Annotated in this window: 43 protein-coding genes and 6 pseudogenes (1 of these 49 running past the window's edge); 27 read left to right on the top strand and 22 right to left on the bottom strand. The window is 71.0% G+C overall.

The genetic code is table 11. The features are described 5' to 3' along the window. The 5 genes from ACWC91_RS37350 to ACWC91_RS37330 all read right to left on the bottom strand — a co-directional run. A protein-coding gene (locus ACWC91_RS37350; protein ID WP_450642667.1) for a heavy metal translocating P-type ATPase crosses the window boundary here: on the bottom strand, positions 1 to 2,141 show its 5' portion. The gene continues 46 nt to the left of window position 1, outside the view; 2,141 of the gene's 2,187 nt are visible here — the first part of the coding sequence; its start codon is at positions 2,139 to 2,141; the stop codon falls past the left edge of the window. Between the two features lie 2 nt (positions 2,142 to 2,143). Then, entirely contained in the window at positions 2,144 to 2,455 is a 312-nt protein-coding gene (locus tag ACWC91_RS37345; protein WP_450642665.1) for a DUF1490 family protein, read from the bottom strand. A gap of 151 nt (positions 2,456 to 2,606) precedes the next feature. Then, positions 2,607 to 3,488, bottom strand: coding sequence for a metal ABC transporter permease (locus tag ACWC91_RS37340; RefSeq protein ID WP_225077666.1), 882 nt, complete (start codon positions 3,486 to 3,488; stop codon positions 2,607 to 2,609). Continuing rightward, the gene (locus ACWC91_RS37335) at positions 3,485 to 4,369 is read right to left on the bottom strand and encodes a metal ABC transporter ATP-binding protein (protein WP_450642664.1); all 885 of its coding nucleotides are present in this window, start codon (positions 4,367 to 4,369) and stop codon (positions 3,485 to 3,487) included. Before ACWC91_RS37335 ends, ACWC91_RS37340 begins: the two co-directional genes overlap by 4 nt. 11 nt (positions 4,370 to 4,380) lie before the next feature. Continuing rightward, positions 4,381 to 5,316 carry a metal ABC transporter solute-binding protein, Zn/Mn family gene (locus ACWC91_RS37330; protein WP_225077665.1) on the bottom strand — a complete coding sequence of 312 codons (936 nt, stop codon included), beginning with the start codon at positions 5,314 to 5,316 and terminating at the stop codon, positions 4,381 to 4,383. Between the two features lie 558 nt (positions 5,317 to 5,874). Between ACWC91_RS37330 and ACWC91_RS37325 the strand changes: the two genes are divergently transcribed. From ACWC91_RS37325 to ACWC91_RS37280, 10 genes are all read left to right on the top strand, one after another. Further along, complete coding sequence (locus ACWC91_RS37325; RefSeq protein ID WP_450642662.1) at positions 5,875 to 6,627, top strand: class I SAM-dependent methyltransferase; 753 nt, start codon at positions 5,875 to 5,877, stop codon at positions 6,625 to 6,627. Between the two features lie 94 nt (positions 6,628 to 6,721). Further along, positions 6,722 to 10,801 (top strand): non-ribosomal peptide synthetase, encoded by a 4,080-nt coding sequence (locus ACWC91_RS37320; RefSeq protein ID WP_450642660.1) that lies wholly within the window; start codon positions 6,722 to 6,724, stop codon positions 10,799 to 10,801. After that, complete coding sequence (locus ACWC91_RS37315) at positions 10,798 to 17,637, top strand: SDR family NAD(P)-dependent oxidoreductase (protein WP_450642659.1); 6,840 nt, start codon at positions 10,798 to 10,800, stop codon at positions 17,635 to 17,637. The genes ACWC91_RS37320 and ACWC91_RS37315 overlap by 4 nt, the downstream gene beginning before the upstream one ends. A 49-nt stretch (positions 17,638 to 17,686) precedes the next feature. Further along, on the top strand, positions 17,687 to 19,252 hold the full coding sequence (locus ACWC91_RS37310; protein ID WP_225077661.1) for an ABC transporter substrate-binding protein: 1,566 nt from the start codon (positions 17,687 to 17,689) through the stop codon (positions 19,250 to 19,252). After that, positions 19,249 to 20,253 carry an ABC transporter permease gene (locus ACWC91_RS37305; RefSeq protein ID WP_225077660.1) on the top strand — a complete coding sequence of 335 codons (1,005 nt, stop codon included), beginning with the start codon at positions 19,249 to 19,251 and terminating at the stop codon, positions 20,251 to 20,253. Before ACWC91_RS37310 ends, ACWC91_RS37305 begins: the two co-directional genes overlap by 4 nt. Beyond that, positions 20,253 to 21,071, top strand: coding sequence for an ABC transporter permease (locus tag ACWC91_RS37300; protein WP_225077659.1), 819 nt, complete (start codon positions 20,253 to 20,255; stop codon positions 21,069 to 21,071). Before ACWC91_RS37305 ends, ACWC91_RS37300 begins: the two co-directional genes overlap by 1 nt. Further along, positions 21,068 to 22,639 carry an ABC transporter ATP-binding protein gene (locus ACWC91_RS37295; protein ID WP_450642657.1) on the top strand — a complete coding sequence of 524 codons (1,572 nt, stop codon included), beginning with the start codon at positions 21,068 to 21,070 and terminating at the stop codon, positions 22,637 to 22,639. The genes ACWC91_RS37300 and ACWC91_RS37295 overlap by 4 nt, the downstream gene beginning before the upstream one ends. After that, positions 22,617 to 23,999: a class I SAM-dependent methyltransferase gene (locus tag ACWC91_RS37290; RefSeq protein ID WP_450642656.1), complete on the top strand. Its 1,383-nt coding sequence runs from the start codon at positions 22,617 to 22,619 to the stop codon at positions 23,997 to 23,999. Before ACWC91_RS37295 ends, ACWC91_RS37290 begins: the two co-directional genes overlap by 23 nt. After that, a complete protein-coding gene (locus ACWC91_RS37285; protein ID WP_450642655.1) occupies positions 23,996 to 25,417 on the top strand; it encodes a class I SAM-dependent methyltransferase in 1,422 nt (473 codons plus the stop codon). Before ACWC91_RS37290 ends, ACWC91_RS37285 begins: the two co-directional genes overlap by 4 nt. Next, positions 25,414 to 27,429 carry a condensation domain-containing protein gene (locus tag ACWC91_RS37280; RefSeq protein WP_450642654.1) on the top strand — a complete coding sequence of 672 codons (2,016 nt, stop codon included), beginning with the start codon at positions 25,414 to 25,416 and terminating at the stop codon, positions 27,427 to 27,429. The genes ACWC91_RS37285 and ACWC91_RS37280 overlap by 4 nt, the downstream gene beginning before the upstream one ends. 45 nt (positions 27,430 to 27,474) lie before the next feature. Here ACWC91_RS37280 and ACWC91_RS37275 read toward each other — a convergent pair whose 3' ends face one another. Both ACWC91_RS37275 and ACWC91_RS37270 read right to left on the bottom strand, forming a co-directional pair. After that, on the bottom strand, positions 27,475 to 28,398 hold the full coding sequence (locus ACWC91_RS37275) for an NAD(P)/FAD-dependent oxidoreductase (protein ID WP_450642653.1): 924 nt from the start codon (positions 28,396 to 28,398) through the stop codon (positions 27,475 to 27,477). A gap of 95 nt (positions 28,399 to 28,493) precedes the next feature. Continuing rightward, positions 28,494 to 28,598: an Arc family DNA-binding protein gene (locus tag ACWC91_RS37270; RefSeq protein ID WP_374114000.1), complete on the bottom strand. Its 105-nt coding sequence runs from the start codon at positions 28,596 to 28,598 to the stop codon at positions 28,494 to 28,496. 41 nt (positions 28,599 to 28,639) lie between these two features. Between ACWC91_RS37270 and ACWC91_RS37265 the strand changes: the two are divergent. Further along, positions 28,640 to 29,323 (top strand): annotated as a pseudogene (locus tag ACWC91_RS37265) (RNA-guided endonuclease InsQ/TnpB family protein); the annotation flags it as partial. Between the two features lie 36 nt (positions 29,324 to 29,359). Here ACWC91_RS37265 and rpsN read toward each other — a convergent pair. Together rpsN and rpmB are read right to left on the bottom strand one after the other, a co-directional pair. Beyond that, the gene (rpsN, locus tag ACWC91_RS37260; protein WP_225077653.1) at positions 29,360 to 29,665 is read right to left on the bottom strand and encodes a 30S ribosomal protein S14; all 306 of its coding nucleotides are present in this window, start codon (positions 29,663 to 29,665) and stop codon (positions 29,360 to 29,362) included. Continuing rightward, positions 29,665 to 29,901 carry a 50S ribosomal protein L28 gene (rpmB, locus tag ACWC91_RS37255; protein WP_225077652.1) on the bottom strand — a complete coding sequence of 79 codons (237 nt, stop codon included), beginning with the start codon at positions 29,899 to 29,901 and terminating at the stop codon, positions 29,665 to 29,667. Before rpmB ends, rpsN begins: the two co-directional genes overlap by 1 nt. 130 nt (positions 29,902 to 30,031) lie before the next feature. Between rpmB and rpmG the strand changes: the two genes are divergently transcribed. Genes rpmG through rpsR form a run of 4 tightly spaced genes read left to right on the top strand, consistent with a single transcriptional unit; the run spans position 30,032 to position 31,925 of the window. Next, a complete protein-coding gene (gene rpmG / locus ACWC91_RS37250) occupies positions 30,032 to 30,196 on the top strand; it encodes a 50S ribosomal protein L33 (protein WP_225077651.1) in 165 nt (54 codons plus the stop codon). 5 nt (positions 30,197 to 30,201) lie between these two features. After that, entirely contained in the window at positions 30,202 to 30,459 is a 258-nt protein-coding gene (locus ACWC91_RS37245) for a type B 50S ribosomal protein L31 (protein WP_225077650.1), read from the top strand. Beyond that, the gene (locus tag ACWC91_RS37240; protein ID WP_450642651.1) at positions 30,456 to 31,631 is read left to right on the top strand and encodes a GTP-binding protein; all 1,176 of its coding nucleotides are present in this window, start codon (positions 30,456 to 30,458) and stop codon (positions 31,629 to 31,631) included. The genes ACWC91_RS37245 and ACWC91_RS37240 overlap by 4 nt, the downstream gene beginning before the upstream one ends. 51 nt (positions 31,632 to 31,682) lie before the next feature. Further along, entirely contained in the window at positions 31,683 to 31,925 is a 243-nt protein-coding gene (gene rpsR / locus ACWC91_RS37235) for a 30S ribosomal protein S18 (protein WP_225077648.1), read from the top strand. Positions 31,926 to 31,941: 16 nt separating this feature from the next. On the opposite strand, the gene ACWC91_RS37230 is transcribed toward rpsR, so the two are convergent. The 6 genes and pseudogenes from ACWC91_RS37230 to ACWC91_RS37205 form a co-directional block, all read right to left on the bottom strand. Then, complete coding sequence (locus ACWC91_RS37230) at positions 31,942 to 32,670, bottom strand: TIGR03943 family putative permease subunit (RefSeq protein WP_450642669.1); 729 nt, start codon at positions 32,668 to 32,670, stop codon at positions 31,942 to 31,944. Continuing rightward, on the bottom strand, positions 32,667 to 33,692 hold the full coding sequence (locus tag ACWC91_RS37225; RefSeq protein ID WP_281157544.1) for a permease: 1,026 nt from the start codon (positions 33,690 to 33,692) through the stop codon (positions 32,667 to 32,669). The genes ACWC91_RS37230 and ACWC91_RS37225 overlap by 4 nt, the downstream gene beginning before the upstream one ends. 176 nt (positions 33,693 to 33,868) lie before the next feature. Beyond that, complete coding sequence (locus ACWC91_RS37220) at positions 33,869 to 35,041, bottom strand: GTP-binding protein (RefSeq protein WP_450726235.1); 1,173 nt, start codon at positions 35,039 to 35,041, stop codon at positions 33,869 to 33,871. A 6-nt stretch (positions 35,042 to 35,047) separates the two neighbouring features. Next, entirely contained in the window at positions 35,048 to 35,218 is a 171-nt protein-coding gene (rpmF, locus tag ACWC91_RS37215; protein ID WP_225077645.1) for a 50S ribosomal protein L32, read from the bottom strand. Between the two features lie 145 nt (positions 35,219 to 35,363). Beyond that, positions 35,364 to 35,513 (bottom strand): annotated as a pseudogene (locus tag ACWC91_RS37210) (metal ABC transporter permease); the annotation flags it as partial. Between the two features lie 33 nt (positions 35,514 to 35,546). Beyond that, positions 35,547 to 36,215 carry a phosphotransferase gene (locus ACWC91_RS37205; protein WP_450643569.1) on the bottom strand — a complete coding sequence of 223 codons (669 nt, stop codon included), beginning with the start codon at positions 36,213 to 36,215 and terminating at the stop codon, positions 35,547 to 35,549. A gap of 295 nt (positions 36,216 to 36,510) precedes the next feature. On the opposite strand from ACWC91_RS37205, the gene ACWC91_RS37200 reads away from it, so the two are divergent. The 5 genes and pseudogenes from ACWC91_RS37200 to ACWC91_RS37180 form a co-directional block, all read left to right on the top strand. Further along, positions 36,511 to 38,631, top strand: coding sequence for an alkaline phosphatase family protein (locus tag ACWC91_RS37200; RefSeq protein ID WP_450643570.1), 2,121 nt, complete (start codon positions 36,511 to 36,513; stop codon positions 38,629 to 38,631). A gap of 5 nt (positions 38,632 to 38,636) precedes the next feature. Next, positions 38,637 to 40,001 carry an imelysin family protein gene (locus tag ACWC91_RS37195; protein ID WP_450643571.1) on the top strand — a complete coding sequence of 455 codons (1,365 nt, stop codon included), beginning with the start codon at positions 38,637 to 38,639 and terminating at the stop codon, positions 39,999 to 40,001. After that, positions 39,998 to 41,254, top strand: coding sequence for an iron uptake transporter deferrochelatase/peroxidase subunit (efeB, locus tag ACWC91_RS37190; RefSeq protein WP_450643572.1), 1,257 nt, complete (start codon positions 39,998 to 40,000; stop codon positions 41,252 to 41,254). Before ACWC91_RS37195 ends, efeB begins: the two co-directional genes overlap by 4 nt. Before the next feature lie 184 nt (positions 41,255 to 41,438). Continuing rightward, on the top strand, positions 41,439 to 43,640 hold the full coding sequence (locus ACWC91_RS37185) for a LamG domain-containing protein (protein WP_450643573.1): 2,202 nt from the start codon (positions 41,439 to 41,441) through the stop codon (positions 43,638 to 43,640). Positions 43,641 to 43,784: 144 nt separating this feature from the next. Further along, positions 43,785 to 44,129, top strand: a pseudogene (locus ACWC91_RS37180) (transposase); the annotation flags it as partial. A 375-nt stretch (positions 44,130 to 44,504) separates the two neighbouring features. On the opposite strand, the gene ACWC91_RS37175 reads toward ACWC91_RS37180, so the two are convergent. Next, on the bottom strand, positions 44,505 to 44,963 hold the full coding sequence (locus ACWC91_RS37175; RefSeq protein WP_450643574.1) for a transposase: 459 nt from the start codon (positions 44,961 to 44,963) through the stop codon (positions 44,505 to 44,507). 169 nt (positions 44,964 to 45,132) lie between these two features. On the opposite strand from ACWC91_RS37175, the gene ACWC91_RS37170 reads away from it, so the two are divergent. After that, the gene (locus ACWC91_RS37170) at positions 45,133 to 45,693 is read left to right on the top strand and encodes a replication-relaxation family protein (RefSeq protein WP_450643575.1); all 561 of its coding nucleotides are present in this window, start codon (positions 45,133 to 45,135) and stop codon (positions 45,691 to 45,693) included. 40 nt (positions 45,694 to 45,733) lie between these two features. Further along, the gene (locus ACWC91_RS37165; protein WP_450643576.1) at positions 45,734 to 45,961 is read left to right on the top strand and encodes a hypothetical protein; all 228 of its coding nucleotides are present in this window, start codon (positions 45,734 to 45,736) and stop codon (positions 45,959 to 45,961) included. A 28-nt stretch (positions 45,962 to 45,989) separates the two neighbouring features. Here the strand turns inward: ACWC91_RS37165 and ACWC91_RS37160 are convergent. Continuing rightward, positions 45,990 to 46,913: pseudogene (locus ACWC91_RS37160) on the bottom strand (LysR family transcriptional regulator). Positions 46,914 to 47,129: 216 nt separating this feature from the next. Between ACWC91_RS37160 and ACWC91_RS37155 the strand changes: the two are divergent. The 3 genes from ACWC91_RS37155 (at position 47,130) to ACWC91_RS37145 (ending at position 49,675) form a co-directional block, all read left to right on the top strand. Then, complete coding sequence (locus ACWC91_RS37155) at positions 47,130 to 47,420, top strand: muconolactone Delta-isomerase family protein (RefSeq protein ID WP_450643585.1); 291 nt, start codon at positions 47,130 to 47,132, stop codon at positions 47,418 to 47,420. Positions 47,421 to 47,556: 136 nt separating this feature from the next. Further along, the gene (locus ACWC91_RS37150; RefSeq protein WP_450643577.1) at positions 47,557 to 47,979 is read left to right on the top strand and encodes a YbfB/YjiJ family MFS transporter; all 423 of its coding nucleotides are present in this window, start codon (positions 47,557 to 47,559) and stop codon (positions 47,977 to 47,979) included. Between the two features lie 190 nt (positions 47,980 to 48,169). Beyond that, a complete protein-coding gene (locus ACWC91_RS37145) occupies positions 48,170 to 49,675 on the top strand; it encodes an FAD-dependent monooxygenase (protein WP_450643578.1) in 1,506 nt (501 codons plus the stop codon). 277 nt (positions 49,676 to 49,952) lie between these two features. Here ACWC91_RS37145 and ACWC91_RS37140 read toward each other — a convergent pair. Next, positions 49,953 to 50,399, bottom strand: a pseudogene (locus ACWC91_RS37140) (hypothetical protein); the annotation flags it as partial. A gap of 312 nt (positions 50,400 to 50,711) precedes the next feature. Further along, positions 50,712 to 51,431 carry a GntR family transcriptional regulator gene (locus ACWC91_RS37135; RefSeq protein ID WP_450643579.1) on the bottom strand — a complete coding sequence of 240 codons (720 nt, stop codon included), beginning with the start codon at positions 51,429 to 51,431 and terminating at the stop codon, positions 50,712 to 50,714. 193 nt (positions 51,432 to 51,624) lie between these two features. On the opposite strand from ACWC91_RS37135, the gene ACWC91_RS37130 reads away from it, so the two are divergent. Together ACWC91_RS37130 and ACWC91_RS37125 are read left to right on the top strand one after the other, a co-directional pair. Beyond that, positions 51,625 to 52,890: an amidohydrolase family protein gene (locus ACWC91_RS37130; protein ID WP_450643580.1), complete on the top strand. Its 1,266-nt coding sequence runs from the start codon at positions 51,625 to 51,627 to the stop codon at positions 52,888 to 52,890. Between the two features lie 238 nt (positions 52,891 to 53,128). After that, positions 53,129 to 54,646, top strand: coding sequence for an APC family permease (locus ACWC91_RS37125; RefSeq protein ID WP_450643581.1), 1,518 nt, complete (start codon positions 53,129 to 53,131; stop codon positions 54,644 to 54,646). Between the two features lie 588 nt (positions 54,647 to 55,234). Here the strand turns inward: ACWC91_RS37125 and ACWC91_RS37120 are convergent. From ACWC91_RS37120 to ACWC91_RS37110, 3 genes and pseudogenes are all read right to left on the bottom strand, one after another. After that, positions 55,235 to 56,170: pseudogene (locus tag ACWC91_RS37120) on the bottom strand (IS701 family transposase); the annotation flags it as partial. Positions 56,171 to 56,481: 311 nt separating this feature from the next. After that, positions 56,482 to 56,970, bottom strand: coding sequence for an isochorismatase family protein (locus ACWC91_RS37115; RefSeq protein WP_402693611.1), 489 nt, complete (start codon positions 56,968 to 56,970; stop codon positions 56,482 to 56,484). A gap of 84 nt (positions 56,971 to 57,054) precedes the next feature. Continuing rightward, positions 57,055 to 57,183, bottom strand: a complete 129-nt coding sequence (locus ACWC91_RS37110) for a hypothetical protein (RefSeq protein WP_450643582.1) — start codon at positions 57,181 to 57,183, stop codon at positions 57,055 to 57,057. Positions 57,184 to 57,671: the final 488 nt, after the last annotated feature.

Raw genomic sequence — 57,671 nt, 5'->3', positions numbered from 1 at the left:
TCGATCACCCGCGGAAGATGTGGCGTGTGGTTGACCAGCCGGGCCGAGTTGCCGACGACCGCGATGCTGCTCATGTTGTGCAGCAGGGCCGCGAGAACGGGGTTGATGGAACCGCCGGCGCTGGCGAGGAGGCCGAGGAGGTTGACTCCGATGGCGAGGCCGTAGTTCTGGCGGACGAGGCGCAGGGTGTGGCGGCTGAGTTCGACGACGGCGGCGACCTGGCGCAGGTCGTTGCCCGCGAGGGCGATGTCGGCGGTTTCCAGGGCGACGTGGGAGGAGTGTTCGCCCATGCTGATGCCGACGTCGGCCAGGGCGAGGGCCGGGGCGTCGTTGGTGCCGTCGCCGACCATGGCGACGGTGTGGCCCTCGCTCTGCAGATCGCGGATCAGCTGGAGTTTGCCCTCGGGGAGGGCATGTGCGTGGACCTCGGTGATGCCGAGGGTGTCGGCGACGACCTGGGCGGTCTCGGGTGCGTCGCCAGTGAGCAGCACCAGTCGTGAGACGCCGAGGCCGCGCAGTTGCCGGATGACGGTCGCGGCCCCGGAGCGTACGGCGTCGGAGACCCCGAGCAGCCCGATCAGGTCGTCGTCCTGGGCCAGGCAGATGACGGTTTCGCCGCCTCGTCGGAGCTGTTCGGTCCAGCCCTGCGCCCCCTCGGTGAGTTCGACGCCGTGCCGACGCAGCAGGGCGGGGCTGCCCACCAACAGTCGGGTGCCGTCGAGTTCGGCGCGCATGCCCATGCCCAGGACGACCTCGCAGGCTTGGTGGATGGGCACGTTCAGGTGCTGTTGCTCGGTGCGGGCGACGATCGCCTGGGCGAGCGGATGCCGGGCGTGCAGTTCTCCGGATGCGGCGAGGGTGAGCACCTCGTCGGCCATGAACCGGTCGCTGAGGGTGACCACGCTGGTGACCAAAGGGCGGCCGAAGGTGAGCGTGCCCGTCTTGTCGAAGACGACGGCCGTGACGCGGCCGACGCCCTCCAGGTGGGTGCCACCCTTGATGAGGGTGCCGCGGCGCGCTCCGTTGCCGATGGCGGCGCTGATGGCGGTGGGTGTGGCCAGGCCGGCGGCGCAGGGGCAGGCGATCAGGAGCATGGTCATGGCGCGGCGGGCGTCGCGGGTGATGGCGTAGGTGAGTGCGGCCAGGGCGAAGGAGACGGGGACGAAGCGCCGGGTGAAGCGGGCCGCGACAGTCTGGATCGGCGCCCGGTCGGACTGGGCCTCTTCGACGCGGCTGATGATCCGGCCCACGGTGGTGTCCCGGCCGACCGAGGTGGCTCGGACGGCGAGCGATCCGGAGGTGACGATGGTCCCGGCATAGACGTGGGTGCCTTCCCGGGCGTAGACGGGCAGGGCCTCACCGGTGATCGCGGCCTGGTCTACGAGGGCCTCGCCGGAGACGACATGTCCGTCGACCGGGATGCGGTGGTGTTCGTACACCGCGACGACGTCTCCCGGCGCGATGTCTTCGAGGGCCGCCTCGGCCTCGACGCCGTCTTCCCGTACGAGCCAGACGCGCTCCTCACCGATGGTGAGCAGCTCCTCGATGGCGCGCCGAGTGCGGCGCAGGGTCAGGGTCTGCAGGAACTCGCCGATGTTGAGCAGCCACAGGACGGTGAGGGCCACCACGTTCTCCCGCAGGAGCAGGGAGATGACGGTCGCCGCGGTGACCAGGGTGTCCGTGCCCGGATGGCTGCGGCCGCGCAGCGAGTGCAGGGCTCCCCGGAAGAAGGGCAGTCCGGTGAAGACGGTGACCATGCCGAGGAAGCCGGACGAACCGAGCGTGATCCTCGGTCGGCCCAGCAGGCGTCGCAGCGCCACGAAGGCGAGGACCGCGCCGCCGACGACCAGCCGGGCCACCTCACCGGTGGAAGAGTCGGGCGTGGACCGGGTGGGCTTCGCCGGCGCGCTCGCGGGTGGAGCCTCTTCGAGCGCCGCGACGAGCCGCTCGACGTCGAGGAGGTCCGGCGCCATCCAAACCACGACGCTCCCGGTACGCGGCAAGATCCGCAGTGCCCTGAACCCGCTGATGCCCGTCAGCCGCTCGTCGATCAGTCCCGCGCTGCCGGGGCGGGCACGCACCCACGGAACGACCAGTCGGACCCGGCCCGCGGCGACGGAGCGTACGACCACGCTGGACATGATCAGTGCTCGTGCCCGTGATCGTCGTCTGCGACGCTCACGGCGGAGGGCGGCGGTGCCTCCTCACCGAGCGTGGTGCGGGCCTCCGCGATCACGTCCCCTGCTTTGAGCCGGGCTTCTTCGGCGGCTGAAGCGACCCAGCGGCCGACGACGATGCCGCGGGCGATACCACCGACGAGGGCCTTCCGGACGGCGGGTTGGCCGTCGGATGCGCGTTTTGTGACTCCCCGGATGATCAGGCCGCCCACCACTCCGGAGACTGCGTAGTGGGCGAGACGCCAGGCTGCGGCACTGGCGAAGGTGAGGGGGTGCATGAAGGACTCCTTCCGCCGCTGCTGAGTGACGGACCCCTCCTCAAGTGTGTGCCCGTACCGTGCGCCCGGTCGAACGGAGGCCGACGCGCAGCCTTCCTTGGTAGATGACGTCGGCCACTGCAGGCCGCGAGTGCCGCCGCCACCTGCTCGGTCAGGCGGGCCGTGGGGCCGTCCTGCTGGCTCCCAGACGGCGGGTGCGGTACTTGCCGACCAAGCGGCAGACGGCGTAGATCGTGAACGAGATCGTCGTGACGTACGGGCTGATGGGGATGCTGCTGCCCAGGGCGAGGAGAATGCCGCCCTCGATGGAGATCACTGCGAAGACGATGCTGAGCAGTGGTAGCAGTACGGGGGAGGCGGTGGCGCGGGCGGCGGCCGCTGCAGGGGTGACGACGAGGGTGAGGACCAGCAGGGCGCCGACGACCTGCACGGACAGGGCGACGGCGAGGCCGAGCACGATCATGAAGGCGAAGGACAGTCCTCGCACCGGGACGCCGCGGGCCTCGGCGACGTCCGGGTCGGCGCTGGCGAAGGACAGCGGCCGCCACATCACCACCAGAGCCACCAGGACCACGGCGGAGGTGCTGAGCAGCCAGGTCATCTGCGGAGTATCGACGGCGACGATCTGGCCGGTGAGCAGGCCGAATTTGTTGGCCGCCCGGCCCTTGTAGAGGGCGAGGAAGAGGACCCCCAGCCCCAGGCCGAACGGCATGAGGATGCCGATCGCCGAGTTGCGGTCCCGGGCCCGCGCTCCCAGGACGCCGATCGCGCCGGCCGCGACGAGCGAGCCGACGATCGAGCCCGCCACGACGTTCGTCTCCAGCAGCAGCGCGGCCGAGGCACCAGCGAAGGACAGTTCGCTGATGCCGTGCACGGCGAAGGGCAGGTCGCGCATGATGACGAAGACTCCGGCCAGGCCGCCGATCAGGCCGAGTGCGGCGCCGGCGACGAGGGAGTTGCGGACCAGGGCGAGCAGTTCGCCGTAGTTGTCGAAGTTGAAGATCTGCTGCCAGATCCCGTCGGCGAGCGTCATGGCCGGGCTCCGCCGGACTCGTGGCGTTCGTGGCTGTGGTGAAGCTGGGCAGCCGGTGCGTCGGGTACGCCGGCGACCACGATCCGGCCGTGGACGCGCACGACGTCGATCTGCGTGTCGTACAGGCGGGAGAGCGAGCTGGAGGTCAGGACGTCCTCCGGCGTGCCGACGCGATGGCCGCCGGGCGCCAGGTACAGGACCCGGTCCACCAGGTCGAGGACTGGGTTGATCTCGTGGGTCACGAAGACCACCGCCGTGTCGTGGGAGCGGCGGCGGGCATCGATCAGTTCGGTGACCGCCCGCTGGTGGTTGAGGTCCAGGGAGAGCAGTGGTTCGTCGCACAACAGGATGCGCGGGTCGGTGGCCAGTGCCTGTGCGATGCGGACGCGCTGGCGTTCGCCACCGGAGAGCAGTCCGAGCGGGACGTCGCCGTACGCCAAGGCCCCGACCTGCTCCAGGATCTCGTCGACCCGCCGGTGGACGGCGTTCGTGCGCAGCCGCGGGCCGAAGCGGTGGCCGTCGATCCCGAAGCGCACCACGTCGCGGGCGCGCAGCATCGCCTGCGCGGACAGTGTCGCCTGCTGAGGGATGTACCCGATGCGCCGTGCGGCGTTGTGGGGAGGGCGGCCGAGGACGCTCAGCGTTCCCGCGGACAGCGGTTGTCGGCCCAGCAGGGCTTTCAACAGGCTCGTCTTGCCCGACCCGTTCGGCCCGAGCACGGCGAGGAACTCCCCGGGCCGTACGTCGAGGTCCAGATCACGCCACACTGTCCGCGTGCCGTAGGTCACGGCGGCGCTGCTGAGGCTGATCAGCGGGGCGGTGTCTGCGCGGACGACGCTGGTTTCCGTCCTGCTCTCGTGAGCCCGGGGTACGGGAGCCACCTCAGGTCACCTCACTTGTTCAGCGCGCCGGCCAGCGCGTTGACGTTGGAGGTCATCCACCCGACGTAGTCCTTGCCCGTGGGCAGGGTCTCGGTGACGGGAACGATGGGGATGCCGGCCGTCTTGGCCGCCTGTTCGACCTTCTCGGTTTGCGGACCGGAGGTCTGTGCGTTGTAGACCAGCGCCTTGACCTGCTTGCCGGTGAACAACGCGAGAGTGGCCTGCAAGACCTTGGGGGAGACGTCACTGCCTTCTTCGACGGACTTGCTGAACTCCTCGGGAGTCTTGTTCACCAGCCCGTCGGCTTCGGTCATGTACAGCGGCACGGGCTCGGTGATGGCGATGGCCTCGCCCTCGTGGGCCTTCTTGATCTGCGCTTCCTTCGCCTCGAGCGGCTTGAGCTTCGCCTTGAAGGTCTCGGCGTTCCTGGTGAACGTGACCGCGTCGGCGGGATCTGCCTTGCCCAGGGCCGTGGCTATGCGGTCGGCGATCTTGGCGGCGGTGGGGAAGTCGTACCAGACGTGCTCGTTGAGCTCGCCGCCCTTCGGGGCGGTCTTGCCGGAGACATTGATCGCGTTGATGACCTCGGCGGAGGAGTTGCTGCTCTTGAGCATCCGGTTGATGAAGTCGTCGTAGCCGCCGCCGTTCTCGATGACGAGCTTCGCCTTGGATAGGGCCAGTTGGTTCTGGGTGTTGGCCTCGTAGGAGTGTGGGTCCTGGTCGGGGTCGCTGATGATCGGCGTAACGGCGACCTTGCCGCCGCCTATCTGCTCGACGATGTCGCCGTACACGTTCGTCGAGGCGACCACCGTGACCTTGGAGGAGGCGGCCGGGGTCTGCGAGGCGCGCCCGTAGCTTTTGGCGTCGGAGGAGTTGCCGCAACCGGCCACGAGAGCCAGGCAGGCGCCCGTGAGGAGAGCGAGACAGCAGGACGGGGACGTGGGCATGGATCCTCCACGACGCGTGCTGCAGGGGCCTTCGCAAAAGCGCCTGGTCCGACTCGAATCGATCCGGGCATATACACCACGCTAGGTGGTAGGTGGTAGTGAATGTCAAAACCATGACCTGATCGCATCGATGTGACAATCATTGCGGAGAACTGGCATACCGGCTACTCGTGCGATGGCGTCGCCCCAGCAGGGGCTGCAGATGCTCGTGAGCTCCAGGGTGCGCTCGACCTCGGCGAATCCGGTGGTTGCGGCCAGGGTCTCGGTCCAGCGCTCCACGCTCTCCGCGGTCCACGGGGCGCGGCTGAGGCTGCAGCGTCGGCGCTGCGGGCGCGGGTGGTGCCCGGCCTGGCGCGGCATCAAGAGCTCTGCACCGCTTGCCGCTTCTAGTAATGACAATCATTTCCGATTACTGTGCGAGTCGAGCGTCGCGCGCCCTGCTTCGAAGGGGCGCTCCGGTTGTCCGGCGTCTGCGGTGTCCACGGCAGCTGACCTTGGTGTCCGGCGTGCGCGCCCGCTCGTCGACTGGCCGTATGACACTGGATTCCTGGAGCAGTGATGAGCGACCCTTATGAGCGGTCCGCGGAGTACCTCGACATCATGATCGCCGAGGCGTGGGAGGCGCTGGCTCCGGCGCTGGCGGATGCCCTGTCGAATGCTCGGGCGAGGACCGGTGCGGTGGTGGACCTCGGTGCCGGGTCCGGCCGGGGCGTGCGCGTCATTTGCGACGCGCTGCCGCAGGGGCCGGTCCTCGCTGTCGAACCCTCCGCCGCGATGCGCGCCGTCCTGCTTGCCCGCGTCCATGAGGACGGCGAACTGCGCAAGCGGGTCACGGTGGTTCCCGGCGACTGCGCGAGCACCGACTGGCCCGACGGTGTGCGCGCGGTCGTGGCCCTGAACGTGATCGGTCATCTGCCGCCCGACCAGAGGCGTGCGCTGTGGAACCGAGCCGCCCGGCAACTCGCCTCCGGCGGAGTGCTGGTGTTCAACGTCACTCCGCCGTTCGCCCCGACGGAAGTGGAGCGGGTGCGGATGGCCCATGTCGCCATCGGTGAACTGGAGTACGAGGGCTGGGCGAGCGCGCGCCCCTCCGGAGTGGACGAGATCACCTGGTGCATGGACTACCAAGTTCTGCGCCAAGGGCGGGTGCTGGCCGCGGACTCGGTCCAGTACCGCTGGTGGGTCGCCACGGAGGACGCCCTGGCGGCCGAGGTCGCCCAGGCGGGGCTCGCGCTGCGCCGGGTCGGCGATCCGAGGTTGGGGCTGTGTGTTCTGGAGCGTGTGAGTGCAGCGACATCGCGCGCTGGTTGATTTGATAATCATTTTCATTTAGGTTCACTGGTGTCCTGCTTCCCCTGCCCTGAGGGGGAAGCGCCTGCCTGCCTGCCGCTGCAACGGAGACCGGATGAACCAGCCTGTACCGAGCGACGACATCCTTGCCCGCGTCATCGACTGCATAGCCGAAGTCCTCGGCACACCACCGCAGAAGGTCGCGCTGACGACTCCGCTCGCGGCCCTGGGACTCGAATCGTTCACCGCGGTGCGGCTGAGGCGACGGATCCGCGAACGCACCGGTCAGGACCTGCCGTTGACCGCCTTCCTCGGTGAGGGCGCCACGGCCCGCGCGGTGGCGGACCGCCTTCTCGCCGTACAGGTGCCGGACGGCGCCCCGCACTCCGGGCCCCCCGACGGCGAGGCGCAGGCGGCAACGGAACCCGGTGATGTCCGGCGTGGTGAGGAGAGGTCAGGGGAGGGCTTTCCCCTGACGCCCATTCAAGCCTCGTACCTCGCGGGACGGGCCGAGGGCATGCCACTGGGCGGGGTGGCCACCTACTACTACTACGAGTACGACCGCACGCCCGGCGACGCGGACCCGCTCGTGGACGTGGGCCGACTGGAAACCGCGTGGAACCGGCTGATCGAACACCACCCGATGCTGCGCATGACGGTGGACGAGCGAGGTCGCCAGCACATCGCCGAAGCCCCCGGTCCCTACCGGGTCGGAGTCACCGACCTGCGTCACGAACCCGCCGAGCGGGTACAGGAAGCGTTGTCGGTTCAGCGTCGGGAGCGTTCCCACCAGAACCGCCCCACCGGTTCCTGGCCGCTGTTCGACATCCACGCCACGTTGCTGCCCGACGGGCGGACCCGGCTGCACGTCGGGGTGGACGTGCTCCTGACCGATCTGGCCGGCTGGATGCTGCTGATGTGCCAGTGGGGCCGTCTCGTCGAGGACCCCGCCCACTGGCTTCCCGAGCCGCCGGCGCAGTTCGCCGACCTCCAGCGCGCCCGCTCCGGAGACCCCGAGTGGGCGGCCCGGCGCGCACGCGACCGTGCCTACTGGGCCGAACGCGCCCCCGAACTGCCGCCGTCGCCGCGCCTGCCCCTGCTGCGCGACCCTGCCGACACCACCCCGCCCCGCTTCGTCCGCTCCGCTGCCGAGCTCGACGCCGGCACCTGGGCCGAACTGCGTGCCCGGTGTACTGAGCACGCGGTCACGCCCACCGCCGCCCTGCTCGCGGCCTTCGCCGTCGTACTGGGACGGTGGGGCGCCGGGGAGCGGATATGCCTGAACACCACGCTGTTCGACCGCCCGGAATCCGATGATGGGACCGAAGGGGTGGTGGGCGACTTCACCACCACCGCCCTGGTCGGCACGCCCCGGTTCAGCCCCGCCGACTGGAAGGGCTTCGCGGACTACGCCGCCGCTGTCAACCACCGCTTCTGGGAGGACCTGGACCACCGGTCCGTCTCCGGTGTAGAGGTGCTCCGGGACCTGCGGGCGTGCACCTCGCAGACGGTGGGAGCCCCCAGTCATCCGGTGGTCTTCACCAGCGGGGTGGGTCTCGCGGGCGACGGGGAGCCCCCGGCCGGCTGGCTCGGCCAGGAGGTGTACGGCATCTCACAGACCCCCCAGGTCCTGCTCGACCACATCGTGTGGGACGAGGGCGGGCGGCTCCGCCTGGCCTGGGACGCCGTCGAGGGAGCTTTCCCCGACGGCTGGATCCCGGCCCTGCTCGGCGCCTACGTACGTCTGCTGAACACCCTGACGCGGCCCGACGCCTGGCGCGACGCCGCACTGGGGTGGGATCCCTCCTTTCACCCCGAAGAGCCCCTCGACGCCGTGCCCTTCCCGTCCGCGGGCCCGCTGCTGCACGATCCGGCCGTCGACGCGGCACGCCGTCAGCCGCAGCGGCCGGCCGTGCGCACCTCCGCCGCCACCGTCACCCACGGCCGCCTCGCGGAAAACGCCGCCGCCACCGCGGCACTGCTGGCCTCCCGGGGAGTGGGACCCGGCGACATGGTCGCCGTCGCTTGCGAGAAGGGGCCCGCGCAGATCACCGCCGCACTCGGCGTCAACCTGAGCGGGGCGGGCTATCTGCCGGTCGAACCCTCCTGGCCGGCCGCGCGGATCGCAGCCGTCTGCGAGCGGGCCGGTGTCCGGCACGCACTGACCGGCCGTGGGGTGAAGACCGACTGGCCCGACGGCGTCACCGCGCACCGCCTGACCGCCACGGGCCGGCCCGCCCGCGGCGCCGCCGCCTTCGCCGAACCCGTGCCCGCGCCCACGGACCCGCGCCCCGACGACATCGCCTACACCATCTTCACCTCGGGCTCGACCGGCAGCCCCAAGGGCGTGGAGATCCAGCACCGGGCCGCGCGCACCACCATCGACGACATCGTCGACCGGTTCGCCATCGGCCCCGAGGACCGGGTGCTGGCACTGTCGGCACTCAGCTTCGACCTGTCCGTGTTCGACATCTACGGCGTCCTCGGCGCCGGCGGCTCCTTGGTGCTGCCCGATCCCGCCCGGCAACGCGACCCGCAGCACTGGCTCGAACTGGCGGGCCGGAACGGCGTCACCGTGTGGAACACCGCTCCCGCCCTGCTCGAAATGCTCGTCGAGTACGCGGAGATGGAACCGGAGGAGGCCGCCACCGCGCTGCGCACATTGCGTCTGGTGATGCTCTCCGGCGACTGGATCCCCCTGTCCCTGCCCGACCGGCTGCGCCGACTAGCGCCGCAGGCAAGGGTGATGAGCCTGGGCGGGGCCACCGAGGCCTCCATCTGGTCCATCACCCACCCGATCGAGCGCACCGATCCGCGCTGGCGCAGCATCCCCTACGGCAGGGCCCTGCGCGGTCAGAGCTTCTTCGTCCTTGACGAGGACGGCGCGCCCTGCCCGGTCGGTGAGGCGGGAGAGTTGTTCATCGGCGGCGACGGACTGGCCCGCGGCTACACCGGCGATCCGGTCCAGACCGCCGAGAGGTTCGCCGTCCACCCCGTACTGGGCCGCCGTCTGTACCGGACCGGGGACCTCGGCCGGTGGACCGCCGACGGCACCATCGAGTTCCTCGGACGCGTCGACCGGCAGGTGAAGATCCGCGGGCACCGCATCGAACTGGGCGAGGTGGAGGCGGTACTCGCCCGCCATCCGGCGGTCCGCCAGTGCGTGGTGTCGTCGATGCGGGGCCCCGACGGGCGACCCCGGCTGGTCGCGCACCTGTCCCCCCGGGGAGCGAGCGAGCCGCCGACCGCCCAGGAGCTGGCGGACGCCCTGCGTGAACGGCTTCCCGACTACATGGTGCCCAGCCGGTTCGTGATCCTGGACCAACTGCCGGTGACGGCCAACGGCAAGATCGACCACGCGGCGCTGACCGCCGCACCGGCCGACGCCGGGCCCACGCACGCCGATGCGTCCGGCGCGGTCGCCGCCGAGCAGAACGAGCCCTCCGCGCCCTCCGGCACGTTCCCGGCCGGGTCCGCCGCCCCCTCACGTGCCGTTGACGCGACGGGCGCGGAATGGGTCGCCGCCGCGCTCGCCGAGGCGGCCGCCCTGGGGCTGGAGGCCGCCCTCGTGATCCGGTCCGGACGGCTGCGACCGGACCAGGCACTGGAGGCGTCCGCCCACTGGCTGAGGCAGGTGGCACGGACCACCGACGGCACAGCCGCCGAACCGCGCCTGGCCGCCGGCGGACTGGCGGAGGTGGTCTGCCACCCCCGCGGGAGCACCGCCACGACGCCTTACTCAGCCACCGGTCCGGCAGCGGCGTCCATGGCGCCCGCCCCGGACCGGCACGTCACCGAACCCCGTACGTCCCCCCACGGCCGAGGGCAGGGCACGGTGGACCCCGCCGTACTGGACGCGCTCACCGCCGTCCTGGCCGACTTCACCGACCTGCCGGTGACACCCGACAGCACCTTCAACGCCCTCGGCGCGACCTCCCTGACCCTCGTCCTCACCCACCGCAGGCTCCGCGAGAGCATCGCCCCCGGCCTCGCGCTCGCCGACATGTTCGAGCACCCCACCGTCGCCGCCCTAGCCGCCCGCATCACAGCACAACGTGCCCCGGACACCGCCCGACCCCCCAGCGCCGACGGCACCGGCTCCGTTCCCCCGCCCACGACCCCGCAGCCCGAACGGCCCGCGCGCAGGACCTCCCGCGTCGCCGCACGCGCCCTGGCCGAGGAGACCACGCGATGACCGAACCCACCTTCTCCCGGGGACACATGCCGGACGCGTCCCGGCCGGATCACCCGGCCATGGAGGACGACCTGATCGCGGTCACCGCCCTGGACTGCCGGTTCCCCGGAGCCCCCGACACGGCGGCGTACTGGAACCTGCTCATCAACGGCCGCAGCGGACTGACCCGGCACAGCGAGCGGGAGCTGGCCGAACTCGGTGTCCCCGCGCGCCTGCTGGCCAACCCGGCCCACATCCCCGTCAGCGGGGTCATCGACGAACAGGACCACTTCGACCCCGAGCCGTTCGGCCTGACCGATGCCGAAGCGGCGGTGATGGACCCCCAGCAGAGGCTCTTCCTGGAAGCCTGCCTGCGCGCCCTGGAAAGCGCCGGGCACGGCGGCGGCGCCGGCGCGGGCGCTGTGGGCGTCTTCGCCGGCGCCGCCCACAGCGACTACCTCACCCGCAACCTCGCGGACCGGTACGCCGCCTCCGCAACCGACCCCGTCGGAAGCCTTCAAGCGGCGCTGGCGGGGGTGGCCGACTACCTCCCCCTGCACGTCGCCCACCGCCTCGCGCTCACAGGGCCCGCCGTCGCCGTCGGCACCGCCTGCTCGACCTCCCTGGTCGCCGTGCACCTGGCAGTCCAGTCGCTGCTGGCGGGGGAGTGCGACACCGCCCTCGCCGGGGGCGCCTCCCTGATCGTCCCGCAGGGCAGGGGCTACCTCCATGTCCCCGACGGGATCTTCTCCGCCGACGGACATGTCCGCGCCTTCTCGGCGGAGGGCACCGGCATCGTGCACACCCAGGGAGTCGGAGTAACCGTCCTGCGACGGCTGCGCGACGCCCTCGCCGACGGCGACCCCGTCCTGGCCGTCCTGCACGGCTCCGCCGTCAACAACGACGGCGGCGACCGCACCGGCTTCACGGCCCCGTCACCGCGCGGACAGGCCCGTGTCGTCTCCGAGGCACTCGCCGTGGCCGGTCTCACGCCGAGGGACATCAGCTACGTCGAGACCCACGGCACCGCCACCCGCCTCGGCGACGTCGTCGAGGTCGCCGCGCTGCGCCGCGTCTTCGGCGACGCGGGCCCGGCCTGGTGCGCCCTCGGCTCGGTCAAGAGCAACATCGGACACGCCAACTCGGCCGCCGGCATCGCGGGATTCGCCAAGACCGTACTCGCCCTGCACCACGGTCTGCTGCCGCCCACGCTGGACGCCCTGCCCCTCAACTCCGACCTCCACCTGGACGACTCGCCCTTCACTGTCGTCCACGAGGCCACCGACTGGACCGGACCCCGGTACGCGGGAGTCAGCTCCTTCGGCATCGGCGGCACCAACTGCCACGTCGTCCTGGGCAGCGCCCCCGTCCGCCCGGAACCCCCAACCGACCCGCGCCCGCAACTCGCCCTGCTCAGCGCGCACCGCGACGACGCCCTAGCCCACCTCGCAGAAGCCACCGCGACCGCCCTGCACACCACGCCGGTGGAGACCGCAGACGCCGCCCACACCCTGCACACCGGCCGCGCCACACTGCCCTACCGCGCCGCCGCCGTGATCACCGGGGCGGCGGAGGCCGACACCCATGCGCTGCGCACCGCCCCCCGACGGCGTCCCGGCCCCACTCCGCCCCGGATCGTGCTGGCCTTCCCTGGCGGCGGAGCGCAGTACGCGGGCATGGGCCACGAACTGTGCGCACAGGAAGAGGAGTTCGCCCGCACCGTGCACGAGTGCGCCGACCTGTTCGACGACGGCACCGGCACCGGCCTCACCGCGCTGATCACGGCCGACCCGTCCGATGACCGGGTGCGCCGGCTGCTGCGCGACCCCGCCCACGGCCTCCCGGCCCTGTTCACCGTCTCCCTCGCCGCCGCGCGCACCCTGCGCTCCTGGGGCGTCGAACCGGACGCGGTGGTGGGCCACAGCCTCGGCGAGTACGTGGCCGCCGTCCTGGCCGGTGCCCTGTCCCTGCCCGACGCCGCTGCCCTGGTCGCGGTCCGCTCACACGGCATGTCCAGGGCGGCCGGCGGCGGGGCGATGCTGACGGTCCCGTTGGCCGAGCGGCAGACCACGGCGCTGCTCGCCGACCATCCGGAACTGGACCTGGCCGCGGTCAACGGCCCCCAGTCCTGCGTAGTGTCAGGACCATTGCGGGCCGTCACCGAACTGGAGCGGACCCTGACCGCGCGCGGTGAGCGCACCGTACGGCTCCCCCTCGACGCGGCCGCCCACTCCCGCCTGGTCGACCCGATCCTGCCCGAACTGCGCGCGGCCGCCGACACCGTCCAGCCACGCGTCCCTGGCATCCCGCTCGCCACGACCCTCACCGGAAAGCTGCTGCACACCGCTCCCGACGCCGACCACTGGGTGGCGCATCTGCGCTCCACGGTGCGCTTCTCCGACGCCCTGGCCGCCGCCCTGGGCGAGGGGCCGGCCGTCCTCGTCCAGGCGGGACCGGGCAGCGCACTGCTCCAATTGGCCCGGCAGCAGCGGGACCGGCAGCCCCTGGCCACGCTGGCCACGTTCCCCGACCGTGACGAGCCGCGCGGCGGGCGTGCCGCGCTGCTCGCGGCCGCAGGAGAGCTGTGGACGCTGGGCGTTCCGTTGGACGCCGCCGCGCTGCACCGGTCGGGGCGCCGCAGGGTCGTCCTGCCGGGCCTGCCCCTGGAACGCCGCAGGCTTTGGATCGATCCGCCCGCCCCGGGCCCCGCGGCCGACCGGCCGCCCGCGGCGCCAGCGGAGGAGGGCCACGACACCGCGCAGACGGCTCCTGACGAGGCGGAACCCCTCCAACTGCCCGTCTGGCGGCGCACGCCCCCGGCCGACACGGACCGGTCGGCGCTGCGGGGCCGCTGGCTCGTCGACGGCCCGTCGGACTCACCGCTGCCCGAGCGGGTGCGCGCCGCGCTCGCTGCCTGCGGGGCTCACGCCGTCACCCTCGACGAGGCCGCCCGAGACCCGCACACCGCCTGTGAGGGCGTCGTAGTGATCGGCCCGCACGGCGACACCGGCGAGGACCCGGCCGACGACGTGGCTGACCCGGCCGGATCCGTCGCCGCGTCCGTGCTGCGCTATGCGGAGGTGGCGCGCACCATCGCGTCCTGGGCGCACCGAACTTGTCTGCTCCACATCAGCCACTGTGCTCAGCAGGTGGAGAGCTCCGACCGCCCCGCGGTCCACGCCGCCGCCACCCTCGCCGTCCCCCGTGTCCTCGCCCAGGAGTTCCCGGGCCTGCGCTGGCGAGTCCTGGACCTGCTGGCCGGATCGCCGGACGCCAGCGAGCCCGAGGCCATGCTCACGGAGGCCGTGCTCATGGAAGCCGCGGACCTGGTGTCCGGTGGCCCGAGCGGCACCGAGTGCGCCGTCCGTGGCGGACACCGCTGGACGCGCGGCATCACGCCGTGGCGGCCGTCGGTACCCGCGTTGGACCCCGAAGGACCCGCCGCCGCTGCCCCTGGCACGGCGGTGGTGCTCGGCGGCCTCGGAGACGTGGGCCTGGCCCTGGCCGGGCATCTGGCCCGCTCCGGACGACGGGTCGTGGTGACCGGCCGCACCGGGCTCGACCCAAACCCGGTCCCCGGCAGCAGCGAAGCCGAACGGGCGGAGACGGTACGCCTCCTGCGGGACTCCGGCGCCGATATCGAGGTCCGTGCCGCGGACGCCGCGGATACCGCCGCCACAACGGACCTGCTGCGCGAACTAACCGACCGTGATGGACCGTTGGACCTGGTCGTGCACGCCGCCGGCGTGGTCGCCTCCGCCGCCGTCGCACCGCTGCGGGCCACCGAGGAGCACACCGTGCGCGCGCACGCGCACGCCAAGGTCACCGCGGCCGTCGCGCTGCGCACCGCTGTGCACAGCCTCCCACCCGACCGTCGCCCGGCCACCGTGCTGCTGATGTCCTCGGCCACGGCATTCGTCGGCGGCCTGGGCCTCGCCCCGTACGCCGCCGTCAACCGCTACCTGGACGCGCTGGCCGAACACGAGCACGCCCAGGGCCCGGGTTCTCCCCGTTGGCTCAGTGTGGCCTGGGACGGCTGGCGTGTGGGCCCCGGTCAGAGCGAGCGCACGGTGGCCTCCCGGCACTCGATCGGCCTGGCCGACGGCATGCGCACCGTGGACCGGCTGCTGGCGCTGGCAGCCCAGGGCCGAGCCCCGGCGTCCATCGCGGTCTCCCCGGCCGACCTGGCACCCCGTACCGCGGGCACGCCCACCGCCGTACCCCTTACGGACGCACCCGCTGCGGGCGGGCCCGGGGCACGGCCGCGGACCGGTGCGGAGTTCGCCACCGCTGCGGAGACACAACTGGCCGAGGTCTGGTCGGATCTGCTGGGCTTCCCCGTCACCGACCGCGACGCCGACTTCTTCGCACTCGGCGGGCACTCCCTGCTGGCCACCCGGATGCTCGCCCGCCTGCGCGACGACCACGGAGCCGACCTGCGGCTGCAGGACCTGCTCGCCCGGCCGACCATTGCGACCCTGGCCCCGCTGCTGCCCGGCGGGGAACCGCGGCACGCCCTCGAGGGCGCCGAGGAGACGACTGCGCCGACCGCCGCACCGCGTCCGGCCGTGGCACCCGGCGACGGCCCACGGGAGTTCCCCCTCACCAGGGTTCAGCACGCCTACTGGGTCGGCGGATCCGGCGGCTACCGCCTCGGCGACGTCCCGTGCTCCTTCCACCTGGAGTACGACTGCCCCGGCCTGGACACCGACCGCTACGAAACGGCGTGGAACGCGGTCATCGCCCGCCATCCCATGCTGCGCGCGGTCATCTCACCGGAAGGACGCAACCGGGTACTCGACAAGGTGCCCCGCTACCGCATCCGTGTGCAGGACCTGACGAAGGACGATGAGGCCGAACGCGCCCGGAAACTGGAGCGCGTCCGCGAACGCATGGTGCGCCGCGAACCCCGCCCGGGCCGCTGGCCCCTGGTCGACATCCGGGCCGCCCGGCTGCCCGGCGACATAGTCCGTCTGTTCGTCAACGTGGACGTGCTGGTGTGCGACACTGCCAGCTACCTGATCTGGGACCGCGAACTGCGTACCCTCTACCACGATCCCGGTGCCCAGCTGCCTGCACTGGACACCACCTTCGCGGACTGCGTGGCCGCGCTCGAACACCGCGCCGAGGGCCCCGAGTACGCGCGGGCCGCCGCCTACTGGCGCGCCCGACTGGATGACCTGCCCAGCGCGCCCGCGCTTCCCGTACAGACGCAGAATCCCGGTGACCGACCCCGTTTCGCCCGGCGCACCGCCCGTCTGGAGCCGGACCGCTGGGACGCCCTCAAGGCCGAGGCCGCCCGGCGCGGACTGACCCCCACCGCCGTCCTGCTGGCGGCCTATGGGGAGGCCCTGGCCCGATGGTCCGGGCAGGACCGGTTCGCCATCACCCTCACTCTCTTCGACCGGCCCACGCACCTTCCCGGAGCGGACGCGGTGGTCGGCGACTTCACCTCGCTGATGCTGCACGAGGTGGACCGCCCGGACACCCGCTGCTTCGCCGACGCAGCCGAGCGGGCCCAGCACACCCTCTTCGAGGACCTGGACCACCGGGAGTTCTCCGCACTCGACCTGCTGGCAGAGAAGTCCTCGCGCACCGGCCGCACCGAGTCCGTTCCCGTGGTCTTCACGAGCGCCCTGGGCCTGTCCGGTCCGCTCGGCGGCGGACACGACCTGGACTGGGCGGGCACACCCGTGTACGGCGTGAGCAGCACCCCGCAGACCTGGCTGGACCACCAGGTGATCGAGCAGCACGGAGCGCTCCTGCTCCAGTGGGACGTGCTGGAGAGCGCGCTGCCCGCCGACGAGGCGGACGCGGCGTTCGCCGCCTACACCGCCCGGGTGCGCCGGCTGGCCGACGCGCCGCAGGTGTGGGACCTCGAAGCCCCTCATCCCGCTCCCGCACCCCCGGCCCGTGAGCCGGACCGGACGGCGCCTCTTCCCGCCCCGCGGAAACCGGCCCCCGCCGGACGCGGCGGCCACGCCGACGCTGCCCTGCTGCTGCACGACGGCAACGGTGACCGCCCCCTGTTCCTGATGCATCCCTCCGGCGGGGACGTGCTGTGCTACGGCGAACTCTCCCGTCTCCTCACCGACGGCCGGCCCGTGGTCGCCCTCACCGATCCCGCCCTGACCGGCGGCACCGGACCGCGGACCATCGCCGAGATGACGGACCGCTACCTCGCAGCAGTGCGCGACCACCAACCGCAGGGCCCCTACCTGCTGGGCGGCTGGTCGATGGGCGGCACGGTCGCCCACCAGATGGCGGTCGAACTCGAACAACACGGTGAGAGAACCGACCTCCTCGTCCTGATCGACTCCAACACCCCTGATCGCATTCGGACGTTGGGCGGAACTGACCGTGCCCAGGACACCGCCTTCGCGGCCGTCCGCTACCTGCGCTCGCTGGAGGCGTTCCTCGACCTCGATCTCGGCCTGGGCGCGGACGCGGAGGTGATCCGCAAGGCCCAGCATCCGGCGGCGGTACGCCATGCCGTCACCGAACGGCTGCGGCAGGCCGGCCTGCTCGGCCCGAGGGACACAGCCGACCTCCGGCTGGAGGTCTTCGAACGCCACCTGCGGGCGCTGGCGGACCACCGGGCCGGACACCTCACCGATCCGGCCACCCGCCTGCTGCTCATCGCCGCGTCCCGTCCCTCGCCGCACAACGCGGGCGTCGGCATGGGCGTCGACGACGCCGGGGACCTGCCCGCCCTGGGATGGCTGCCGCACGTCAACGGTCCGGTCGAAGCCCACACCGTCGAGGGCCACCACTACTCCCTGCTGCACGACCCGGCGGTACGCCGGACCGCCGCCCTGATCGACCGGGCCCTAGCCGCCGTACGCGCCGGCCGGTAAGCCGCCAGACCTTCCTTCCCGACATCCGAAACTCTCCTGGAAAGCACCCATGCACCAACACTCATCGGCCCGTGCCGCTCTGCGCCGCAGATCCGCCCTCACCGCCCTGGCGGCGGTCGGCGCACTCCTGCTGAGCGCCTGCTCCAACGCACCCGCCGCCGACACCCCGGCATCCGGCACCGGCGCACCGGTCGACGGCGGCACCCTGCGCTACGCCGTCACCGGATCGCCCGCTACCGCCAGTGACGACCCGCACGGCGGTCTCGGCAACGAGTCCGACGTCCTGCGTTTCGCCCTGACGTACGACGTGCTCACCGTCCCCGGCGAGGACGGCAAGCCCCAGCCGCGGCTCGCCACGTCGTGGAAGCCCAACGACGCCATGACCCGCTGGACCATCACCCTGCGCGAGGACGCCCGCTTCACCGACGGCACGCCGGTGCGCGCCGCCGACGTGCTGTACTCCCTGCGGCGGATCAGCAGCAAGGCCGCCGAAAACTACGGCCGGCTCGCCGACTTCGACATGGAGAAGTCCACGGCCCTCGACGAGCACACCGTCGTCCTGGCCACCCGCGCCCCGATGGCCGACGCACCCCGGGCCCTGGAATCCGTCACCTTCGTCGTACCCGAGGGCACCAAGGACTTCTCCCGCCCCGTCACCGGCTCAGGTCCCTACCGGGTGGAGCGGACCAGCGCCCAGACCACCGTCCTCGCCCGCAACGACAAGTGGTGGGGCAAGCGACCGCACCTGGACCGGATAGAGATCCAGGCCGTCGCCGACCCGCAGGCGCGGGCCAACGCCGTCGCCTCAGGACAGGCCGACGTCGCCGGCAGCGTCAGCCCCGCCGCGGCCAAGAGCGCCGGCCATTCGGCGAAGACACAGGTGGTCCGGCGGAACGGAGTCACTGAATACCCGTTCATCATGCGCCTGGACACCAAACCGTTCGACGACCCCAGGGTCCGCGAGGCGTTCCGCCTGGCGGCCGACCGCAAGGCCCTGGTCGACACCGTGTTCCTGGGCTACGGCAAGCTCGCCAACGACCTTCCCACCCCCTACGACCCGTCGGCCCCCGAGGACCTGCCGCAGCGCACGCGTGACGTGGAGAAGGCCAGGAAGCTGCTGGCGGAAGCGGGCCACGCCCACGGACTGTCCGTCACCCTGCACACCACCACCTCCTACCCCGGCATGGACACCGCGGCCACGCTCTACGCCCAGCAGCTCTCCGACATCGGGGTCGACGCCAAGGTGAAGGTCGAGCCCGCCGACACCTACTGGACCGCCGTCTACGCCAAGAAGGCGTTCTACACGGGCTACTACGGCGGCATCTCCTTCCCTGACCTCGTCCGCGTCGGGCTGCTGTCCGAATCCCCGACCAACGAGACCGCCTGGCGCAGCAAGACCTTCGACAGTGGCTTCGCCCAGGCGATGTCCACCGCGAACGAGGCGCGGCGCGAGGAACTGCTCTCGGGCATCCAGCGTGAGCTGTGGAAGGACGGCGGCTACGTCGTCTGGGGCACCGGGGACGGCCTGGACCTCACCGCGCCCGGCGTGCACGGACTGCCCGACGGGCCAGGCTTCCAGCGCATGTTCATCGACCAGGTGTGGATGGCGGAATGACCCTGCGCACCGTCAGCCGTGCCCTGCGCCCGGTCGGTCGCGTTCTGCACCCGGTCGGCCGGGCCGGGGCCCTGGCCGTCGCCGTCACGGCCGTGGTCTTCACGGCCACCGAACTGCTGCCCGGCGACGCCGGCGAGCTGAGGACGGCGGGTCGGGCCTCCGCGGAGGACATCGCGGCGCAGCGCGACCTGCTCGGGCTGGACCGGCCCGCCGTGGTGCGCTACATCGACTGGCTGTACGGCGTGATCCGGGGGGACCTGGGACACTCGCTGGCGGGGGGCCGGCCGGTGGCGGCGCTGTTCGCGGAACGGCTGCCCGCCACCGCCGTACTGGTCGCAGTCGCGCTGGCCGGCACCGTGCTGTTGACCGCGACGGCCCTGACCGTCACGTACCTGCGCGGCGGCCGGGGCGGCTCGGCCGCCACCGGGCTGGCCGCCGTGCCGCAGCCGGTCTATGCGGCGGTGCTCGGCGCGGTCCTGGCCGGGCTGCTGGGCTGGCTGCCTCCCGTGTCCCTGCTCGCGCCCGGCGCCTCGCCCCTGGCCGATCCGCGGCTGCTGGCGCTGCCCGCCCTCACCCTGGCCCTGCCCTCGGCCGCGTTCGCCACCGTCCTGCTGCGCGGGGCGATGGGCGACACCCTGCGCCGTCCCCACGTGGCCGACGCGCGGCTGCGCGGTCTGCCCGCCCCGCTGGTGCTGTACCGGCACGTCCTGCCCTTCCTGTACGCGCCGGCGCTCCAGGTGACGGCCCTGCTGGCCGGCGGCCTCATGGCCGGAACCGCCCTGGCGGAGACGGTGTTCGGCTATCCGGGCACCGGGCAGCTCCTGGTGTCGGCCGTCGCGGTGCGGGACGTTCCCGTCATCCAGGCCGCGGCCCTCCTGCCGGCCGCCGTGCTGCTGCTGGGCATGCTCCTGGCCGACCTGGCCGCCCGCCGCACCACGGTGCCGGGCGCGGCGCGGCATGGCGGCCGGGCCGTGCCGAAAGCCGCGGGAGGGGGCGGGTGATGGGCCGGTCCGTGCCGTCCTTCCCGGCCGCCGCCCGCCGTACGGTGCCTGGGGCCGCGGCCGTTGTCCTGCTGGTGTGCGTGCCGCTGGGCCGGTACGCCGTCCCCCACCCGCCGGAGCGTACCGTCGCCGCGCCCTGGGCAGCGCCCGGCGGACGGCATCCGCTGGGCACCGACGTCCTGGGGCGCGATGTGCTGTCCCGGGTCCTGGCCGGGGGTACCCAGCTCCTGACCGTGTCTCTGCTCGCCGCGACCGCCGCTGTGGTCTGCGGCACGGCTCTCGGCCTCGCCGCGGGCTGGTCGGGCGGCCGTACCGCCCGTGCCGTGCGGGCCCTGTGCGATCTGCTGCTTGCGGTTCCCGCCCTCGTCCTGGCGCTGGTGCTGGCCACCGCGCTGCCCGGGGCCACGGCGGTCGTTGTGGCGGCGGTGCTCGCGGGTGCGCCGCTGACCGCACGGGTCGTCGCCACCCAGTGCGCGCAGCTGCGTGACAGCGGCCATGTGCACGCCGCCGTCGAACGGGGCGAGCGCACACCTGCCGTCCTGCTCCACGAGGTGCTGCCCGCCCTGCGCCGCCTGGTCGCCGCCGACGCCGGACTCCGGCTGGTCACGGCACTGCAGATCGCGGCGGCCCTCGCCGTCCTCGGCCTGGGACCCCAGCCCCCGGCTCCCGACTGGGCCCTGATGCTCAGTGAGAACCTTCCCGGCGCCGCGCTCAACCCCCTGGCACTGCTGGCCCCAGCGGTTCCCCTGGCGGGCTGCGCCTGGGTGTTCGCCGCGGCTGCCCGGACGGCCGCCCGGACGCCGGGGGAGGCGCTATGACGGCCCGCGCCCGCACCGAGCCCGAAGAAGCCACCGTGCCGCTGCTGGCGGCCGAGGGACTGACCGTCCGCCGTGTCCACGACGGCGCCACCGTGCTGCCGCCGGTCGACCTGGAGATCGACTCCGGCCAGGTGTTGGCCGTCACGGGCCCGTCCGGTGCCGGAAAGTCCACCCTGCTCCGCGCCCTGCTCGACGTCCTTCCGGACGGCCTGCACCGCGCGGCCGGCACCGTGCGCTGGAGCGGGGCGACGGTACCGCGGGGCCGGGCGGCCAGGCGGTGGCGGCGTGCCCGGTGCGGCGTGCTGGGCCAGGACCCCGGCGCCGCCCTGAACCCGCTGTGGCGGGTGGACCGGCTGATCGTCGAGGAGTTCGCCGGCGACACCGCCGCCCGCGCACAGCGGGTCGAGGCCCTGATGCACCGGCTGGGCCTTCCGCCCGGGCTCGTTTCCCGGCGCGCGGGGGAACTCTCCGGCGGGCAGGCCCAGCGGGTCGCCCTGGCCCGAGCCCTGTGTGCCGACCCCGAACTGCTGGTACTGGACGAGCCGACCTCGGCGCTGGACCGCGCCACGGCCGATCTGGTCGCCGAAGTGGTGCGCTCCCGGCGAGGTGTTCCCGGCCGGGGCGTCGTCCTGGTCACGCACGACGCCCGGCTGGCCGCGGAACTGGCCGACCGGACCCTGGTGCTCGCCGCCGACCCGCGGCCGGCCCCCGGCCCGGCACCCCAGGCAGGTTCGGTACGGAAGCCGATCCGGCCGACCACCCAACCCCCGGTACCGGTGACCGGGCGTCCGTCCCCGCCCGCGCGGGCCGCCACCGTCCCGTCACCGTCCCCCGTGCTGTCGGCGCACGGCCTGACTCTGCTCACCCCGGACGGCACGCCGTTGCTCGACCTCAGTGACCTGGAACTGCCGGCAGGCGGCTGGCTGGCCGTCATGGGAGCATCGGGCACCGGAAAGACGACCCTGCTGCACGCCCTGGCAGGCCGCCGCCCACCGGCCGGCGGACAGTTGCTGCTGCACGGACGCCCGCTGCCCTGGGCCACCCGCCTGCGTGACCCGCGGATGCTGCGAGCCGTCCAACTGGCCGGACAGGACACGGTGACGGAACTCAACCCGGCGCACACTGCCGGCCGGTCGGTGGCCCGGCCGCTGAAGGTGTTCCACGGCGTGACCGGAACCGCCGGGCGGGAACGGGCGAGAGAGTTCCTCGAAGCCGTGGGGCTCTCCGCCGAACTGTCCGGCCGCAGACCGTCGACGCTCTCCGGTGGCCAGCGCCGTCGGGTCGTCCTCGCCCGGGCCCTCGCCGCCGGCCCCGACGTGCTGCTCCTCGACGAGCCCACCGCGGGCCTGGACCCGGCCTCGGGGCGCGTCGTTCTCGACCTGCTGGACCGGCTGCGCAGGAGCGGCCCGGCGGTCCTGACCGTCACCCACGACGCCGACACGGCCGCCCGCGCCGACCGCGTCCTGCACCTGACCGGACGCCGCCTGACCACGGGGTCGCCCGTGGCCCCCGACCATTCCCACCACGATCGAACGGAGCACCCCGGTGTCCCACAACAGCACGGCTGAACACACCGCACGGATCGCGGACCTACTGTCCGCCCACCCCTGGGTGGCGCGGGCAAGCCCGGCACCCGACGGCGGCATCCTGGTCGTCCCGCACCCGAGCGCGGTGGCCGCCTCACCCCAGCCGGGCCCCCTGCTGCGCGAGCACCTCGAACAATGGGCCGAGGTCTACGAATGGGTGTACGAAACAGGGGAGGGCCGGCACGCCGACGACCTGGACCTGTCCGGATGGCGGGCCTCCGACACCGGGGCGCCGCTGCCCGAGGCCCACATGCGCGACTGGGTGGACCGCACCGTGGACCTCGTCCTGGCCCAGAACCCGACCAGACTGCTGGAACTCGGCTGCGGCACCGGCCTGCTCGCCCACCGCCTGCACCCGCGCCTCCATGGGTACGTCGGCACCGACGTCGCCCAGGTCGCGGTGGACCGCCTCACCACCGCCGGCCTGCCCCGCACCGCGTTCGTCCGGGCCGCCGCCCACGAGACGGCCGCCTCCCAGGTGTGGGACGCCATGGACGCCGTCTTCGGCCCCGATGCGCTCCCCGACTGCGTGCTGCTCAACTCGGTCACCCAGTGCTTCCCCGACCTGGCCTATCTGACGGCCGTTCTGCACGGGGCACTGTCTGCCGTCCAGGACGGCGGCACCGTGATCGTGGGGGACATCCGGCACTCCGGCCTGCTGCTCGACCACTTCAGCCGGCTGGAACGGGCGCGCGACCCCGAGGCCGACGACACGACGATCGCCGCCAGGGCCGCGGCCTCAGCCGAGGCCGACGAGGAACTGTCCTTCACCCCCGCGGCCGTCTCCGCCGCGCTCGCCGCCCAGCCGCGGCCGGTCCGCATGAGCGTCCACGCCCGCACCATGGCCGAGGACACCGAACTCACCCGATACCGCTACGACGTCGTCCTGCACGTCGGCCCGCACACCGGCGGACCAGGCGCTCAACGTGTGCGCCGGACGTCCTGGGACGAACACCGGGGGAGCAGTACCCGGGAAGCGCTGCGCACCGCGCTCCGCGGCGGCCCCGTCGTCGTCCACGGCATCCCCAACGCCCTGCTCCGCGACGCGCCGGGAGCGGTGACCCCGTACGCCCTGCGCCAGGCCCTGGACGGAGCGGACGCCGCCGTACTGCTCGACGTCGCCGACCCCCGCACACTGGCCGTGGCGGCACCAGCGCACTGCGCCCCCACCGCGGCCGAAGACGCCCCGAAGCCTTCCGGCCCGGCCGCGCACGAGCCGTTCCCCCTGTTCGCACGGCGCCGCCTGCCTGAAGTGCTGCGTGACCACCTGCGCCAAGCCGAGCCGTACACGACACCGCCGGCGATCACCGTGGTGGACGGCATCGAGGACGGCCACCCGTGAACGAGGAACTCAACGACGCCGCCCTCACCGGGCTGCCCGGCGTGAGGCACTGGCAGCTCCTTGGTGACGACGAGCAGGACACCCTGTTGGTGGCAGGACCGCCTCCGGCCACGGGGGAGACATCCGCTCTGGGCCAGGACGATGCCCGCGCCGCGAGCCGGGCCGCAGACGACGGTGACGCCGCCGTACGCGGTACCGACCCGACCGCCCTCCCGGCGCTGATGCGGCAGCTCGACGAGACGGCGCTGCTGACGATGGCCCGGGTACTGGACCGGACCCGCCTGTTCCGCGACGGCGGCCGGCCCGGCACCGACGAGGTCCTCCAAGCCCTGGCGGTCGCACCCCGGCACGCGTGGATCGTACGGCGCTGGCTGCGCACCCTGACCGCCGAGGGCCGGCTCGGCCTGGACGCGTCGACGGGCCGCCACCACTCCCTGGAGGCGCCCGACCGCCGCGACCACGCCCGGGCGCTGCGCGAGCTGGACGCCGCCTGCCGGGGCCTGGGCTACCCGGCGTCCATGACCCGTTTCTTCCGGGCCGCGGCCGAGCGACTGCCGCTGCTCCTCCAGGACCGCGCAACCCTGCACGAGGTGCTCTTCCCCGACGGGGAGACGAGCACCGCGCAGGGCAACTACCGCGACAGCGTCCCCAGCCGCTGGGCCAATCACGCAGCCGCGTCCCTGATCGCCCAAGAGACCCGCCGACGGACGGCACCGACTCCTCTGCGCGTCCTAGAAGCAGGGGCCGGAGTGGGCGGTACCACCGGCACCGTCCTGGAAGCCCTCGGCGACACTCCCGTCGACTATCTCTTCACGGACGTCTCCCCGTTCTTCCTGCGGGTGGCCAAGGACGTCTTCGGCGACCGCCCCGGACTGCGGCACGCCCTGTTCGACATCCAGGCCGACCCGCTCGCGCAGGGTTTCGAGGCAGGCTCCCAGGACGTCGTCCTGGCGGCGAACGTCCTGCACAACGCACGGCACGCCGGCCGGTCCCTGGCGGCCCTGCGGGAGCTGCTGGCGCCCGACGGACTGCTGGTCCTGGTGGAGTCGTGCCAGGAGCACTACCAGGCGCTCACCTCCATGTACCTGCTGATGTCGCCCGCGCCCGACGAGCAGGGCTGGTTCACGGACCTGCGAGCCGGCCAGGACCGGGTCTTCCTCACCGCACAGGAGTGGACACGGCAACTGGATGCGGCCGGCTTCGACCCGCTGCCCGTCCTTCCGCACGGAACACATCCCCTGGCCACGGCGGCGGGCCAGCGTGTCATCGCGGGCCGTGTCAGAACCCACGGCGCCAGGCCGGACCCCGGCCGCGTCCGCGCCGCACTCGCCGACCGGCTGCCTCCTGCCGTCCCCCTCCCACGGATCCACGCTGTGGACGACATCATCCGCACCCTCCCGACTGGAGCTTCCCGTTGACCTCCTCCTCCGCCCCCGACCACACCGCCGACGGGTCCACGGCGCCGGCCGACCTCGTGAACGCCGTCCGCGCCGTCTGGGCCGACGCCTTGGAGACCGACCTCGCCTCCGTACCGGCGCACGCGAGCTTCCTCAACCTGGGAGGTGACTCCGTCCTGGCCGTCCGCATGGCCGCGATGCTCCGCAAACGGATGGGCACGCCCCTTGCCCTGGCGGATGTGCGCGTCGAGCAGAGTGCCGCGCAACTCGCCGCCCTCGTCCACGAACGAAGCACCGGCACCGGCGCGCTGCGACCGCTGCCCCTGGACCTGCGCCGACGCGAGGACCCGGACGCCCCGTTTCCGCTCCTGCCGCTCCAGCAGGGTTACTTCGTGGGCCAGCAGGACGCCTGGGAGCTGTCCTACCGCTCGGCCCACCACTACGTGGACATCGGGCTGGAGGACGTCGACGCCGACGAAGCCTCCGAGGCGCTGCAGGACGCCCTGGAGAGACTGGCCGAGCACCAGGCCGTCCTGCGGGCCCGCGTCCTGCCCGACGGCCGGCAGCGCATCCTCCCCCTGGACGATCCGGAGGCGATACCGCAGCTGCGGGTCACCGACCTGCGCGACGCCGACGAGGAGACGGCCGCCGCCCGGCTGGCGGAGATTCGACACGAGATGAGCACCCAGGGCCCCGACCCGTCCCAGGGCTGCGGGCTGGACATGCGTCTGACCCTGATGCCCGGCGACCGCGCGCGGCTGCACTCCTCCACCAGCCTGCTCATCATCGACGGCTGGTCCTCCAGCGTCTTCTACCGTGACCTGTTCGCCCTGGTATCCGACTACAACGCCGTCCTCGCACCTTTGGACATCGACTACGGCGACTACGTGACGACCCTGCGGGACCTGCCCGGCACACAGGCGTGGCAGCAGGACCGCGACTGGTGGTGGGACCGGCTCGACGGCTTCCCCCTGCCTCCGGCCCTGCCGCTGGTGGCCGACCCCGGGGAGGTGCGCCCCACCCTGATGGGCACCCGGCAGGCGGTAATGGACCCGCAGCGCTGGTCGGCACTGCGTCGTCTGTGCACCGAACACGGCGTGACCCCGTCCGCGGCGATGTTCGCCGCGTTCGCCGCGGCCGTCGCCCGGGCCTGCGGCCACCGCCGCTTCCTGCTCAACACCCTGCAGCTGAACCGGCTCCCGCTCCATCCCGACGTGTCCAGGCTGGTGGGAGCCTTCTCCTCCACCATGCTGCTGCCCGTCGACCTTCCGCAGGCCCCGGTCTTCGCCGACCTCGCCACCCGGGCCCAGCAGGACATCGGCGACGCGCTCACCCACCACCTGATCACCGGGGTGGAGGTCTCCCGCGAACTCGGCCGCCGGCGAGGCACCCACCGCCCGGTGGCCCCCGTCGTCTTCCAGTCCACCCTGGGTGTGGACGCGGCACTGGGCAGCGAGGTGCCCGAGGAGGCCGGACCGCTCGGAGAGATCGACCTGTCGAGCCACCACCAGCAGCTGCGGACGCCCCAGGTGGCCCTGGAGGCGCGCCTGTTCGAACTGCGCGGAGAACTCGTCGTCGCCTTCTCACTGGTGGAGGAACTGTTCGCGGCCGAGGACGTCGACCGTATGTTCGGCGATCTCATGGCCACCGTGGAGTCGCTGGTCGAGCCGGACGGCTGGTCCGCCCTGGTCGAACTGCCCGAGGCGGTCGACGCTGAGCAGGCGGAGACGACCCGGCCGGCACCCGGGCGACGCCTGTCCGTACCCGCGACGACGGCCGACGGAGCGGAGCAGGGACCGCCCCGGGACGAGGTGGAACGGGCCGTCGCCGCGCACTGGCAGAAGCTGCTGGACTGCGCGGTGGACGAGCGCACCGCCGACTTCTTCGCGCTCGGCGGCGACTCGCTGCTCGCCGTGCGGATGCTCGCATCACTCGCGCGGGAGGGACTAGGACGGGTGACACCGCGCCGCTTCCTCCGGCAGCCGACGGTGGCGGGACTCGGCGCCGCGTTGCGGGAACCGGACGAACGGTGACTGGAGTGCGGCGGGGGCGGAGGCCGTCCCCGCCGCACCCCGACGTCAGCCGCCCAGGCCGGCGTCCTCGCGGAAGAGTTCCTGGTCCAGCCAGACCGCGGCACGGGCGCCATCGGCGGCCCCCGTGATCACGAAGGTGAGGGCGTCCGGCAATGCCTCCAGACGGGCGGTGTCCCCGGCCGCGTACACACCCGGCACGGAGGTGCGCTGGAACTCGTCCACCCGCACACAGCCGTCCGGCAGGATCCGGCACCCCAACTGCTCTGCCAGCAGCGAGTGCTGGCGGGTGGGCGCCCGATGGTAGACGCCTTGCCGTTCGAGGACCCGGCCGTCGGCGAGGACCATGCGGAGTGCACCTGCCTCGCCCTCGATCCGGGCCACGGCCGTCTCCTCCACGGTGATACCGGCATCGGCGAGCTTGCCCGCGGCCTGTTCGGGCACCGGGTGTCCGTTGGTGCACACGACCACGTCGTCACTGAAGCGGTCGGCCACGTACAGGGCCTGCATGACCTGCGGCAGTTCATGCCCCATGACGGCCAGGCTCATCCCGCTGGTCTCCCAGCCGTGGCAGAACGGGCAGTGGTACACCCCCCGGCCGAACAGCGCGGACAGCCCTTCCACTTGCTCGTCGAGCACGTCGACCTGCCCCGTGGCGAGGACCAGTTTGCGGGTCCGCTCCACCGTCCCATCCGTCAGCGTCAGGGCGAACCCCGGCGGCTCGGACACGACGGCCGTGACGGTCGCCTCACGTACGACCACGTTCGGGTAGGCGGTGAGCTGCTCCCGGCCTATGCGGCGCAGTTCTGCGGGCGGGAACCCGTCACGGCTGAGAAACATGTGCATCTGCGCCGCGGGCGCGTTGCGCGGGCGGCCCGAGTCCAGCAGGAGGACCCGCCTGCGCTGACGCCCTGACACCAGCGCGGCGTTGAGGCCCGCAGGCCCCCCGCCGACCACGATCACGTCGTACATCGTCTGTCACCTGATCTTCTTCGAGGATGCCCCGGCCTTCGGGCCGGGGAGGAATCGAACCCCTGCGGAGCAGGGCACGGAAAGAGGAATCGCCGTCAGGGCGATTCGTCATCTCCACCCGCATTGGTGAGGGCGACCTCAAGCAGGTGGACGATCTCAGAGTTGAGGGACCGCCGGTCTGAACGGGCTTGTTCAACCAGCCGTGCGTGCAGGTCGGTTGGGAGTCGGAGGGAGATTCTCCTGGTACGCGTCGTTCGTCGTCGCCACCGAGGTGCAACCGATCCCCGAAACCGGCGCCGTTCTCGGCGTCGACTGGGGCGTCAAGGAGACCGCCACCACCACATCGGACGCGCACGACCTCCCGCACGCCGAACACGGCAAGCGGGCCGCGCAGCGTCTGGCCCGGTATCAGCGGATGATGGCCAGCCGCCGGCCCGCCAAGGGGCAGGCGGCGTCCAAGGGCTACAGGAAGGCGCAGCGGCAGGCCGCGCAGGTCTCCAAGAAGGTTGCACGGCAGCGGCAGGACACCGCCCGCAAGTGGGCCAAACGCGTCGTCCGCGACCACGACGCCATCGCCGTCGAGGACTTCCGGCCGAAGTTCCTCGCCAAGACCACCATGGCCCGCAAGGCGGCCGACGCCACCATTGGCGCCACCAAGACGGCCCTGATCGAGATGGGCCGCAAGCACGGGCGGGACGTCCGCCTCGTACACCCCGCGCATACCACTATGGATTGCGCATCGTGCGGAGCGAGAACCAAGCACGCACTTCCTCTTTCGGAACGTACCTACACCTGCACCGCGTGCAAAGTCGCGTTTTCCAGGGACAGGAACTCCGCCCGCGTGATGCTGGTCCGGGCTGGTCTCACCCCGGCTGGTGTTGAGGGCGTAAGACCTCTGGGGGCGCTGCTCCCGGAGGCCGCCTGAGCCAGGAATCCTCCTCCCTTCAGGGAGGGGAGGATGTCAACAACTGCTCTTGGTTACACCGGGGAGCTCGCCCGCGTGGGCCATCTCGCGTACACGGATGCGGGACAGGCCGAAGGCGCGCAGGTGGCCGCGGGGGCGACCGTCCACGGAGTCGCGGTTGCGTAGGCGGGTGGCGCTGGCGTCGCGGGGCTGTCGGCGCAGTTCGCGCTGGGTGGCGGCGCGTTCGTCGTCGGATGCCCGGGGGGAGGAGATGATCGCCTTCAGTGCGAGGCGGCGTGCGGCGTAGCGGGCCACGACGAGGCGCCGCTGTTCGTTCTTCGCGATCTTGCTCTTCGTCGCCATCAGGCCTTCCCTCCCCGGGCGCGGATGCGGGCCACCGCGGCCTCGATGCCGATCGTGTCGACCGTCTTGATGCCCTTGGTGGAGAGGGTGAGCCGGACATGGCGGCCTTCGCTCGGCAGCCAGTAGCGCTTGCGCTGGATGTTGGGGTCGAAGCGGCGCTTGCTGCGCCGGTGGGAGTGGGAGATGTGATGGCCGAAGCCGGGCTGTCGATCGGTGAGTTGACAGTGGGCGGACATGTTTCCTCCTCGTGCCTGGATCGTGGTCCCGTGTGTGTTTCTTGCGGGGTCGGGCGATTGTGACCTGGTGCGGGGCAGAACAGTACAGCTAGATGAAAATGAAAACCAATCTCTTGTATAGTGCGTGTCCATGTCCAGAAACGAACTGCGTCCGATCATCAAGCTCAGGTCCACCGCCGGCACTGGCTACACCTATGTGACCCGCAAGAACCGCCGTAACGACCCCGACCGGCTGACGCTGCGCAAGTACGACCCGGTCGTCGGCCGCCACGTCGACTTTCGTGAGGAGCGCTGAGTACCGTGAAGCCCGGAATCCACCCCGAGTACCGCCCGGTCGTCTTCCGTGACCGGGTCGCCGACTTCGCCTTCCTCACCCGGTCGACGGCCACCAGTGACAAGACCGTCGAGTGGGAGGACGGCAACACCTACCCGGTCATCGACGTCGAGATCTCCTCGGCGAGCCATCCCTTCTACACCGGCACCCAACGGGTCCTGGACACCGCGGGGCGCGTCGAGCGCTTCGAGCGGCGCTATGGACGCGCACAGGGCCGGCAGTGAGCAGGGACCAGGCGCGGCTGCCGGTCGCGATCGTCGCTGGGTTGCACGCCGACGCCCGCAGGGCCGCCGTTGAGGAAATCCTGCGCACGGTGCCCCGCTCGGCCGCGCTGCACCACGACCTGACGTCCGCCGTCGACAGTACGGTGCACCGCACCGTACGCGATGCCGGCGGCCTGCTGAGCAGCGGTGACGCACCCCTGGTAAACGACTGCGCGTGCTGCGCGCTGCACGAGGACCTCGTCCCCGAACTGCTGCGGCTGGCCGAGGAGGGAACGCACCGGCTGGCCGTCGTGGAACTGTGGGACTCCGTCGAACCCCAGGCAATGGCCGCGGTCATCGCCGCCGCGGGCGCGCCGCTGACGCTGACCGGGGTCGCCACCGCGATCGACCCGGCACTCGTCCAGCCCTACCTGTCCAACGGCGACGACCTGGCCGACGTCGGCCTCGCCGCCGCCCCGACCGACCAGCGCACCATCGCCGACACCTTCGCCCGGCAACTGGAATACCCCACGGTGATCGCCCTCGCCGAGGACGGCTCGTGCGCAGCGGGCGGCGAGCCCGCCGACGACACCGACCACGCGCTGCTCGCCCAGCTCACACCCGGCGCACGAAAGGTACGCGTGGGAAGCGCTGCCCTGCAGACCGCTCTGCTGGCGGGCTTCGACGTGGACGCGGCCGCCGCCCGCCTGCATCCCGCGTCCGCGCTGTTGCCGCAGGAGTGCGACGAGCACGGCGTGAGCACCTTCATCTGGCGGCGGACACGCCCCTTCCACCCGCAGCGCCTCTACGCGGCACTGGAGGACCTGACCTGCGCCGCCGCCCGCAGCCGTGGGCGGTTCTGGCTGGCGGACCGCCCCGACACCCTGCTGTCGTGGGACGCCGCCGGCGGCGCGCTGTGCGTGGAGTCGGCCGGACCCTGGCTGGCGGCCCTGCCGGATGCCGCCTGGGAGATGGTACCTGCCGAACGCCGCCTGGCAGCCTCCGTGGACTGGCACCCCGAACACGGCGACCGCTGCCAGTACTTCACCTTCACCTCGCCCGGTCTGGACAGCGACGGTCTGCAGGTACTGCTCGACTCGTGTCTGCTCACCGACGACGAGTACGCGGCCGGCAGCGATCGTTGGAAGCAACTTCCGCACGCATTCGACAACTTGCTCGACCCAGTGTCCTGAACCGCGACCGTCCGCGCATTCCACCGCCGCCCCTTGAGAGAGGATCCGACCATGCCCCGACGCCCAAGCACCCGGCGGCAGACCGCCAAGCCGCAGCGAGCCAACCCGCTGGACGCCGCCGGCATCACATACGTCGACTACAAGGACACCGACCTGCTGCGGAAGTTCATCTCCGACCGCGGAAAGATCCGCAGCCGTCGGGTGACCCGCGTGACGCGTCAGCAGCAGCGGCAGGTGGCGCAGGCCATCAAGAACGCACGCGAGATGGCACTCCTTCCCTACAGTTCCCGATAGCCGGGACAGCGTTGAGTCAACGCTGCTCGTACGGGTTTGACGGCCCCTCGACCCGTCTGACCGCCTTCGCGTCCAGCAGCGGGGGCCAGGCCGCCGAGGAGCCCAGCCTGCCCTTGGGGTGCCAGATGCCCGTGGCCGTCACCCACGTGTCCGTCGCCGGGGCGTCCGCGCCGCGGACCTCCACCTTGCTCGTGGTCGCGTCGGCCGCGCAGCACGAGACCAGGAGCCGGGTGATGTACCACGTGCCGTCGTCCCCGTGCGTGACGAAGCCGGTCAGCCGGACCGTACGGCCCTTCAACGAGCGATCGCTGTCGTAGACCGCCCGGGAGGTGAAGGCGGCGACGCTCAGGTCCACCGGGTCGCCGGACGGCAGTGGCGGGAACGTTCCGATGCCCTGGGCCGCGCGCTGCGCGTCCTCCCGGTCCGCGCTGTAGGAGCCGAGCGCGGGCGGCGGGAAGAGCAGCAGCGCGGCGGCGGGGAGGGCGAGAAGCCAGGCGAGGCGCGGGCCGGTCGTGTGGGTGTGCCCGTGCCCGTGTGGGTCCTCGGCCTCGTCCTCGTCGGGGACCTCCCGTGCGGCCCGCACTCCCGCCGCCACCCCCAGCAGCACCAGCAGCGCCCCCGACGCGATCAGGTACGGCCGCAGCCCGGACTGCACGTACCGCAGATACAGGGCGCTGAACAGCGAGATCCGCAGCACGGCGGCGCCCACCAGCAGCATCAGCACGGCCTGCCCGTACCGCCTCACAGCAGCCACCACCCCACGAGCACACTGCTCACCATGGCGACCACCCAGGTCGCCGACGAGAACCGGATGGTGAAGGCCCTGCCGAACGTGCCCGCCTGAAGCGCGATCAGCTTCAGATCGACCATCGGCCCGACCACCATGAACGCCAACTGTGCCATCGGCGAGAACCCGCTCAGCGACGCGGCGACGAACGCGTCGGCCTCGCTGCACACGCACAGCACCACGGCGAGCAGGGCCAGCAGCAGAACCGACAGCCAGAGCGATCCGGTGAAGAGGTCCAGGACCGAGCGCGGCACAGTGATGTTGAAGGTCGCCGCGGCGGCCGAGCCGAGCACCAGGAAGCCCCCGGCATGCAGGAAGTCGTGCTGCAGCCCGGCCGCGAAGGCACGCCCGCGCGAGGATCCGGGCGGCCTCGTACGCTCCGTCGGCAGCCGTAGCCACTCCTCGCGCCCGAAACGGGCCCACAGCCACCCCATGACGACGGCGGTGGCGAGGGAGGCGACGAGCCGGGCCGCCACCATCAGCGGCCGGCCGGGGAAGGCGATGGACGTGGCGACCAGCACGACGGGGTTGATGGCGGGCGCGGACAGCAGGAACGCGAGCGCTGCGGCCGGGGCGACCCCGCGCCGCATCAGGCTTCTGGCCACCGGTACGGACGCGCACTCGCACCCGGGCAGCACGGCGCCGGCCGCGCCCGCGACGGGCACGGCGAGCGCCGTCCTGCGTGGCAGCAGCCGGCTGAAGACGCGCTCGGGCACGAAGGCGCCGATGGCGGCGGAGACCAGCGTGCCCAGCAGCAGGAAGGGAACTCCCTGGACGACGACGGCGGTGAACACCGTCCACCAGGCGGCGACGGGCGGGGTGTAGAGGTCGAGTGCGATCACCGGGCCGAGGATCAGCGCGACCGCGAGGATCGTGGCGAGCGCGACACCGCCGACGACGACCTGCACGAGCGTCCGGACGGCGAGGCGGACGGTATCGAAGAACCCGTACCGGCCCTCGGTGTACTCCGGATCGCTCACGTCACTCGCTTCGCCGTACGACACCACGGACGCACCGCATAGTACCGACGGAGGCTGTGCGCCGATCTCTTCGGGCCTCCGGGCGTACCGGTCCTCTCCTATGGCGGTCTGGCGGATCGGTATCCGTACCGGGTCGGGCGGCGCCGTGGCTGCGTTCGTCGCCCGACCCGGGGTCTTCAGGCCCCCGCTACAAGGTCGCGGTGCTCGTGCTCGCAGGTGTCGTCGATGCCGTAGGTGTCCCAGTCGGGGAACGGGTCGACGGGCGGCAGGCTCTCGCCGTCGGCCATGAGGCAGTCGGTCAGTGCCGCGTGCAGTGCGTCTGCGAGCAGGTGCGTGCCGATGAAGACCAGTTCCTGGCCGTCGGGGCTGTCGGTGTCGCGGGCAGCGGAGGGCTCGAAGCGTGCGACGGAGCCGGCCTGTGACCACAGGCCCGTCACCTGCGGGCGGCTGGCCAGAGTGAAGAACCCCTTGGAGCGCAGGATCTGCCCGTACGCGCCGCTGTCGAACTCCTGAGTCACGAACGTCCACAGCCGGCCGGGGTGGAACGGCCGTTCGGCTCGGAAGACGGTCGAGGAGATCCCGTACTCCTCCGTCTCGGGGACGTGGTCGCCGTTGAGCTCCATCACCCAGCCGGGGGCCTGTTGGGCGCGTTCCAGGTCGAACAGCCCGGTGCCCAGTACGTCGGCGGCCTTCACGCGGCCGTGGACGGCTGGGACGACGCGCGCGACCGGGTTGAGGCGGGTGAGCGTAGCCCGCAGCCGGTCCGCCGTTTCCTCGTCGACGAGGTCGAGTTTGTTGAGCATGATGACGTCCGCGAACTCGACCTGGTCCATCAGCAGGTCGCTGACGGTGCGTTCGTCGTTCTCGTACTGATCCAGGCCGCGCTCGACGAGCTCGTCGCCGCTGGTCAGCTCGGGCAGGAAGTTGGCCGCGTCGACGACCGTGACCATGGTGTCCAGTCGGGCGACCTCGCCGAGGGTGGCGCCGTCGTCGCGGGCGAAGGCGAACGTCGCGGCCACCGGCATGGGTTCGGAGATGCCGGACGACTCGATGAGCAGGTAGTCGAAGCGGCCCTCGCGGGCCAGCCGGTCGACCTCCTCGAGCAGGTCGTCGCGCAGGGTGCAGCAGATGCAGCCGTTGGTCATCTCGACCAGGCGCTCCTCGGTGCGTGACAGGGCCGCCTCGCCGCCGCGCACCAGGGCGGCGTCGATGTTGACCTCGCTCATGTCGTTGACGATGACCGCGACGCGCAGTCCCTCGCGGTTGCCGAGGATGTGGTTGAGGAGGGTGGTCTTGCCCGCGCCGAGAAAGCCGGACAGGACGGTGACGGGCAGTCGCTCGTAAGGCATGAACGGTCAGTCCTCCGGGCGCAGCAGCCCGCGCTCGTACGCCTTCACCAGCCGCTGGGGCACCAGGTAGGGGACGCCGTCGACGGTGATCGGGACGAGTGCCGGGGTGGCCGCCTTCCACTGGGCGCGGCGGTGGCGGGTGTTGCTGCGGGACATCTTGCGCTTGGGCACGGCCATGGGGTCCTCCTGGAGGTGAGCACGCAGAACGTTACATGAAAACGAATCTCATTACTAATTAGCTGGCTGACTAGCTCGGAGGAGTGGGCGGCAGCGCGTGCGTGTGGACGCGCACACCCGTCGGCCCGGCGGGCGCTCCCGTCGGTCAGGCGGATTGCAGCGTCGCCCTCCTGGCTCCCCACCGCCGGGCCCGGTAGCTGCCCGCCAGTCGGCAGGCGACGTAGAGGGTGAACGAGATCGTCGTGACGTAAGGGCTGATGGGGATGCTGCTGCCCAGTGCTGCTGTCGCCGCGCCGATACCGGCCGCCCGCACACGCCCGGCGACCGATCAGCGGCCTGGCTGCCGGGTCCGGTCGCTGGTACGACGACGCAGCCAGGCTGCCTCCGCAGGCGTGAGGTTCGGGTCGGTCAGCTTGGCTTCGGCCACCTCCTGGATGCGTCCCGCAGGATCGGTCCGAGAGCCCTTGCGCACGCTGTGCACAAGCAGACTCCGCCCCAGGCGGACGGCCAGTCCGGGGACCTCCGCGCTGCTGACCGTGACCATGGTCATCGCCACATCCGCATCGGGATCACCAGCGCCCGCGTTGCGCCAGTCGATCACCACGGGGCCCCGCCGGGTCAGAAGCACGTTGCCCGGATGCAGGTCCAGATGCAGCACCCGGTCGTCACCTGCCGTCGCAAACCGCTGGGGCAGCCACTTCGGCGCCGGCGACGCATGCAACCGGTCGTGCAGGCGGCCCAACGTCCGGCCGAGGGATCCGACCCGCCAGGGGTGCCGGGCCAGCACATCCAGCATCGTCGGCCCGGTCAGCCGCTCCAAGACCATGTCGGTATCGGTGATCTCGTACACCTTCGGCACGGGATACCCACAAGCCGCCAAATGGGTCATCAACCGAGCTTCCAGCTCCGTTGGTCCCCCCTGCCGATAACGCCGCAACACCTTGGACTCGTCCAGGGCATACACGTCAGCTTCCCGCCCCCGCCCGATCAACTCCATGCAATGCAGTCTGTCCTGACGGAGCATCAGCCATCAATCGGGCGACGGCGAGTCACTGGTGGCCGTTGTGCAGCCGCCGGGACTCCCCACCGCACCGGCGCACCCAGACCCGCCGGTCCGATGGCGGGCACGAACCATCTAGATAACGAACCAATAACGGGTCTAGTCCACAGCTGGGGTTCGGCTGTGGTTCCGTCATGCGTTCCCTCGTCGACACTCGCGGCAATGAGCCTCTGAGGCCGCGGGTGGTCCACGCCCCAACGACTTCGCCATCACGACGAGACGAGGCATCTCCATGTCGAACAACGAGGACAACTTCGTAGAGCCCGAGTCGGGCGCCATGCCCGCTGCGACTGCGCCCTCCTCGGGGCGGCACTTCACGCGCCGCAAGTTCTTCAAGGCCGCCGGGTTGACGGCCGCGGCCGGTGCCGCGATGTCCGCCGGGCTGGGTGCCGATCGCCTGCAGGCATCCGCTGCGGCGATGCCGACGGGCCGGACCGGCACCATCGCCGACCTGAAGCACATTGTCATCGTCACCCAGGAGAACCGGTCCTTCGACCACATCTTCGGGACGCTGAACCTGCCGGGCGCGCGCGGCTTCAACGACAAGCAGGCACTGACCTGGCAGAACGGGCAGACCAACTTCTACGAGCCGAACAGCCGCGCCGAGGGCTATCTCCTGCCGTACCGCGCGGACACCACGAAGTACAACGCGCAGAACACCAGCAGCCGCATGTTCTACTTCGAGGAGCAGGACGTCCCGTTCCACCACGCCATAGCGAAGGCGTGGACGGTAGCCGACCACTACCACTGCTCCCTCAACACCAGCACCGACCCGAACCGCATCATGATGTGGACCGGCACCAACGACCCGCAGGGCATCCTCGGCGGCGGCCCGCGCATCAACAACAGCCAGAACGGCCAGTTCCTGTTCCAGTGGGAGACCTACCCGGAGGTCCTCCAGAAAGCGGGCGTCACCTGGCAGATGTACGTCGACAACAACAAGGACGTCGGCTGGTTCGGCGACTACGAGGACAACACGCTGCGCGACTTCGCGCGTTACAACCCAGTCAACGCCTCCGCAGACGACTTCGAGCCCGGCAAGGGTCTGCTCGCCCGTGGCGGGATCACCAAGGACTACACCAACCCGCCGGCGGATCAGAAGAACGACCGAACCAACCTCGATTACGTGCTGCGCGACTTCATCGCCGACTGCGCTGCGGGCACCCTGCCGCAGGTCTCTTGGGTCACCTCGCCGGCCTCGTGGAGCGAGCACCCGAACCACGCCCCCAATGACGGCGCGATCTATGTCGACCGCGTCATCCAGGCCGTGCACGACAACCCGGAGCTGTGGGACTCGACCCTCATCATCCTCAACTACGACGAGCCCAACGGCGCCAACCGCCTCGGCCAGGGCGGCTTCTTCGACCACGTCCTGCCTCCCATCCCCGAGGACGGCACACCGGGCGAGGGTGCGCCGGGTCTGAACCCGGGCTTCGGCGGCCGCGTCCCGCTCGTGATGATCTCCCCCTGGACCCGCGGCGGCTACGTCTGCTCGGAGGTCTTCGACCACACCTCGACGATCATGCTGCTCGAGCAGTGGACCACCACTCTCGGCAAGCCGGCCATCTGCAAGAACATCAGCGCCTGGCGCCGTACGGTCTCAGGCGACATGCTCTCAGCGATCGACTTCACCCGCTTCGACAACTCGTTCCCCTCGCTGCCGACCCCGGCAAGCCTGGCCGCGGTCGTCGACAAGGACAAGACGCTGCCGCCCGTGCCGCAGCCCCCGGTCGGCGAGCAGGTCATGCCGACGCAGGGCAGCACCGGCCCGCTCAAGGTCCGCCCGCTCTCGTTCCACCAGCACGCCACCCTGGTCGAGGACCGCATCGCCGGCACGGTCACCGCGGCCATGAGCTTCGACGGCGGTCGCCCGGGCAAGGGTGCGAGCATGCTGGTCTTCCCCGACAAGTACCTCCCACAGCAGACGTACGGCACGCCGTACACGGTCAGCAACACCCACCCGCGCACGCACACGTGGGACGCGACACAGACCGGTGGTCAGTACGCGTTCTCGATCTACGGCCCGGACCGCTTCGTTCGTACGTTCGCCGGCCAGGTCGTTCCGGCCGCGCAGACCGACGGCGCCATCCCGCGGATCGAGGTCGAGCTAATCCGAGGGTCGGGTGCCAGCCAGCAGGTCAAGCTCACCCTCCACAGCGACGGCTCGCAGGCCGTGATCTTCGAGCTGGTCGCCAACGACTTCCTCGATCGCGACCAGGCCATCTCGGTGGCCGCGGGCAAGTCGAAGGTCGTCACCTGGCCGACCAAGTCGGGCTACTACGACATCGTCATCACCGCCAAGGGGGTCGACGGCTGGAAGCAGCGCTACGCCGGCCGCGTCGCCCAGATCTAAGCGATATGCACACGGCACCCGATGAGAAGGCGCCGCACGTTGACGGGGGGCCACGGCGGCGGTTGCTGCTGTGGGCCTCGGTCGTAGCGGCGGTCGCCGTCGCGACGGTGACGATCGTCGCGGTCAGCTTGTGGCCCGCTGGCCAGCACTCCCCGGTGAAAGGCCCCTTCGTCGACGCCACCGCGGCGGCGTGGGCGGCGCACCCGGTCAAGCGGACGGCGGCGGGCACTGAGGTGCACGTCGTGTCCGGCACGCCGAGCTGCATCGACGACTGGCACGGCGGCCCCACCGGCAACTACAGCTTTGACGTCCTGAACGATGAGGGCGACGACATGGAGATCTACCTCCAAGACACCCGCAGCAAGAAGATCTATCTCGAGGTCGAGAACTTCGGCATCAACGCCACTCGCCAGGTCACCGGGGTCATCCCGCCCGGTACCTACAAATGGGTCTGCATCACCGCATACACCATCAAGTCGAGCAGGCCGATCGCCGTAACCGGCAATACCGGTGGCGGCGGCGCCGGAACAACAGCCGTGAATGGGATCGTGCCCGTCACGCCGCTCGACCTTCGGATACCCATTAATCAGTACACGGCGTGGGTGCAGAGCCAGCTGCCGACGCTGAGCAGGCAGGTCACACAGCTTGCTGCGGATCTGCACGCCGGCGACGTGGGCGCAGCGAAGCTGGACTGGTTGACAGCGCATCTCAGCTACGAGAAGCTCGGCGCCGCATACGGCGCATTCGGGAAACTGGGTGACGCGATCAACGGCGACCCACCGAGCGACGCCGCCGCGGTCACCTCACCTCACCTCACCGGCTTCCGCAAGATCGAGGCGCTGCTCTGGGCAGGCGAGCCGCCGGCGGAGATCGCGCCGTACGCCGACACATTGATCGCGAATGTCGGAAAGCTGCCGGCTGAGCTCGCCAAGCCGAACTCGATCACGCCGCTCGACATGGGCATCCGTGCCCATGAGATCCTCGAGGACACGCTCGGCAAGGACCTCAACGGGATCGGCGATGCCGGCAGCCACACCGAGCTCGCCACCGTCGATGCGAACATCACCGGCACCTGTCACGCGCTTCAGCCGCTGGTGCCGCTGCTGACTGCTCAGGATCCGTGGCTCGGCCGGACGCAGAGCTGGCTGCGCCAGACCCAGGTGCTCGTCGAGAGCTACCACCATGCGAACGGCTGGGTGCCGCTGACCTCCCTCACCGCTGTGCAACGAGCCGAACTCGATGCTCATGTCCAGCAGGCCGTCGAGCTTCTCTCCCACATCCCACCCGTCACCGAGCCTCGCGACAGTCCCGACGAGGGAAGCGGCATTGGGAACGACAGCAGCGGCGCGACCGGAGGCAACGGCAAATGAACCCGCACACCACCCGGCGAGGCCTCCTCGGCGCCCTCGCCGTCGGCTCGGCCGGCGCCGTCGCTGCCGCGATCACGGCCTCGGCCGGCGTGCGAGACGACGCCGTGAGCGCGGCGACCGCCGCGCCCGGCACCGAGCAGGCGCCGTCGGCGAGCTACCCCTTCGAAGGAGCCCACCAGGCGGGCATCCTGGAACCGCCACAGCGCGCCGCCGTCTTCGTTTCGTTCACGGTCACCTCAGCCGACCGGGCTCAGCTTCAGCAGACGCTGCAGACGCTCACGTCCACCGTTCGCTACCTGACAAGCGGTGAGGACGTGCCGTACGACGGCGTGGCATCGACCAGCTATGAGAACGGCGTGCTCGGCACCCAGGTCGTTCCGGACGGGCTCACCGTCACGGTCAGCGTGGGCGCCAGTCTCTTCGACAAGCGGTACGGCCTCGCGAAGGCCAAGCCGGCGTTGCTGCGGCCCATGGACGAGTTCCCCAACGACGCCCTCGACCGCAGCATGTGCGACGGAGACCTGCTCCTGCAGATCTGCGCCAACAATCGCGACACAGCACTGCACGCGCTGCGCATCCTCATGCGCGCCACTCGCGCCGACCTGCAGGTGTTGTGGCGCAAGGAAGGCTTCATGAGCCCGCCGCGGCCGAGTGGCACGCCGCGGAACCTGCTCGGTTTCAAGGACGGCACCGCCAACCAGGAGTTCACCGGCGATCGCACGCTCGTCGACCGTCTCGTCTGGACGCACGGCGGCCACCGGGAGCCCGACTGGGTCGAGGGCGGCTCGTACCACGTCGTGCGCCTGATCCGGATGTTCGTGGAGTTCTGGGACCGGGTCTCGATCACGGAGCAGCAGCGCATGATCGGCCGCGACCGCGACAGCGGCGCGCCGCTCGCCGGCAGCAAGGAGTTCGACGTGCCGAACTACGAACGCGACCCATACGGCAACGTCGTCCCGGTCACAGCGCACATCCGCGTGGCCAACCCGCACGACGGCTCGGCAGACGATCAGCGGATGCTGCGTCGCGGGTTCAACTACAGCGGCGGCACCGACCCCAACGGTCAGCTCGACATGGGGCTGATCTTCGTCTGCTTCAACCAGGATCTTGAGCGCCAGTTCGTGACGGTGCAGAAGCGCCTGATCGACGAGCCGCTGGTGGACTACATCTCCCCGTTCGGCGGCGGCTACTTCTTCGCCCTCCCCGGAGTGCGGAACCGCGAGGACTGGCTGGGGCGAGGCATGTTCTCGTGACGAGCGCCAGTGGTGCCGCTCAACCTGCCGCCCGCCGCCGCACGAAGCCCCGCCGCACCTTCGACCGACTCGACATCCCCATTGGCAATCTTTCGAAAAGAGATGAACTCACATGCCCCACAAAGCCCTCCCCGCGAGGTCGCGGTTCCGCGCCAGCGGTTTCGCCAGACGGGCACTCACGACCGTGCTGTCGACATTTCTGGCCATCACCGGCCTGAGTTCCTTCGCCGTGGGTGGCGTGGTCGCTGCCCATGCGGCATCCGCGTCCGGCCTCGTTGCGCCGGTGGTGTCGTACACCTTCGACTCAGATTCCGGAACCACCACGACCGACTCCAGTGGCAACGGCAACAACGGCACCTGGCACGGCACCCCCGCCTACGCGCCCGGACTGTCCGGTCAGGCCGCCCACGTCTCCGCCGGCCGCCAGGTCACGCTTCCGCGCATCGCCGGCAAGACCGACGCCAGTGGCAGCTTCTCCTACGACTTCTGGATCAAGCAGAACTCGTACACGGGGGATGCCTACCTCTTCGCCAACCAGCACGGCGGCTCGTGCAGCGACAACGCTTTCGCCACCTACAACGCTTCGGGCAGCAACGGCTCCTTGCTCGGCTGCTTCGGCACCGAGGGTGTCCACGAGACCCTGGGCAATGCGCCCACCGTCGGCGCGTGGCACCACGTGGCCGCGGTCGTGGACCGCTCCGCCGGCACCGCGAAGTGGTACGTGGACGGCAGGCAGGCGGGCGCGACGACCACCGTCGCCACCGGTGACAACCTCGACTCGGGCCTGCCGTTCGCGATCGGTCAGAACGGCGCCCTAAACTACGCGCCGCAGACGGACGCGCTGTTCGACAACGTGAACTTCTACGACCAGGCCATCAGCGCCGTGCAGGTCCAGGCCGACTACCAGGCCGGTCTGCCGGGCGGGGACCCGCTGAACCTCCCCGATGCGCTCTCGACCTCGCTGCACTACTACCTCCCGTTCGACGGCAACGCCAACAGCACCACCGGGGCTGCGACGACCGCGAACGACGTCTCCTACGTCCAGGGTAAGTTCGGTCAGGCCGCGCATTTCAACTCGACCAACTCATGGGTTCGTCTGGACGACCTCTCGAGCTACCCGGCGAACTACAGCTTCACCATGGCGACGTGGGTCCGGTCCACGCAGACCGGCAGTGACCCGTCGATCTTCGGCAACAAGGACTGGAATAGCGGCTCCAACCCGGGCTTCGTGTTCTCGACCCGCACGAGCAACATCGTGCTCAACATCAACGCCGGCGGTGTGGGCCGCGTGGACTGCACCACGGCCCAGCCCATCACGGACGGCACCTGGCATCAGGTGGCCTTCACGGCCGATCGCGCCGCGGGGACCGTCACCCTGTACATCGACGGCGTGCAGTCGGGCTCTGGCAGCATCGCCAAGTTCGCCGGTCAGCCGTTCACAGCGCTGAGCACCATGATCGGCAACGACGGCACCGGGCACTACAACATCGGCAACGTCCTCGACATCGACGAGTTCTTCCTCTTCGACCGGGCGCTGTACCCTGCCGAGGTCAAGGACCTCTACCTGGGGAGCCCGGGCGTTCAGCACGCTCCGACCATCACGATCAAGGACACCTCGATCGGCTCGGCCGGCGTGTACAGCTCCGTGGACTTCGCTCTGCACGCGTCCACGCTGGTGGACAAGTTCTCGATCAACGGTGTCATGACTGACGTTAACAACGTCGTCGACTACGACCTCAACGGCGTGAAGCCGGGCGTTCTGGGCTCGGTCGAGGGCACCAACGAGCTGAAGCTCTACACCGCCGCCGGTGAAATCGTCCCGCTGACCTTCCAGCTCGACGGCACCCCGCCGACGATCTCGCTCAACGACAACCCGGGGATGAACGTCGGCTTCGACGGCACCTACCAGGCTGTCTCCTTTGTGATGCGCGACGCCGGCGGCATCGGCCAGGTGAGCGTGAACGGCTTCCCGGTTGTGCTTCCGAGCGCGCCGGTGGTCGGGCTCAGCCACATCCGCCCCGGTTCCTACCACGCGGTCCTCGGTGACAACACGATCACTGTCGCGGACCTCGCGGGCAACGTCACCACGCAGCACTTCACTCTGACGGATGCCCCGATCGTCGCGTTCGCGGCCCCCACGGCCGGTGCGGTGCTGAGCGGCACCGCTCAGGTCGCGGCCGAGGTTGCCGGCGCGAACCTTAAGTCGTACCAGCTCCGCCTGGACGGCAAGGGCCTCGTGAATACGGTCAAGCCGGCGAACGGCGAGCTGGACGACAACCTCGACACCACCAAGGTGAAAAACGGGGCGCACACCCTGAGCGCTACGGTCATCGACTCCCTGGGCCACGTGACCACGGCTTCGGTCGCCGTCACTGTTGCCAACTAGCGCGCGCCTGCATTGGCGCAATGGTCACCCGTCGTCTGGCGGGTGACCATTGCGCCAATTCGCTGAGGCTGGGGCGGCTCTCGCGGATCGTGGCCGGCACGCCCGCTCGGCCGGACGTCTTTGTGTGCGTAGTGCAGGGCGAGCGTGCTCTTGCCGATCCTGAGGTTCCCCCGAGATGCGAGGAGGGGTGACAGCAGGTCAGATGACTCTCGTGAGAGGAGATCTGACGATGCCTGCCCCCAGCTGGAGTTGCGTGAGCGCGCGGTGCGGATGTATCGCACGTCGGAACCGAAGCCCGTCATCCGTCGCCTCGCCGAGGAGCTCGGCGTGCATCACGAGGCCCTGCGCGGCTGGATCCGGCAGGCCGAGGCAGATGCCGGCGAGCGGGACGACCTGCTCACTTCGGAGGAGAAGGAGGAGCTGGCCCAGCTGCGCCGCGAGGTGCGCGAGCTACGCCGGGCGAACGAGGTCCTGCGGACGGCGTCGGCTGAGATGTGAATCCACCAGTTCCAGGGCAGCACGAACGTCGATGGTTGTGTTCTGCTGACGGACCGGATGGCGGGTGGGTCATTCGGCGGGTGGGGTGACGGGCTCGAGGGTGACCTCGAACCCGAGGGCCTGGAGTTGAGCGGTCAGGCGTTTCGCCTTGTGCTCGGTGCTGAATCGGCGGGTGGCCCAGTCGGCACCCAGCTCTCGGTAGGGAACGTGGTCATGGACGATGTGCCAGTAGGCGACGACGATGTCGTGCCGGGTCGCACCTGCGCCTTGAAACCGCCGCTCGGCCCTTGATGTGCATGTGGTGCGCCGACAGGTAGGTGTCCCTGGCCTTCACCGCGCCCCAGACCGCCTCGGTCAGCGCCGACTTCAGCCATTTCGGCCCGGTCGGCTCCGGCCTCCTTTCCGTTTCCCGCCCGATGCGTAGTTGCCCGGGCAGACTCCCGCCCATGAGGCCAGGTGCGCGGAGGTGGGGAAGACCGACGTGTCCAGCCCGATCTCGGCGACCATGACCTGGCCGACCTTCGTGCCCACTCCGGGGATGGTCTGGATCAGCTCCAGCAGCTCGCGGTGCGGCTCCAGCCGACGGGCGATCTCCGCGTCGTAGTCGGCCACCCGCGCCTCCAACTCGTCGATGTGTGCGAGCAGACCACGCACCATCACCCCGTGGTGCTCGACTCGGAACCGGTGCTCCAATGCCTCTTCTAGGGCCACCCGTTTGGAGCGGAGACTGCCCTTGGCCAGCGCCGCCAGCTCCACTGGCGAGACCACGCCTGCCAGCAGCGCCTCCAGTACCGCCACACCGATCCTGTCACCGGGGAGTCCCATGCGTCGCATCGGATCCACCCACGCCAAGCGGCGGAAGAGCCCCGGCAAGCGGGCGGTGCTGCTTCTTGCCGGAGCTTTGGCCGGTGGCGAGATGATCAGCCGGGGCCGCCGTTTCCGCCACGTGTCCTGCCGCCGCACCGTGCGAAGGAGCGGACCGACGATGGCAGACGTGGACGCGGGCGGCGGCGACCGGATGGCGCTGGCGGTGCTGGCTCAGTACCGGATGGTGACCACCGAGCAGATGCACCTCATCCTCAGCCCTGGGGTGCGGATCGAGCAGACCCGGCGCCGGCTGGCCAAGCTGCGCGCCGAGGGCCAGGTTGACCGGATCACCCTGCCGCAGGCCGGACGGACAAGAGTGTGGTTCCCCACCCAGTACGGCGTGCAGGTCGCCTGCGAGTGGCCGGAGTTGCGGGGACGGCGGCCGTCGAAGACGGTGTCGGACCGGACCGCTGTGCGGCTGCGGGTCGGGCACGCGCTGACGGTGACCGAGACCGGACTGGCCTTCCTTAAGGATGCGCGGCGCCGCGGCGAGTTGTGCCGACCGCTGGACTGGATCCCCGAGGTCTACCACCCCATCGGGAGCGGCGAGGCGGTCATCCCGGAGAGCCAGGGTTTCGTGGACGTCGTACTCTTGGCCCCGGCTGTCCAGGCACTCAAGAATGAGAGTGGCTGCGTGCGTCTCGCCTTTGGCGCGTTGGATGGATGTGGCCACGAAACCCTCATCTGACCTGGTGCGTTTCCAAGGAGTGGCGGCTTGGACGCGCACGATGAGCGCCGTTGACTTCCTCCGCAGCGTAGTTACGGGTTCGAGCTACGGCGCAGGCACCCGGGAGACCAATCGGCTGTCCCCGGACTCCGCGGCCTTCGCCTCCCGACGTGATCACACCTCTCTCGGGGCCCTGGTGCCGGGTGGGGACGGGAGGGGCGCGGACGGCTGGGCGATCGCGCACTACCAGGTCTCCCTGCTGCCGGAGGAACCCGCGGCGGAGCGGTGACCGGCGCCCGTCCGGGGCGCGACCGGACTCAGCGCCGCCGGTGGGGGTCCCTGGCGGGCAGCCATGCCCCGGCGTCGCGCAGCCCGAGGGCCGCGGCGTCGATGCCCTCGCACAGCGCGTCGACCACCGCGAGCACGGCCGGGCGGACCTCGTCGGCCCGCCGGACCACCGACTAGGTCCAGTACGGCTGCGGCCCCGCCAGCGGGCACTGGACCAGATCGGGGGGCAGCGCAGCTCCTTGCCCCTTGGGGGAGTTGACGACCGGCCGGCCGAGGCGGCGGACGTGGTCGAAGAACGCCGGACCGGTGACGCCGCCGTCGGACACGTGCTGCGCGCGGATGCCCGTGTCGCGGGCCAGCTCCTCGGCGTAGACGTTCCAGGACTCCCAGGACGTGACATCGCCGTCGAGGAGCACCGCGGTCTCCCGCGCGCGGACCGGGCCGGTCGCCGGCCCCGCGGACACGGCGTACAGCCGGTCGGCGCCGCCCAGCCGGGCCACCAGGCCAAGTCGCTCCAGGTCCTCCTCCCGGACCCAGCACACCGCCACGTCCAGGCTGCCGTCGGCGACCCGGGCCGCCTGGGCGTGCGAGGGCGCCACCCAGGCGTCGACCAGCACCCGCGCCACGGCGGAGGTCCGGGGGCCCAGGTCGGGCGGCAGCCAGTTGACGTAGCCCAGCCGCACCGGGTCCGAGCCGGACAGCCGCCCCGCCCGGCGCCGCAGGTCGTCGGCCCGGTCCAGCAGCGCCCGCACGTGCGGGAGCAGCGCCGTGCCCGCCGGAGTGAGCACCACCGAGCGCCGGTCGCGGTCGAACAGCCTCACCTCGAGGTCGCGTTCGAGCGCCTTGATCTGCTGGGAGAGTGACGGGCCGGCGATCAGCAGGCGTGCGGCGGCACGGCTGAAGTTCAGCTCCTCGGCGACCGCGACGAAGTACCGGAGTTGGCGCAGCTCCACCCCCACATGCTACGGGCGCTGGGAGGCTGCGCCTATCAGCAGTGAGGACGCCGGTCGTGGCATCCGGTCCGGCGGCCGACGCACGATGACAATACGGCGGCGCCCCCGCACACCAGCGGAGCGTCCGCGACACGCACCACGCACCGGCCGCTTGCCGGGCGTGCCCGAACGGAGTCCGAGATGAGCGAGTTCCCGAACGAAGCCACGACCGAACCCCTGCACGAGTTCCTGGTCGAGATCACCACCACCGTGCCCGAGGGCACGCCTGAGGAGGAGACCGACCGCCGCCGCGCCGCCGAGGCGGTGCGCGCTCGCGAACTGGCCGCCGCCGGCCGCCTGGCCCGGCTGTGGCGCCCGGTCGGCGAGCTGCGCAGCATCGGCGTCTGGCGGGCCGCCGACGAGGAGGAGCTCCACGAGAAGGTGCTCGGCACGCTCCCGCTGCGGCCGTGGATGACCATTACCGTGACCGCCCTGGAGTCCCACCCCAACGACCCGGCCCGGTCGTGACGGCCATGACGGACTTCGCGGACGCGCCGGACACGGCGAAGAGCAAGACATACCGCCCGCTCCCCGGCGCCGAGCGGACGGCCGCCCCGGGCGGCTCTCCTCGCGGTCATGTCCTGCGGGCTGCGGCGCCGCGGCCATGGGGGTGGGCCGTTTCGTCTACACCCCGATCCTCCCGCTGATGCACGCGCAGGCCGGCCTGTCCGCCGCCTCCGGCGCCGGCCTGGCCACCGCCAACTACCTGGGTACCCCGCCCCCGCCCGCGAACGGCTCGGCAAACCCGGTCGACATCCCCGCGATGCGCAAGATGGGGGAGGCCCTGAACCGGCCGATGCCCGGCGCCACCAAGCGTGGCGTCTCCGCGGCGGCCGCCCGGGGACGGTCGACCACCACCGCCAAGCGGGGAGGGCGGAAGGCCGCGCCCGGCGGCACCGAGCAGGCCGGACACCTCCGCCGCGGCGTGGGCGGGCAGCCCGTCTCAGTTTCCGTCTCATTCAGCCCCATTCATCAATGTTCATCTGGGCCGCCGTGCCGGTTGGACACGGTGCGTACCCGGGCTTGACGCCAGGCTGGTCGGGGTCTTGGGCAGTGCCCCGATCCCCGCTGCGGTTCGGCGGAGTAAGACGGCGGGTCCAGGACGGGCTGATGCCGTGGAGGCGGCGGCAGCACTTACCGACGGCCCGCCCACGACTAGGCCAGACGATCCGGATCTCGCGATGCGGCGCCCTCGAGCAGGGCTGACACTCGGAAATATGAACACGACGGACATGTCAGCGAGTGTCTCTTCGAACCCGCACCGGGCACCGGACGCCGACGTTCTGGTGGTCGGGGCCGGTCCGACCGGCCTCCTGCTCGCGGGTGACCTCGCCACGTCCGGAGTCAATGTCACACTGTTGGAGCAACGCGACCACGAATCCAATCTGAGCCGCGCCTTCAGCCTCCATGCGCGAACCCTGGAGCAGCTCGACGCCCGAGGCCTGGCCGACGGACTCCTCCGCATCGGTACCCCGACCCGTGCGCTGCATCCGTTCGGCCGTCTCAGTATCGACTTCTCCAGACTGCGAACACGCTTCCCTTTCATCCTTACCATTCCCCAGTGGCAGGTCGAGCGGGCCCTGCTGCGCCGGACCGAGGAAGCGGGAGCCACCATCCTCCGTGGGGCTCAGGTCACCGGGCTACGGCAGGACCCGGACGGCGTCGACGTGGACGTGCGCCATTCCGACGGCACCATGGCCACACTTCGGGCCCGTTACGCCGTCGGTACAGACGGGGCGGGCAGCACCGTCCGGCAGAGCCTGGGTATGCCGTTCCCCGGCAAGTCGGCCATCCGCTCCGTGATGTTGGCCGATGTGCAGCTCGACCGCGCCCCTGACGACATCTTCAATTTCAGCTCGAATGAAGAAGGTTTCACGTTCTTCGCGCCGTTCGGCGACGGCTGGTACCGGATCATCGGCTGGGACCGGCGCGAACAGGTGCCTGACGATGCGCCGATCACCCTGGAGGACGTCCGGGACATCACCAAGCGCACGATCGGCAACGACCTCGGGATGCACGACCCACGGTGGCTTTCCCGCTTCCACAGCGACGAACGGCAGGTACCCCACTACCGGCAGGGACGCGTGTTCCTCGCGGGCGACGCCGCACACGTCCACTCGCCCGCCGGCGGCATGGGCATGAACACCGGGATCCAGGACGCCGCCAACCTCGGCTGGAAACTGGCAGCCGTCCTACACGGCTGGGCTGGTGATGCACTGCTGGACAGCTACCACACGGAACGTCACCCGGTAGGGCGCATGGTCCTACGCGTCAGTCACGCACTCCTCACCGCCGTCACCACCGGGTCACCTCTGATCCGCGCATTGCGCGCCGCGCTGGCCACCGTCGTGCACCAGTTGGTCGTGGTGGAGGCGCGCGCATCACGCGGCATTTCCGGCATCGGGATCACCTACCGGGCACCCTGCAGATCTCATCCGCTCGTCGGACGCCGAATACCAGACCTCCGCCTGGCGGAGAAACCGGCCAGGCTCTATGAGGCACTGCGGGAGGGCAAGTTCGTGCTAGTGGGCCGCGACGTCGCTGCGGTTGCCACGCCGTGGGCCGGGCGAGTGGTGACAGTCTCCCCGGCGACCAGCCTGCGCCCCACCCTCCTGGTCCGGCCCGACGGCTATGCCGCGTGGGCGGCCGAGGACCCAGACCCGGACGAGGCGCGCAAGGCCCTGACGCAGTGGCTGGGCCCGGTGGACCGCAAGGGAGCGTGAACCGGCTTCCCGGTCTCGTGGACATTGCGCCGCAGGAGACCTCCCTGGCGCTGCCAGGTGGCACGGACCCGCGCCTCCACCCACCCGCCACACGCGCTCATCAGTCCCTCACCAGGGCACGCGCACTGAGATGGTCACAGTGGCGCGGACAACGCCAAGCCGTCGCCCGCTACTGCCACTATCAGCGGCGGCTGCACACGATCGAGTCGCGATGATGGCGCCCATCAGGATGTTCCATGCGTCCTGGAAGATGCGGGCCTGCACGATGCCTGGGTGAGACGGTGGAGGCGGCCACGGTGACGCCCAGAACGAGGAGTTCGCCGTGGATGCGGCGGCATCCCCAGGTGGAGTTCTCGCGGGCGAGCCGCAGTACCAGGAGCCGGATGGGGCGCACGGTCCGCGGCCTTCCGGGGCGCCGGGGCCGGGAGCGCGCAGCGTGGCGGCGTGCGACCAGATTGCGGTGCCAGCGCAGTACCGTGTCCGGGCGCACCAGCAGCTGCACCCGGCGGAGCGCTTTCCGCGGGAGCCGGTGCAGCAGCGCCGCCAGGAACGCGCGATCGCTTGGGGAGAACCGAGCCTTCTCGCCACGGAGTTGGCGCTCCAGCACCGTGATCTGGTGGCGCAGGGCGAGGATCTCTGCGTCTTTGTCCCGGTCGCGCATGGGCAGCAGGCGCAGCACGGCGAGCGCGTTCGTCACGGTCAGGTAAGCCAGTCGCAGCAGCATCACCTGGCATCATGTCGGGTGATCTTCAGCCGTGCGTGAGTACCGATTCGAGTGCCCGTGCTCGAGAACCCGCGCTCCCCACACACCGGCTCCCACCTGGGTGGATGAGGTTTTCGGCAAGGGCAGGGTGTGCCAGGTCTCCTGCGTGTGTCTGCGGTGCCACTCCTCGACGCCCTGGTCCAGATGGCCGAGTTCGCCGGCGGCCGGTTGGGAAAGGGTCGTGGTCCTCCTTCGTCTGCACAGGTGTACGAAGTCGGTGCCGCCCTGCGGCCAGGGCGACGCGCGTCGGGACAGCGGGGTCAAGCCCTGCGTTCACCGCCCTGCGACGGCGAACAGTGGCTCCTGTCCTTCGGCCGCCGCGCGCGCGGCGAGGATCTGCAGGGCGGCGGCCCGGGTGTTGGCCACATGCCGTCGGGCCAGGTGTGCAGCCGTCTGCGAGTCGCCCGACCGCACGGCGCGGAACAGCTCCTCGTGTTCACCGCACATCAGCGGCCCGTCCCCGGGCTCGGCGGTCAACCGGAAAAGCCGCCGCAGCCGCCCGTCCAGCGGCTGCATGAGGCCCTGGAGCAGCGGATTGCCGGACAAGACGACGATCTGGCGGTGGAAGTCAGCATTGAGCGCCGCGAGTTCACGTGCACGTCCGCGATCGGCGGCCCGGCGGGCGCGTATGAGCAGCTGCTCCAGCCTGCGCAGGCCCGGCGCGTCGGCGTGGCGTGCGGCGAGGTCCGTGGCGAGCGCCTCGAGGTTTTCGCGCACGTCGAAGAAGTGGGCGGTGTCCTCCACTCCGACCCGGGAGACGATGGTTCCGCGCCGAGGTTGGGTGGTGAGGAAGCCCTCCGTCTCCAGCCGCTGCATGGCTTCGCGCACCGGAATGCGGGAGACCTCGAACTCCGCGGCGAGGTTTCGCTCGACCACCCGCTGGCCGGGTTCGAGTCGGCCCTCGATGATGCGTTCACGAAGCGCCTCGTACACCTGGTCACGCAGGGACTTGTCCCCGGCTCCGATGCTGGTATCCCGCGTGGTCTCCGCCATCTCGCGCCTTCTCCCGACTGCTGCCCTGCCGTTCGCCGCTCCATCCTAGTGCCCACCAGGCGAAAGAAGACCTTGCCTGGTATTCGGTATACCAAGTAACTTGTGGGTGCCCTCGGCCCACACGGCGCAGTCCGATGTCTGCGGCCCCGGTCGAGACGCACTGAAAACACCCTCGCGCGTTCGGAAAGCCCCTATGCACAGCAGCACCTCGTCCCCCTCCACCCTGGCCAATGTCACGCTGCCGAACGGCCGACGCGCAGACGTGTCCCTGCGTGACGGCCTGATTGCAGCCGTCGACGAGCGCGTATCGCTCGCCGAGGAGCCGACCGGCACGGTCGGCGGCACGGACGACGGCCGTGTCGACCTGGGCGGCGCGCTCCTGCTCCCCGCGTTCGTGGACGGGCACTCCCATCCGGACAAGACGTTTCTCGGGGCGCCCTGGCAGTCGCACGTGGCGGGCAGCACGATCCGCGAGCGGGTCGCGGCCGAGCTCGAGACCCGGCAGCGGCTCACCGTGCCGGTGCCCGAGCGCGCCCTGGCACTGATACACCGAATGGTGGGTCACGGCACCGGACACACCCGCTCGCATGTCGACATCGACCCGCACTCCCGCCTGGCGAACCTGCATGCCCTGCTGGAGGTCCGCGAGCGCGTCCGCGACCTGATCATGATGCAGATCGTCGCCTTTCCGCAGAGCGGGGTGGTCACCGCGCCTGGCGTACCGGACCTGCTGGACGCGGCGCTGCGCGAAGGTGCCGACCTCGTCGGCGGCCTCGACCCCCACGGCTTCGACGGTGACGTCGACGGACAGCTCGATGTGGTCTTCGGGCTTGCCGAGCGGCACGGCACCGGCGTCGACATCCACCTGCACGATCCCGGCGAGGCCGGCGCCGCACAGCTGCGCGCCATCGCCGCTCGTACCGGCGCGCTCGGCCTCCGCGGCCGAGTGACGGTCAGCCACGCCTACTGCCTCGGCGACGTCGAGGCCGCCACATTCGCCCGTACCGCGGCGGCGCTGGCACAGGCGGGGGTATCCATCCTCACCAACGGGCCCGCTGGACCCATGCCTCCCGTACTGCGGCTGCGTGAAAGCGGCGTCCGTGTCTTCGCGGGCTCCGACAACATCCGCGACGCATGGTGGCCGTACGGCACCGGCGACATGCTGGAGCGGGCGACCATCATCGGCCTGCGCTCCGACCTGATGACCGATGACGAGTTGCGGACCGCGGCCTCGCTCGTCACCACAGAGGCCGCCGCCGCGCTGGGCCTGGACCGCTACGGGTTGCAACCGGGCAGCCGCGCCGACCTCGTCGCCGTCGCGGCGGGAAGCGTGGCCGAGGCGGTCGCCGCACACCCCCGGCGCCTGCTGGTCATGCACGCCGGCCGAATCCTCGCGACCGAAGGCTGCCCGGTGGCGGGCCTGCCGACCCCCGAACCAGGTGCCCAGCGAGCCTGGTAACACCACCGACCGCCACCGCCCCCGTACGCGCCCGAGCGGAGCGCGACCTTCGCCGCGCCACCCGGAATGTCCGAAGCGCGCTACGGGCGCACCCCCTCTCCAGTGACCGGATCACGGCGGGCGCACAGCCCTTCTCCCTGGACTACTCGGAAAACCACCGGTTTCTCTTCCTCCTTCCCGAAGCGCCCTTCAAGTTTCTTGTCCTGAGGGCCACTCAGCTCACCCAGCTAGGAGTCCCATGCCCGTCTCCAGCGGTTCCGGCCGCGCCCCCGTCGCACGCCCCAGCGCCCCCGTTTCCCCCGCCCCGCACACCGGGACGCCGCTCACCGAAGGCGGCACCGCCCTAAGCAGCGCCGCCATCGGCGTCTTCGACCTGGTCTTCTTCGTGGTCGCCGCCGCCGCACCACTGACGGCCGTGGCAGGCGTCGCCCCGGCCGCCATGGCGATGGGCGGGCTTGCCACGCCCCTGGGATACGTCCTGTCCGGCGGGCTGCTGGCGCTGTTCGCGGCCGGCTTCACCGCAATGAGCCTGTATGTCCGCAACGCCGGCGCCTTCTACGCCTACGTGGCCCGCGGCCTGGGCAAGGCCACCGGCATTGGGACGGCCTACGTCGCAGTCGTCTCGTACAACCTGGTGGAGATCGGGCTCGTCGCCTGCTTCGGCTTCTTCGCCTCGGGCGGTGTCGCGGACCTCACCGGGTTCGTCGCGCCCTGGTGGGCCTGGTCGGCGATCTGCATCGTCGCCGTCGCTGTCCTCGGCTGGCTCCGGGTCACCCTCAGCGCCAAGGTGCTCGGGCTCGCGTTGGTCCTGGAGGTCGTCATCCTGCTGATCCTGGAGGGCGGCGTACTGGGCCACCGCGGCACGGCAGCCCTGGACCCCGCCGTGCTGAACCCGGGGTCCCTGGGCGGTGCGGGTGTGGCCGGCATGTTCGTCCTGGCCATCGGCGCGTTCACCGGCTTCGAGGCGACCGCGATCTACGCCGAGGAGGCCCGCGAGCCCAGGCGCACCGTGCCGCGGGCCACGTTCATCGCCGTCGGCTTCCTCGCAGTCTTCTACGCCTTCGCCGTGTGGGTGGTCATGGGTGCTTTCGGCCCCGAGGACGCCGTGCGAATCGCGCGGGGCGGGAGTGGGCCGGACATGGTGTTCAGCGCTGCCGGCCGCTTCGTCGGCTCCTGGCTTCCCGACAGCATGCACGTGCTGATCATCACCAGTGCCTTCGCCGCCACCCTCGCCTTCCACAACGCCGCAGCCCGATACATGTACGCCCTCGGTCGCGAGGGACTGCTGCCCCGTCGGCTCGGCCGCGTCACCACCGGCAACGGATCCCCCGGCACCGCCGTGCTCGTCCAGAGTCTTCTCGCTGCAGTCTTCATCGCAGCCGGAGCCCTCAGCGGCGCCGATCCGTACGCGGTGGTCTTCCTGTGGCCGAACGGCACCGGTGTCCTGGGCATCATGGCGATGCAGGCCCTCGCCGCCCTCTCGGTGTACGGATTCTTCCGGCGCGACCGCCGCGGTGTCTCCAGCTTCCGGGCAATGTGGGCACCCCTGCTCTCCTGCCTCGGGCTGAGCGTGCTCACCGTCCTAGCGGCCCTGCGGTTTGACCTGCTCACCGGAGCCTCGGGCGTGGTCAACGTCGGGCTGCTCATCCCGCTGCCCGTGGTGTTCTGCATAGGTCTCGTGGTGGCGCGCCGCATCCGACGCACCGACCCGGAGCGGTACGCGCAGTTGACCACCGTCGACGTGGAACGCGACTGATCCGGGGCGAGCACCAAACAGTCCCCCTGCGAACCCGCCGCCTCACGCCGCATGCCGCGCCCGACACCACACCGAGCGCGGCCGGGCGTGGGGCCGGTGGTTCACGCGACCTGGATCGGCCTCCGGTCGATCGCGTCGGCCAAGCCACCTTGGAAGAAGTCGGCCAAGCCACCTTGGAAGAAACAGGCGAGTCCACACGAGGGGCGACCTAAAAGACATCGCCGTCGACCTGGGCATTAACCGGGCCACTGTGCGGCAGTGGGCGCTGCAGGAGAGGGAACGCCGCGGCGTCGGCCCGGCCGCCCCGTCGGCGGGCGACAAGGCGGTGCTGGCGGGTGCTGTGACGGGTCCCGGCCATCGCTCTTGCTGCCGGGCCGATCGCGACAGCGGAGCCCTCCCCGGGGGAAGCACGGAGAAGCAGCCCGGCACCACACACCCGCGAAGCCGGCGAGCGAGTCGGCCCGGCTGGCCAGTTCCATCCTGAACACGAAGGGCATCACCTACGCCAAGGCGCACGAGGACGGTACCGACAAGGCGTACCTCCCGCAGCAGAATCTGATCGACGTCTCCAACAGGCGCCTGGCCAAGGGAGATCTCGCCGGTGTACCGGTGTCGGCAAGCGACCAGGACGCTGGTGCCGTCATCTCTGTGTCCGTTGGGGGTGTCGTCCGCACGGACATCGAGCCAGGCCCAGTCGTACTCGCGGGTGCCCTTCGTTCCGTGTCCGGTCTGCATGCGCATCCGCTGGTGCGGCAGTACCTTGTTGATTATCTGGCGAGCCTTCCACCTGCGGCCCGCTCCATCCGTGACCGTGTATGTGTGGGACACGCCGACCACGTAGCCGAGCCCGAATTCCCGCATGCTCCTGCGAAGTTCACGGCCCGAATACACATCGTCACCGGCGAACCAGCGTGCCCGGACACCCAACTCGAGCGCGCTTTTGACCATGGCGGTGGTCTGCTGCAGCTTCGTCGCGAATATGATCCCTTCCGGGACGCCGACTGCCTCGCGGCGCTCCTCGTCCGCAGCCCAGTCCCTCGGGAGATACAGGGCCCGGTCGATCACCACCCGCGCGGACTCGGTGACCGCGGCCAGGTGCACGGCGACCTGGCACAGTCCGACGCCTTTGATCGCGCCGGAGTACTGGCGGCCGGCGCCGACGCAGTCGGTCGAGGACTTCGCGTCCGTGGTCTCGTCCGCGACCAGCACCACGTCCTGACCTGCAAGTTCACGCGCGACCAGGCGGGCGATCTCCTCCCGGGCCCGGTCATGGTCGAACCTCGCCCGTGACAGCAGATGCTGCAGCCGGTGCGGGCCTGGATGCCCCAGCGCCTCAGCCAGCGTCCAGCAGTTCCGCCTGTCCACCTCCGTCAGCAGCCCGTTGATCATCTCCGCTGCCGTCGCACGTGTCTCACGCCGCGCGAAGCAGCCAGCGATCGCATCCATCGCCGCCCGGAACACCCGGCCCCAGGCCGCCTGGGCTATCGTGGCCTCCACGGCCACCGCTTCTTGAAACGTCGTCACAAACGTTCATGATCACGGTGGCCGTACCTATGCCCGCACCCGACCCCGCAAGCCGGCCGACCAGCACAGACGCCGGAACTACAACTGCCGTGACAGCGGGCCGGGCTCGAGACTCCTGATCTGCGAATTCACCGTCGGTCGCGTGATTTGGGGGCCACCTGGGGGAGCTAAGCACTCGCGCCGCTCGCCGCAGCCGGGGTACGGCCCGCCATGGACGGGCATCCAGCCGCCGCCCTGGAGCGACACCGCACCTGTCAGGCCGACGAGGTGACCACTCGGCGAGGTGCCAGACATACCGGACTGGGCCGGCATCAGCTGTAATCGGCGCTGTTCCGCACCTTGCCGAAGCGCGGGAAGATCCGCTCTACGGTGAACTCGTGCTCGTCCGCGGCCAGTCCGGACATCGCATCGGCTACGAACTCCAGCTGGTAGCCGTAGTCGGCCGCGGCCCGTGCGGTGGACTCGACACCCATCGTGGTGACCAGCCCGGCGATCACCAAGGTGTCCACACCGAGCTTGCACAACTGTTCGTCCAGATCGGTGCCGTAGAACGCTCCGATCGTGCGCTTGACCACCACGACGTCGCCGCCGTGTACCAGGCCATCGGCGAAGTCGCTGCCCGGCGGCTGCTCGGCGACGTTCGGGCGCTCCACACGGACCAACACGACCGGCTGCCCGCTCGCCCGGAACGACTGGGCCAACTCGCGGCAGCGCGCAAGCACTTCGTCACCGGAGTGCGGTGCGAGTGGGAGGGCGATGATGCGCGGCATCAGGTCGATGAGGATCAGTGCGGAGGTCATAGCAATCATCGTAGGGCCGCCCGGCGCACTCGGATCCAGGCGCCAAGGCCATCAGGGTCATTGCATGAAGCCGATTGATCCTTTTCATCCGGTGAGGCCGAGCGCGGTCAGGGGGCGTCCGTAGTCGCGGGCGGCGTGGCGGAGGGCGGCGGCGATGTTGGTGTGGCCGTCCTGGCGGTGGAGACCGATGGCGAGGTTGCGCAGGCTGGCCATGGTGCGGGGCAGTTGGGCGGTGCGGACCTTGGAGTCGTCCTCGCGGAAGGTCCGGTCACGAACATGGTGCAGAAGGTTCTCGATGCCCCAGTGCCCCCTGATCCAGGAGGCCAGTTGTCCCCGGTGGCCGCGCCCGGCGGCAGGCTGGTGATCAGGTAGACACGCTCAATGGTGAGCTTGCCGCTGCCCAGCTCACGGCGCCAGCGCACGACTTGCAGGGCCTGGCGGGCGTCTGGATAGTCCAGGTGCGCGAATGCGGCTGTCCTCAACCGTCGGATCTCCATGCGGTGGTGGGCGCGGGCGCGGTCGTAGTGGTCGAGCGTGATCTCACGCCAGGGCAGGCGGCGCAGTCGGTCGTAGAGGCCGGGGTGGTTCTTCTTGACGATCGCCACGTACTGAGCTTTTCGGCTTAGCGTCGGGTGGTGACGGGTGGTGATCCCTGCGGTATGCCGTTCCTATGCGGTATGCGCAGGGTGGGGGTCTGACCG

The organism is Streptomyces sp. NPDC001204, assembly GCF_053598035.1.
Note: the sequence above shows the minus strand (reverse complement) of the source record. Positions and strands in the feature narration are given on the sequence as shown.

What these genes read in the sequence shown, in the direction of transcription:
- ACWC91_RS37345 (WP_450642665.1), bottom strand. Translation starts at nt 2,455, where the DNA reads ATGCACCCCCTCACCTTCGCCAGTGCCGCAGCCTGGCGTCTCGCCCAC.
- ACWC91_RS37340 (WP_225077666.1), bottom strand. Translation starts at nt 3,488, where the DNA reads ATGACGCTCGCCGACGGGATCTGGCAGCAGATCTTCAACTTCGACAAC.
- ACWC91_RS37330 (WP_225077665.1), bottom strand. Translation starts at nt 5,316, where the DNA reads ATGCCCACGTCCCCGTCCTGCTGTCTCGCTCTCCTCACGGGCGCCTGC.
- ACWC91_RS37325 (WP_450642662.1), top strand. Translation starts at nt 5,875, where the DNA reads ATGAGCGACCCTTATGAGCGGTCCGCGGAGTACCTCGACATCATGATC.
- ACWC91_RS37320 (WP_450642660.1), top strand. Translation starts at nt 6,722, where the DNA reads ATGAACCAGCCTGTACCGAGCGACGACATCCTTGCCCGCGTCATCGAC.
- ACWC91_RS37315 (WP_450642659.1), top strand. Translation starts at nt 10,798, where the DNA reads ATGACCGAACCCACCTTCTCCCGGGGACACATGCCGGACGCGTCCCGG.
- ACWC91_RS37310 (WP_225077661.1), top strand. Translation starts at nt 17,687, where the DNA reads ATGCACCAACACTCATCGGCCCGTGCCGCTCTGCGCCGCAGATCCGCC.
- ACWC91_RS37305 (WP_225077660.1), top strand. Translation starts at nt 19,249, where the DNA reads ATGACCCTGCGCACCGTCAGCCGTGCCCTGCGCCCGGTCGGTCGCGTT.
- ACWC91_RS37300 (WP_225077659.1), top strand. Translation starts at nt 20,253, where the DNA reads ATGGGCCGGTCCGTGCCGTCCTTCCCGGCCGCCGCCCGCCGTACGGTG.
- ACWC91_RS37295 (WP_450642657.1), top strand. Translation starts at nt 21,068, where the DNA reads ATGACGGCCCGCGCCCGCACCGAGCCCGAAGAAGCCACCGTGCCGCTG.
- ACWC91_RS37275 (WP_450642653.1), bottom strand. Translation starts at nt 28,398, where the DNA reads ATGTACGACGTGATCGTGGTCGGCGGGGGGCCTGCGGGCCTCAACGCC.
- rpsN (WP_225077653.1), bottom strand. Translation starts at nt 29,665, where the DNA reads ATGGCGACGAAGAGCAAGATCGCGAAGAACGAACAGCGGCGCCTCGTC.
- rpmB (WP_225077652.1), bottom strand. Translation starts at nt 29,901, where the DNA reads ATGTCCGCCCACTGTCAACTCACCGATCGACAGCCCGGCTTCGGCCAT.
- rpmG (WP_225077651.1), top strand. Translation starts at nt 30,032, where the DNA reads ATGTCCAGAAACGAACTGCGTCCGATCATCAAGCTCAGGTCCACCGCC.
- rpsR (WP_225077648.1), top strand. Translation starts at nt 31,683, where the DNA reads ATGCCCCGACGCCCAAGCACCCGGCGGCAGACCGCCAAGCCGCAGCGA.
- ACWC91_RS37220 (WP_450726235.1), bottom strand. Translation starts at nt 35,041, where the DNA reads ATGCCTTACGAGCGACTGCCCGTCACCGTCCTGTCCGGCTTTCTCGGC.
- rpmF (WP_225077645.1), bottom strand. Translation starts at nt 35,218, where the DNA reads ATGGCCGTGCCCAAGCGCAAGATGTCCCGCAGCAACACCCGCCACCGC.
- ACWC91_RS37205 (WP_450643569.1), bottom strand. Translation starts at nt 36,215, where the DNA reads ATGGAGTTGATCGGGCGGGGGCGGGAAGCTGACGTGTATGCCCTGGAC.
- ACWC91_RS37200 (WP_450643570.1), top strand. Translation starts at nt 36,511, where the DNA reads ATGTCGAACAACGAGGACAACTTCGTAGAGCCCGAGTCGGGCGCCATG.
- ACWC91_RS37195 (WP_450643571.1), top strand. Translation starts at nt 38,637, where the DNA reads ATGCACACGGCACCCGATGAGAAGGCGCCGCACGTTGACGGGGGGCCA.
- efeB (WP_450643572.1), top strand. Translation starts at nt 39,998, where the DNA reads ATGAACCCGCACACCACCCGGCGAGGCCTCCTCGGCGCCCTCGCCGTC.
- ACWC91_RS37175 (WP_450643574.1), bottom strand. Translation starts at nt 44,963, where the DNA reads ATGGGACTCCCCGGTGACAGGATCGGTGTGGCGGTACTGGAGGCGCTG.
- ACWC91_RS37165 (WP_450643576.1), top strand. Translation starts at nt 45,734, where the DNA reads ATGAGCGCCGTTGACTTCCTCCGCAGCGTAGTTACGGGTTCGAGCTAC.
- ACWC91_RS37150 (WP_450643577.1), top strand. Translation starts at nt 47,557, where the DNA reads ATGGGGGTGGGCCGTTTCGTCTACACCCCGATCCTCCCGCTGATGCAC.
- ACWC91_RS37145 (WP_450643578.1), top strand. Translation starts at nt 48,170, where the DNA reads ATGAACACGACGGACATGTCAGCGAGTGTCTCTTCGAACCCGCACCGG.
- ACWC91_RS37135 (WP_450643579.1), bottom strand. Translation starts at nt 51,431, where the DNA reads ATGGCGGAGACCACGCGGGATACCAGCATCGGAGCCGGGGACAAGTCC.
- ACWC91_RS37130 (WP_450643580.1), top strand. Translation starts at nt 51,625, where the DNA reads ATGCACAGCAGCACCTCGTCCCCCTCCACCCTGGCCAATGTCACGCTG.
- ACWC91_RS37125 (WP_450643581.1), top strand. Translation starts at nt 53,129, where the DNA reads ATGCCCGTCTCCAGCGGTTCCGGCCGCGCCCCCGTCGCACGCCCCAGC.
- ACWC91_RS37115 (WP_402693611.1), bottom strand. Translation starts at nt 56,970, where the DNA reads ATGACCTCCGCACTGATCCTCATCGACCTGATGCCGCGCATCATCGCC.
- ACWC91_RS37110 (WP_450643582.1), bottom strand. Translation starts at nt 57,183, where the DNA reads ATGGCCAGCCTGCGCAACCTCGCCATCGGTCTCCACCGCCAGGACGGC.